This is a genomic window from Paenibacillus alkalitolerans, from assembly GCF_016482785.1.
Classification (GTDB): Bacteria; Bacillota; Bacilli; order Paenibacillales; family YIM-B00363; genus Paenibacillus_AE; species Paenibacillus_AE alkalitolerans.
This window is the reverse complement of record NZ_JAEMXM010000030.1, coordinates 1-57,671: the sequence shown is the minus strand read 5'-3', so window position 1 is coordinate 57,671 and position 57,671 is coordinate 1. Positions and strand designations below refer to the sequence as shown.

The 57,671-nt window shown below is 51.9% G+C and carries 58 protein-coding genes and 1 pseudogene (1 of these 59 running past the window's edge); 5 read left to right on the top strand and 54 right to left on the bottom strand.

Annotated elements, in window-relative coordinates:
- The 34 genes from JET16_RS27205 to JET16_RS27040 form a co-directional block, all read right to left on the bottom strand.
- Positions 1–409, bottom strand: partial view of a 2-oxoacid:ferredoxin oxidoreductase subunit beta gene (locus JET16_RS27205; RefSeq protein WP_199623433.1) — the start only. Its footprint begins 458 nt before the window's first position; the window shows 409 of its 867 coding nt (coding positions 1–409); the start codon lies at positions 407–409; the stop codon falls past the left edge of the window.
- Between the two features lie 2 nt (positions 410–411).
- Complete coding sequence (locus tag JET16_RS27200; RefSeq protein WP_199623430.1) at positions 412–2,148, bottom strand: 2-oxoacid:acceptor oxidoreductase subunit alpha; 1,737 nt, start codon at positions 2,146–2,148, stop codon at positions 412–414.
- Positions 2,149–2,326: 178 nt separating this feature from the next.
- Complete coding sequence (locus JET16_RS27195; RefSeq protein WP_233532336.1) at positions 2,327–3,292, bottom strand: dipeptidase; 966 nt, start codon at positions 3,290–3,292, stop codon at positions 2,327–2,329.
- A 134-nt stretch (positions 3,293–3,426) separates the two neighbouring features.
- Positions 3,427–3,687 carry a stage V sporulation protein S gene (locus JET16_RS27190; protein ID WP_006286829.1) on the bottom strand — a complete coding sequence of 87 codons (261 nt, stop codon included), beginning with the start codon at positions 3,685–3,687 and terminating at the stop codon, positions 3,427–3,429.
- Between the two features lie 136 nt (positions 3,688–3,823).
- Complete coding sequence (locus tag JET16_RS27185; protein WP_233532335.1) at positions 3,824–4,627, bottom strand: TIGR00282 family metallophosphoesterase; 804 nt, start codon at positions 4,625–4,627, stop codon at positions 3,824–3,826.
- A gap of 63 nt (positions 4,628–4,690) precedes the next feature.
- Positions 4,691–6,232 carry a ribonuclease Y gene (rny, locus tag JET16_RS27180; RefSeq protein WP_199623427.1) on the bottom strand — a complete coding sequence of 514 codons (1,542 nt, stop codon included), beginning with the start codon at positions 6,230–6,232 and terminating at the stop codon, positions 4,691–4,693.
- A gap of 204 nt (positions 6,233–6,436) precedes the next feature.
- Positions 6,437–7,117, bottom strand: coding sequence for a RecX family transcriptional regulator (locus JET16_RS27175; protein WP_199623412.1), 681 nt, complete (start codon positions 7,115–7,117; stop codon positions 6,437–6,439).
- 65 nt (positions 7,118–7,182) lie between these two features.
- The gene (gene recA / locus JET16_RS27170; protein ID WP_199623410.1) at positions 7,183–8,235 is read right to left on the bottom strand and encodes a recombinase RecA; all 1,053 of its coding nucleotides are present in this window, start codon (positions 8,233–8,235) and stop codon (positions 7,183–7,185) included.
- Positions 8,236–8,421: 186 nt separating this feature from the next.
- On the bottom strand, positions 8,422–9,672 hold the full coding sequence (locus JET16_RS27165; protein WP_199623408.1) for a competence/damage-inducible protein A: 1,251 nt from the start codon (positions 9,670–9,672) through the stop codon (positions 8,422–8,424).
- A gap of 89 nt (positions 9,673–9,761) precedes the next feature.
- Positions 9,762–10,337 carry a CDP-diacylglycerol--glycerol-3-phosphate 3-phosphatidyltransferase gene (gene pgsA / locus JET16_RS27160; RefSeq protein WP_199623405.1) on the bottom strand — a complete coding sequence of 192 codons (576 nt, stop codon included), beginning with the start codon at positions 10,335–10,337 and terminating at the stop codon, positions 9,762–9,764.
- On the bottom strand, positions 10,334–11,665 hold the full coding sequence (rimO, locus tag JET16_RS27155; RefSeq protein ID WP_199623402.1) for a 30S ribosomal protein S12 methylthiotransferase RimO: 1,332 nt from the start codon (positions 11,663–11,665) through the stop codon (positions 10,334–10,336). Before rimO ends, pgsA begins: the two co-directional genes overlap by 4 nt.
- Before the next feature lie 134 nt (positions 11,666–11,799).
- Complete coding sequence (locus JET16_RS27150) at positions 11,800–12,291, bottom strand: YajQ family cyclic di-GMP-binding protein (protein WP_199623388.1); 492 nt, start codon at positions 12,289–12,291, stop codon at positions 11,800–11,802.
- A gap of 126 nt (positions 12,292–12,417) precedes the next feature.
- Positions 12,418–12,591 carry a hypothetical protein gene (locus JET16_RS27145; protein ID WP_199623385.1) on the bottom strand — a complete coding sequence of 58 codons (174 nt, stop codon included), beginning with the start codon at positions 12,589–12,591 and terminating at the stop codon, positions 12,418–12,420.
- A gap of 83 nt (positions 12,592–12,674) precedes the next feature.
- On the bottom strand, positions 12,675–13,565 hold the full coding sequence (locus tag JET16_RS27140) for a helix-turn-helix domain-containing protein (RefSeq protein WP_199623382.1): 891 nt from the start codon (positions 13,563–13,565) through the stop codon (positions 12,675–12,677).
- A gap of 21 nt (positions 13,566–13,586) precedes the next feature.
- The gene (locus JET16_RS27135; protein ID WP_199623379.1) at positions 13,587–14,330 is read right to left on the bottom strand and encodes a DUF3388 domain-containing protein; all 744 of its coding nucleotides are present in this window, start codon (positions 14,328–14,330) and stop codon (positions 13,587–13,589) included.
- Positions 14,331–14,610: 280 nt separating this feature from the next.
- Entirely contained in the window at positions 14,611–14,856 is a 246-nt protein-coding gene (locus JET16_RS27130) for a DUF3243 domain-containing protein (protein WP_199623376.1), read from the bottom strand.
- A 103-nt stretch (positions 14,857–14,959) separates the two neighbouring features.
- A complete protein-coding gene (ymfI, locus tag JET16_RS27125) occupies positions 14,960–15,709 on the bottom strand; it encodes an elongation factor P 5-aminopentanone reductase (protein WP_199623374.1) in 750 nt (249 codons plus the stop codon).
- Positions 15,710–15,716: 7 nt separating this feature from the next.
- Positions 15,717–16,997, bottom strand: coding sequence for an EF-P 5-aminopentanol modification-associated protein YfmH (gene yfmH / locus JET16_RS27120; protein ID WP_199623371.1), 1,281 nt, complete (start codon positions 16,995–16,997; stop codon positions 15,717–15,719).
- A 2-nt stretch (positions 16,998–16,999) separates the two neighbouring features.
- Positions 17,000–18,286 carry an EF-P 5-aminopentanol modification-associated protein YfmF gene (gene yfmF / locus JET16_RS27115; RefSeq protein WP_199623368.1) on the bottom strand — a complete coding sequence of 429 codons (1,287 nt, stop codon included), beginning with the start codon at positions 18,284–18,286 and terminating at the stop codon, positions 17,000–17,002.
- A 94-nt stretch (positions 18,287–18,380) separates the two neighbouring features.
- The gene (sleB, locus tag JET16_RS27110) at positions 18,381–19,154 is read right to left on the bottom strand and encodes a spore cortex-lytic enzyme (protein ID WP_199623365.1); all 774 of its coding nucleotides are present in this window, start codon (positions 19,152–19,154) and stop codon (positions 18,381–18,383) included.
- A 100-nt stretch (positions 19,155–19,254) separates the two neighbouring features.
- Positions 19,255–21,819, bottom strand: coding sequence for an FtsK/SpoIIIE family DNA translocase (locus JET16_RS27105; RefSeq protein ID WP_233532331.1), 2,565 nt, complete (start codon positions 21,817–21,819; stop codon positions 19,255–19,257).
- A 290-nt stretch (positions 21,820–22,109) separates the two neighbouring features.
- A complete protein-coding gene (locus JET16_RS27100) occupies positions 22,110–22,331 on the bottom strand; it encodes a YlzJ-like family protein (RefSeq protein WP_199623362.1) in 222 nt (73 codons plus the stop codon).
- Positions 22,328–23,083, bottom strand: a complete 756-nt coding sequence (locus tag JET16_RS27095; RefSeq protein ID WP_233532329.1) for a ClpP family protease — start codon at positions 23,081–23,083, stop codon at positions 22,328–22,330. The genes JET16_RS27100 and JET16_RS27095 overlap by 4 nt, the downstream gene beginning before the upstream one ends.
- A 65-nt stretch (positions 23,084–23,148) precedes the next feature.
- Positions 23,149–23,832, bottom strand: coding sequence for a TerC family protein (locus tag JET16_RS27090; protein ID WP_199623346.1), 684 nt, complete (start codon positions 23,830–23,832; stop codon positions 23,149–23,151).
- Between the two features lie 215 nt (positions 23,833–24,047).
- On the bottom strand, positions 24,048–25,724 hold the full coding sequence (locus JET16_RS27085; protein ID WP_199623343.1) for a ribonuclease J: 1,677 nt from the start codon (positions 25,722–25,724) through the stop codon (positions 24,048–24,050).
- A gap of 231 nt (positions 25,725–25,955) precedes the next feature.
- Positions 25,956–26,837 carry a 4-hydroxy-tetrahydrodipicolinate synthase gene (dapA, locus tag JET16_RS27080; RefSeq protein WP_199623340.1) on the bottom strand — a complete coding sequence of 294 codons (882 nt, stop codon included), beginning with the start codon at positions 26,835–26,837 and terminating at the stop codon, positions 25,956–25,958.
- A 78-nt stretch (positions 26,838–26,915) separates the two neighbouring features.
- The gene (gene dapG, locus JET16_RS27075) at positions 26,916–28,133 is read right to left on the bottom strand and encodes an aspartate kinase (RefSeq protein WP_199623334.1); all 1,218 of its coding nucleotides are present in this window, start codon (positions 28,131–28,133) and stop codon (positions 26,916–26,918) included.
- 92 nt (positions 28,134–28,225) lie between these two features.
- The gene (locus tag JET16_RS27070) at positions 28,226–29,266 is read right to left on the bottom strand and encodes an aspartate-semialdehyde dehydrogenase (protein ID WP_199623333.1); all 1,041 of its coding nucleotides are present in this window, start codon (positions 29,264–29,266) and stop codon (positions 28,226–28,228) included.
- 65 nt (positions 29,267–29,331) lie between these two features.
- The gene (locus JET16_RS27065) at positions 29,332–29,925 is read right to left on the bottom strand and encodes a dipicolinate synthase subunit B (RefSeq protein WP_199623324.1); all 594 of its coding nucleotides are present in this window, start codon (positions 29,923–29,925) and stop codon (positions 29,332–29,334) included.
- Positions 29,922–30,821 (bottom strand): dipicolinate synthase subunit DpsA, encoded by a 900-nt coding sequence (gene dpsA, locus JET16_RS27060; protein WP_199623491.1) that lies wholly within the window; start codon positions 30,819–30,821, stop codon positions 29,922–29,924. Before dpsA ends, JET16_RS27065 begins: the two co-directional genes overlap by 4 nt.
- A 262-nt stretch (positions 30,822–31,083) precedes the next feature.
- Positions 31,084–31,530: a dUTP diphosphatase gene (dut, locus tag JET16_RS27055; RefSeq protein ID WP_199623310.1), complete on the bottom strand. Its 447-nt coding sequence runs from the start codon at positions 31,528–31,530 to the stop codon at positions 31,084–31,086.
- The gene (locus tag JET16_RS27050; protein WP_199623307.1) at positions 31,520–32,770 is read right to left on the bottom strand and encodes a M16 family metallopeptidase; all 1,251 of its coding nucleotides are present in this window, start codon (positions 32,768–32,770) and stop codon (positions 31,520–31,522) included. Before JET16_RS27050 ends, dut begins: the two co-directional genes overlap by 11 nt.
- Before the next feature lie 195 nt (positions 32,771–32,965).
- Positions 32,966–33,997 (bottom strand): polysaccharide deacetylase family protein, encoded by a 1,032-nt coding sequence (locus JET16_RS27045; protein WP_407673206.1) that lies wholly within the window; start codon positions 33,995–33,997, stop codon positions 32,966–32,968.
- A 246-nt stretch (positions 33,998–34,243) separates the two neighbouring features.
- Entirely contained in the window at positions 34,244–35,668 is a 1,425-nt protein-coding gene (locus JET16_RS27040; protein WP_199623460.1) for an aminotransferase-like domain-containing protein, read from the bottom strand.
- Between the two features lie 133 nt (positions 35,669–35,801).
- Between JET16_RS27040 and JET16_RS27035 the strand changes: the two genes are divergently transcribed.
- A complete protein-coding gene (locus tag JET16_RS27035) occupies positions 35,802–36,731 on the top strand; it encodes a DMT family transporter (RefSeq protein ID WP_199623304.1) in 930 nt (309 codons plus the stop codon).
- Between the two features lie 75 nt (positions 36,732–36,806).
- Here JET16_RS27035 and JET16_RS27030 read toward each other — a convergent pair whose 3' ends face one another.
- Together JET16_RS27030 and JET16_RS27025 are read right to left on the bottom strand one after the other, a co-directional pair.
- Positions 36,807–37,673: a metallophosphoesterase gene (locus JET16_RS27030; protein ID WP_199623301.1), complete on the bottom strand. Its 867-nt coding sequence runs from the start codon at positions 37,671–37,673 to the stop codon at positions 36,807–36,809.
- 69 nt (positions 37,674–37,742) lie between these two features.
- Complete coding sequence (locus tag JET16_RS27025) at positions 37,743–38,303, bottom strand: YkoP family protein (RefSeq protein WP_233532327.1); 561 nt, start codon at positions 38,301–38,303, stop codon at positions 37,743–37,745.
- Between the two features lie 141 nt (positions 38,304–38,444).
- Here JET16_RS27025 and JET16_RS27020 point away from each other — a divergent pair, with 141 nt between their 5' ends.
- Complete coding sequence (locus JET16_RS27020; protein WP_325176788.1) at positions 38,445–39,557, top strand: MGDG synthase family glycosyltransferase; 1,113 nt, start codon at positions 38,445–38,447, stop codon at positions 39,555–39,557.
- 67 nt (positions 39,558–39,624) lie between these two features.
- A complete protein-coding gene (locus JET16_RS27015) occupies positions 39,625–40,077 on the top strand; it encodes a DUF421 domain-containing protein (RefSeq protein ID WP_233532341.1) in 453 nt (150 codons plus the stop codon).
- Positions 40,078–40,119: 42 nt separating this feature from the next.
- On the opposite strand, the gene pnp is transcribed toward JET16_RS27015, so the two are convergent.
- The 12 genes and pseudogenes from pnp to JET16_RS26955 form a co-directional block, all read right to left on the bottom strand.
- Entirely contained in the window at positions 40,120–42,249 is a 2,130-nt protein-coding gene (gene pnp / locus JET16_RS27010) for a polyribonucleotide nucleotidyltransferase (protein WP_199623295.1), read from the bottom strand.
- Positions 42,250–42,469: 220 nt separating this feature from the next.
- Positions 42,470–42,739: a 30S ribosomal protein S15 gene (gene rpsO, locus JET16_RS27005; RefSeq protein WP_199623292.1), complete on the bottom strand. Its 270-nt coding sequence runs from the start codon at positions 42,737–42,739 to the stop codon at positions 42,470–42,472.
- Between the two features lie 151 nt (positions 42,740–42,890).
- Positions 42,891–43,838 (bottom strand): bifunctional riboflavin kinase/FAD synthetase, encoded by a 948-nt coding sequence (locus JET16_RS27000; RefSeq protein ID WP_199623279.1) that lies wholly within the window; start codon positions 43,836–43,838, stop codon positions 42,891–42,893.
- A gap of 41 nt (positions 43,839–43,879) precedes the next feature.
- The gene (gene truB / locus JET16_RS26995) at positions 43,880–44,818 is read right to left on the bottom strand and encodes a tRNA pseudouridine(55) synthase TruB (protein ID WP_199623275.1); all 939 of its coding nucleotides are present in this window, start codon (positions 44,816–44,818) and stop codon (positions 43,880–43,882) included.
- Positions 44,815–45,792: a DHH family phosphoesterase gene (locus JET16_RS26990; protein ID WP_199623263.1), complete on the bottom strand. Its 978-nt coding sequence runs from the start codon at positions 45,790–45,792 to the stop codon at positions 44,815–44,817. Before JET16_RS26990 ends, truB begins: the two co-directional genes overlap by 4 nt.
- Positions 45,789–46,145, bottom strand: a complete 357-nt coding sequence (gene rbfA / locus JET16_RS26985; protein ID WP_199623260.1) for a 30S ribosome-binding factor RbfA — start codon at positions 46,143–46,145, stop codon at positions 45,789–45,791. The genes JET16_RS26990 and rbfA overlap by 4 nt, the downstream gene beginning before the upstream one ends.
- Positions 46,146–46,152: 7 nt before the next feature.
- Positions 46,153–48,717: pseudogene (infB, locus tag JET16_RS30390) on the bottom strand (translation initiation factor IF-2); the annotation flags it as partial.
- A 1,021-nt stretch (positions 48,718–49,738) separates the two neighbouring features.
- Positions 49,739–50,077, bottom strand: a complete 339-nt coding sequence (locus JET16_RS26975; RefSeq protein WP_199623254.1) for a L7Ae/L30e/S12e/Gadd45 family ribosomal protein — start codon at positions 50,075–50,077, stop codon at positions 49,739–49,741.
- A gap of 8 nt (positions 50,078–50,085) precedes the next feature.
- On the bottom strand, positions 50,086–50,409 hold the full coding sequence (gene rnpM / locus JET16_RS26970; RefSeq protein ID WP_199623251.1) for an RNase P modulator RnpM: 324 nt from the start codon (positions 50,407–50,409) through the stop codon (positions 50,086–50,088).
- A 33-nt stretch (positions 50,410–50,442) separates the two neighbouring features.
- Positions 50,443–51,537, bottom strand: a complete 1,095-nt coding sequence (nusA, locus tag JET16_RS26965; protein ID WP_199623248.1) for a transcription termination factor NusA — start codon at positions 51,535–51,537, stop codon at positions 50,443–50,445.
- Between the two features lie 182 nt (positions 51,538–51,719).
- Positions 51,720–52,181: a ribosome maturation factor RimP gene (gene rimP, locus JET16_RS26960; RefSeq protein ID WP_199623245.1), complete on the bottom strand. Its 462-nt coding sequence runs from the start codon at positions 52,179–52,181 to the stop codon at positions 51,720–51,722.
- A gap of 148 nt (positions 52,182–52,329) precedes the next feature.
- On the bottom strand, positions 52,330–52,788 hold the full coding sequence (locus tag JET16_RS26955) for an Hsp20/alpha crystallin family protein (RefSeq protein ID WP_199623242.1): 459 nt from the start codon (positions 52,786–52,788) through the stop codon (positions 52,330–52,332).
- A 154-nt stretch (positions 52,789–52,942) separates the two neighbouring features.
- Here JET16_RS26955 and JET16_RS26950 point away from each other — a divergent pair, with 154 nt between their 5' ends.
- The gene (locus JET16_RS26950; protein WP_199623239.1) at positions 52,943–53,308 is read left to right on the top strand and encodes a MerR family transcriptional regulator; all 366 of its coding nucleotides are present in this window, start codon (positions 52,943–52,945) and stop codon (positions 53,306–53,308) included.
- The gene (locus tag JET16_RS26945; RefSeq protein WP_199623230.1) at positions 53,305–53,628 is read left to right on the top strand and encodes a thioredoxin family protein; all 324 of its coding nucleotides are present in this window, start codon (positions 53,305–53,307) and stop codon (positions 53,626–53,628) included. The genes JET16_RS26950 and JET16_RS26945 overlap by 4 nt, the downstream gene beginning before the upstream one ends.
- A 1,400-nt stretch (positions 53,629–55,028) precedes the next feature.
- Here the strand turns inward: JET16_RS26945 and JET16_RS26940 are convergent.
- The 6 genes from JET16_RS26940 to JET16_RS26915 are packed head-to-tail and all read right to left on the bottom strand — an operon-like array spanning position 55,029 to position 57,417.
- Positions 55,029–55,223, bottom strand: a complete 195-nt coding sequence (locus JET16_RS26940) for a hypothetical protein (protein ID WP_199623228.1) — start codon at positions 55,221–55,223, stop codon at positions 55,029–55,031.
- Position 55,224: 1 nt separating this feature from the next.
- Complete coding sequence (locus JET16_RS26935; protein WP_199623226.1) at positions 55,225–55,596, bottom strand: hypothetical protein; 372 nt, start codon at positions 55,594–55,596, stop codon at positions 55,225–55,227.
- A gap of 19 nt (positions 55,597–55,615) precedes the next feature.
- Positions 55,616–55,957: a hypothetical protein gene (locus JET16_RS26930; protein ID WP_199623224.1), complete on the bottom strand. Its 342-nt coding sequence runs from the start codon at positions 55,955–55,957 to the stop codon at positions 55,616–55,618.
- A 19-nt stretch (positions 55,958–55,976) separates the two neighbouring features.
- Entirely contained in the window at positions 55,977–56,387 is a 411-nt protein-coding gene (locus tag JET16_RS26925) for a hypothetical protein (protein WP_199623221.1), read from the bottom strand.
- Positions 56,388–56,409: 22 nt separating this feature from the next.
- On the bottom strand, positions 56,410–56,874 hold the full coding sequence (locus tag JET16_RS26920) for a DinB family protein (RefSeq protein ID WP_199623219.1): 465 nt from the start codon (positions 56,872–56,874) through the stop codon (positions 56,410–56,412).
- A gap of 27 nt (positions 56,875–56,901) precedes the next feature.
- Positions 56,902–57,417 carry a DUF6886 family protein gene (locus JET16_RS26915; RefSeq protein WP_199623217.1) on the bottom strand — a complete coding sequence of 172 codons (516 nt, stop codon included), beginning with the start codon at positions 57,415–57,417 and terminating at the stop codon, positions 56,902–56,904.
- Positions 57,418–57,671: the final 254 nt, after the last annotated feature.

Below are 57,671 nucleotides of genomic sequence, written 5' to 3'. Positions count from 1 at the left end.
CTTCTCCGCTACGTGGAGATGTTTGGCCTTTCGTCAAGCCGTATATTTGGTTATCCATAACGATATACGTAATGTTCATGTTGCGGCGAATCGCATGGACCGTGTGACCCATACCGATTGCGAAACCGTCGCCGTCGCCGCCTGATGCGATAACCGTCAACTCGCGGTTGGCCATCTTCAAGCCTTGAGCGATCGGAAGCGCCCGGCCGTGGACGCCGTGGAAACCGTATGCGTTAATGTAACCGGAGATGCGTCCGGAGCAGCCGATACCGGAGACGACCGCGAGGTTTTCCGGTTCGAGGCCTACGTTGGCCGCAGCGCGCTGAATCGCTGCTTGTACGGAGAAGTCGCCGCAGCCCGGGCACCAGTTCGGTTTAATATTGTTGCGAAACTCTTTAAATGTAGCCATCGTTAAACCAACTCCTTGCAGCCGGTATGAATTTCGGAAGGCAGGAACGGTGTTCCGTCGTACTTTAAGAACTTCTTGATTTTATCGGCATATCCGGCATGAAGCTTAACTTGGTCGGCGAGTTGGCCTGTCGCGTTATTCTCCACAACGATAACCGTCTTCGCTTTCTCGAGGTAAGGCTTCACCAAATCCGCCGGGAAAGGATAAAGCTGGCGGATCGTCATATGATTCGACGTCACTCCGTCTTTCGTCAAGCGTTCGCGGGCTTCGTCAATCGTTCCGCCGGTCGAGCTCATACCGATAATGAGCACGTCAGGCGTTTCGTGCGGCGCATCGATGTGAATCGGATTCGTGATCCGTACGCTCTCAAGCTTCTTCAAGCGCTTATCCATCATCTTCTTGCGGTTTACCGGGCTTTCCGACGGACGGCCTTCTTGGTCGTGCTCAACGCCCGTGACGTGGTGAATGCCTTGCTTCATGCCGGGGATGACGCGCGGCGAAATTCCGTCTTCCGTGAACTCGTACCGCTTGAACAGCTTATTATCTTCAAGCGCCGGCAATTCGCCGGAGATAAGCGTACCCCGTTCGACCGCGACGCGGTTGAAATCGAGGTTTTCCGCCGTTTGCTTTCCTAAGGACAATTGCAAATCTGTAACGAGGATAACCGGGCATTGATATTTTTCCGCCAAGTTGAACGCTTCGACGGCATCGTAGAAGCATTCTTCCACCGTGCTCGGAGCGATGACGATCTTCGGTATTTCACCATGCGTACCGTAAATCATGGCGTTAATGTCGCTTTGCTCTTGCTTGGTCGGAAGACCTGTGGACGGGCCGCCCCGCTGCGTGTCGACGATAACGACAGGCGTTTCCGTCATGCCGGCGAGACCGATCGCTTCCACCATTAACGAAAGTCCGGGACCTGCGGAAGCCGTCATTGCTCGTACGCCGCCATAGTTGGCGCCGATCGCCATCGTCACCGCCGCAATTTCGTCTTCCGTCTGAATGACGGCTCCGCCGAATTTCGGCAATGTCTTAACGAGGTATTCCATAATTTCAGAAGCCGGTGTGATCGGATATGCAGGCATGAAGCGGCAGCCGCCGGCAACGGCCCCGAGGCCGATGGCGTCATTGCCGATCATGAACAACTTCGGTTGGCCGTCGGAAGGTTCCAATTCGAAATCTTTCAAAGACCCGCCGGCTTGCTCCAATACGAATTCCGCGCCTCTGCGCACCGCTTCGACGTTCTTCTCCACGATGGCCGGACCTTTGCGGCCGAATTCTTCTTCAACAGCTTTATTAAACACTTCCAGCGGGAGCCCGAGCAGCGCCCACGATGCGCCGGAAGCAACCATGTTCTTAAACAACGATGTGCCGAGCTCTTCCGCAATAGCGGTGATCGGTACCGCAAACAATCTCGCGTCCACGCCTTCCGGCACGGTGGGATTGAATTTGGCGTCGGCCACGATAACGCCGCTTTTCCGAAGCTCATGGGCGTTGAGATCGATCGACTCTTGGTCGAAAGCCACCAGAATATCGAGATCGTCAGAAATCGCTCGAATCGGTTTGACGGAAATCCGGATTTTGTTGTTCGTATGACCGCCCTTGATCCGAGAAGAAAAGTGACGATAGCCATACAAGTAATAACCCAATCGGTTCAGCGCCGTCGAGAAAATCCGGTCGGTACTCTCTACCCCTTCGCCTTGTTGTCCGCCGATTTTCCATGACAATTGACTAATCAAACGAGGTCCACTCCTTTAGTGGCAAAAAAATAGTTTAAATGGAAGTGAAAAAAATTTTAATGCATAAATCATGGTCAGTGATAAGTTTATGATTTCAGCATGTAAAAAGCAAGTGCTTTCAAGCATCTCAAAACATAGTATTTTTCGATGGTTTTCATAGCAAAATGAGATGGTTTTTTCATCCAGCCACAGCAGCGTCAGGCAGGTGCTTCAAATAGAACGCTAATATATTTCCACCCATAAATCCTTCCACTTGTACAGCGGTATAGCGCTTATGGAGTTCATTTTCTAAGATGTATAATTTTCCCGGATGCTCTAAGCCCTTTACCCATTGAGCAATGCCGTCGAAGTCCGATCCGAAGCATACGGCCGCGGCGCCGCCTAATTCGCACAGTCTTTCCACATGACGGAGCACGTCGTCGATTCCTGCTTGAATTCCGTCCCCTCTGAGGAAGTACGGAACGAACGTGATTCCGATTCGTCCGTCTCGTTCAATGATCGCCTTAGCTTGTCGGTCGGATAAGTTTCTCGGATGATCGCACAGCGCTCTCATATTCGAGTGCGATGCGACAAAGGGCTTCTCCGTTAATTCCGTCAATTCCCAAAATCCCCGTTCGGACAAGTGCGACACATCCAACGTCATCCCAATGGAATCGCATTCTTCGATCAATAGCCGGCCGGCTGCGGTAAATCCGCCTCCTCTCGGCTCCCTGGCGCCGTCCGCCGCCCAATTCGCATCGTTCCACGTTATGCCCAGCGTCCGGACACCCAAATCCCATACGATGCGCAAATAAGTCAAATCGGCTTCCAAGCCTTCGGCACCTTCCAGAGTCAACAAGGCGCCGATTCGGCTTTCTTCAGGCCGCAGCGCTTGCTGTAAGTCTTGTTTCGTCCGGACCGGAAACATCCCGGGATGACTCAAAATTCTACGGTGAAATGTATCAATGCTGTATAAAACGGCATCGAACGGTTTACGCCTCCAGCTTTCTGGAATGAATACGGCGAAAGCCTGCACGTTCATACCCGCCGCCTTCAAACGGTCATAAGTTACATCCAACCGCGAATCGTTGGCGAACCGTATATCCGATGCCGTGAGCATCTTGCTTAATACGTCGCAATGCATATCCATTCTCTTCATAGTCATAGTTTCTCCCTCCCCTTAAAAAGAAAACCTCTATCGCGGACTTTTCTCGAAACAGACCGCGTTAGAGGAAATATAAAGTTAAAAAAAACCCGTTTACTGGCGTAAACAGGTTTCATGATAAGAATAATATGCTGTTATCTTGGTTCGACGATCAGCTTGATCGCGGTCCGATCCTCACCGTCGATCACAATGTCTGTGAACGCCGGGATGCAAATCAAGTCGACTCCGCTCGGAGCAACGAATCCCCGGGCGATCGCTACCGCCTTTATCGCTTGATTGAGCGCTCCCGCTCCAATCGCTTGCAATTCCGCAGCTCCCCGTTCGCGTAATACCCCTGCTAACGCGCCTGCCACCGAGTTGGGATTGGATTTTGCTGACACTTTTAATACTTCCATGGGTAAGGACCTCCTCGGGAAAGCTAAAAATTACTCCGGTACTTATATGTATTCGCCTACGAACCGAAAAATTCCTCCCCGCGGACGCCGCACATCGCTGAAATATTACATACAATTCTGAAAAATTCGAACGCAGTTACTCCATCTGAAATTCATCTTCATAAACGCGGATAAGCTGTACTTTCGTGGATAAGCCGCTTGCTTCGTCCATATCGATCAGAGCGGCGTGGAATTGATATTTCCCTTCGTCCGCCGTGAAGCGCACAGGCAATTGAGTAATGAATTTGCGTATGACGGCTTGTCGCTCCATTCCCAATATCCCTTCCCTTGACCCGGTCATGCCTACATCCGTAACATAGGCAGTCCCTTGCGGAAACAGCTGCGCATCGTTCGTCTGAACATGCGTATGCGTGCCGACGACCGCAGATACTCTGCCGTCCAAATACCATCCAAGGGCGAGTTTTTCCGATGTCGCTTCCGCATGAGCGTCGACAAGAATGCATTTGGTCTTCTTCTTAATTTTGTTCAATATATCGTCCATCGTCCGAAACGGGCAATCCAGCGGCGGAAGAAAGGAACGTCCCATCACGTTCACAATGGTTAATTCTTTCCCGCCGTTCTGGATCGTGGCCACCCCGCGTCCCGGAGTCCCTGCGGGATAGTTGGCCGGCCGTACGATGCGCGGCTCGTTGTCGATCCAATCGAATATGTCCTTGTTGTCCCACGTATGGTTTCCCATTGTAATTCCATGCACGCCCAGCTCGAAAAATTCGGCCGCGATCGCCCCTGTCAGTCCTTTTCCTCCGGCGGCGTTTTCTCCATTTACCACAATGATGTCCGGACGGTGCTTGCTCTTGAGTTGAGGAAGCACTTCCTTCAATGCGCGCCTCCCTGAAGAACCGACAATGTCTCCTATAAACAGCACTCTCACTTTGTTCATGTCACCTCTTATCATGAAGAAGAAAAAGTGGCTTGTTGTAAGCCACTTTTCATAGTTTGCGTATTATTTTGCGTACTCAACCGCTCTCGTCTCACGAATAACCGTCACTTTAATGTGGCCGGGGTAATCGAGTTCGTTCTCGATTTTCTTCGTGATGTCGCGGGCCAGTCGGAACGCTTCCGTATCGTCGACTTTGTCCGGCTGCACCATGACGCGGATTTCGCGTCCGGCTTGGATCGCGTACGATTTCTCGACTCCTTCGAACGATTCGGAAATCTCTTCGAGACGCTGCAGACGCTTGATGTACGTCTCCAACGTTTCGCGCCGCGCTCCTGGTCTTGCCGCGGAAAGCGCATCCGCAGCTCCGACTAACATCGCGATAACCGATGTAGCTTCCGTATCGCCGTGATGCGATGCGATACTATTGATGACGACAGGGTGTTCTTTGTATTTCTTCCCAATTTCTACGCCAATTTCAACATGCGAACCTTCCACTTCATGGTCCAACGCTTTCCCGATGTCGTGCAGTAAACCCGCGCGTTTCGCAAGCGTGACGTCTTCTCCGAGCTCACCGGCCATCAGTCCCGACAAATATGCTACTTCCATCGAGTGTTTCAACACGTTCTGTCCGTAGCTTGTCCGGAATTTCAAACGGCCCAAGATTTTAATAAGATCCGGGTGAAGACCGTGTACGCCGACTTCGAACGTCGCTTGTTCACCGTACTCACGGATACGTTCGTCAACTTCTTTGCGCGACTTCTCCACCATCTCTTCGATCCGCGCCGGGTGAATGCGGCCGTCGGCAACGAGCTTCTCAAGCGCATTGCGGGCAACTTCACGCCGTATCGGGTCGAAGCCGGACAGGATGACCGCTTCCGGAGTATCGTCGATAATAAGATCGATCCCGGTCAGCGTCTCCAGCGCCCGGATGTTGCGGCCTTCGCGGCCGATGATGCGGCCTTTCATCTCTTCGTTCGGCAGCGTTACGACCGAAACCGTCGTTTCGGCGACGTGATCCGCCGCACAGCGTTGAATCGCAAGCGTAATGATCTCTCTAGCCTTCTTATCGGCTTCTTCTTTCGCCTGCTGCTCAACTTCTTTAATCATTTGCGCTGTTTCAAGGCGAACTTCTTTCTCTACGTTGCTTAGTATCGTCTGTTTCGCTTCTTCCGTCGTTAAGCCGGAGATGCGTTCCAACTCTTCTACTTGCTTGCGGTAGAGAGCGTCGACGTTCGCTTGTGTTTCCTCGACACGCTTCTCTTTGTTGGCAAGCTGCTCTTCTTTCCGTTCAAGGGAATCCAGTTTTTTATCCAGCGTTTCCTCTTTTTGCAGTAACCTTCGTTCCAGCCGTTGCGTTTCGTTCCGACGTTCACGAATGTCTCGTTCGGCTTCAGTGCGAAATTTATGAATATCGTCCTTCGCTTCTAAAACCGCCTCTTTTTTCAGCGCCTCGGCTTCTTTTGTCGCATTTTCAAGAATGTTCCGAGCCGCTTCTTCTGCACTCGAAATTTTTGCTTCGGCTAAGGACTTGCGAATAAAGTAACCGATCCCTAAGCATGCTGCGCCAACAACGAGAGCGATGACGACTGCGACCCATGATTGCATCCAGTTCACCTCCTCGTTGCCACACAACGGTTGAGCTTAGGCGTTACGGCTCAACGATGTGTCCTAGTTGTTCAATTGTCCATTTCGAAATCCAAAGCTTGTTGTTCCATGTTCGAGCGTTCAGATGATGAATTGGCGAGTAAAAAAGTGAATATACTATTTCATTGTAGCTTTCAGTAAAGAAAAATGTCAAGCAACCGACTATTACCAGGACCATTCTCCGGCGTCGTCATCCCATGTGTCGGAGTCGGATTCGGACGTTACGAAGCGCACCGCGCGTTGCACGATTTCCGGCGAATAACCGCGTCTTGCCAAGTATGCAGCCAATCTTCTCCTCACGTCTCTCGGGTCGCCTTTGCCGGCCGCGGACTTCCACCGCTTTCTGGCTATATCCGCAGCTGAGCGGAACTCGGCTTCCTCGTCGATATCCGCCAACGTTTCCTGAACGATGGAGCGGTCGACGCCTTTATGAAGCAGCTCTTGGCGAATCCACCGTTTGCCCTTGCCGTGGGACTTCAAGCGCTCTTCGGCCAGCGTGCGGCTGAATCGCTCGTCGTCGATATACCCTTGGTGCCGGACTCGGGTGAGTACCTCTTCGACAACTGCCGGCTCGTATTTATGACGGCGCAAATACGCTTTGATCTCTTTCTCGGTACGATGCCGAGCTCCGAGCCAACGGAGAACTTTAACGTATGCGCTTTGCCTCTCTTCATCGAGAAGCACTTCTTCGAGACGCCCGGCATCCACCGATTCGCCTTTCAACAACCGGTGTTTAATGAGCACATCCTCATGAACGGCAAACGCAAGCTCGCCGTCAATGAATACGTTGTACCGCTGCTTGCTCCTTGCTTGCCGCTCGACGGCGGTGATTACCCCTTTGCCCACGCTTAAAACCTCCTGATACAGAGAAAGACACCCGCAATAGAGAACAACGGGTGCCTGCATTCGATTTATTCAACGCCCTCTTCCAATTCGTCCTCGTCGTCTTCCAAACCGTTCCCGCGGATCGGCACTGCTCCGGTAAGGTTCACTGACTCGCGAACCTGCTTCTCGATCGCTTCGGCTATGGCGGGATTATCCTTCAAGAACTGCTTCGCGTTCTCGCGGCCTTGGCCGAGACGGTCTCCGTTGTAAGAGAACCAGGCGCCGCTCTTCTGAACGATATCCATCTCCGTGCCGATATCGATAATGCTGCCTTCCCTCGAGATGCCTTCGCCGTACATGATATCCACATCCGCTTGCTTGAACGGAGGCGCGATTTTATTCTTCACCACTTTTATCCGGGTGCGGTTGCCGACCATATCGTTGCCTTGCTTGATCGATTCGACGCGGCGAACATCAAGTCTCACCGACGAATAAAATTTCAAGGCGCGTCCGCCCGGCGTCGTCTCCGGGTTGCCGAACATGACGCCGACCTTCTCGCGCAGCTGGTTGATGAAGATCGTGATCGTCTTCGATTTGCTGATGGCGCCGCCAAGCTTCCGCAACGCCTGCGACATCAAGCGCGCTTGCAGACCGACGTGGGAATCGCCCATCTCTCCCTCGATCTCCGCCTTCGGCACAAGCGCCGCAACGGAGTCGATGACGACAATGTCCACCGCGCCGCTTCGAACGAGCGCTTCCGCAATTTCGAGCGCTTGCTCGCCCGTATCCGGTTGAGACAAGAGCAATTCGTCGATGTTAATGCCCAGCTTCGACGCATACACCGGATCCAACGCGTGTTCCGCGTCGATGAAAGCGGCTTGTCCGCCGCGCTTCTGCACCTCGGCAATTGCATGAAGGGCAATTGTTGTTTTACCCGACGATTCGGGTCCGAATACTTCAATAATGCGCCCGCGCGGAAATCCTCCGACTCCGAGGGCGATATCCAACGCAAGGGAACCGCTCGGCACCGTCTCCACTTGCAGTTGTGCCGACTCTCCCAATTTCATTATCGATCCTTTGCCGAATTGTTTCTCGATCTGGCGCAAAGCCATCTCCAAAGCGGCGCGACGGTCGCTCACAAAACCACTTCCTTTATCCCTGATAATAGAATCATACCTTCTTTTGGCTTCGTTGCCAAGGATTTTTTCGAACATACATTCGTTTTTTTTTGAAAACGGACATAAAAAAACCGCAGCAATCAAACATCGCCGCGGTGCTTCCGCTTCATTAACGTTACTTCCACATTATACTATGGCTTGACTATATTAGGCAAGACGAATGTTTGTCCATAAGCGGTACAACGCTGCTTTCGCCGCCCGCACTTTCACCGTTTCCCGGTTTCCGGCAAGCTGGTGACGGTACGCTTTGACGTTCCCGTTGGGCCCCGCTATGCCGATAAATACAAGGCCGACCGGCTTCCCTTCCGCTTCTGCCGGGCCGGCCACGCCTGTGACGGACACGCCCCAATGCGAATCCGTCAAACGTCGAACGCTGCGGGCGAGTTCGATTGCGGTTTGTTCGCTGATCGCACCTGGCGCATTATCGCCTTCCAGCAGCTCCATCGGGATGCCCAACACTTTATGCTTCACCGCATTGGTGTAACATACGACTCCTCCCGCCAGCGCCGCAGAGCTCCCCGGGATGCCCGTGATCGTATCCGCAATCATGCCTCCCGTGCAGCTTTCCGCGAGCGACAACGTTTCGCCTCTGGAGGTGAGCAGACGAAGAACCGCCGTTTCAAGCCCGACGTCCTCTTCCGCATACACATGATCGCCCACCCGCTCCATAATTTTCGCGCGAACCGCAAACAATTTTGTTTCCGCGGTCTCCTTGTCCCCGGCTTTCGTCGCCAAGCGGATCATGACCTCTCCTTCTTTGGCGTAAGGGGCGATGGTCGGGTCGGATTGTTCTCTTATCAAATCGATCAGCCGGTCCTCCAAAGCGGATTCTCCGATTCCGGCAAATTTCATGATATGGGAATGAAGCGGCATCTGGTCTCCCATGACGCTTCGCAGCCAGCGCGTTGCGTATTTTGCGAACATCGGTTTCAGTTCCCGCGGAGGTCCCGGCAATAACATGTAATGCGTGCCTTCGTGCGTCAAGGCGCATCCGACGGCCAGGCCGGTTTCGTTCGCAAGCGGCGCGGCGCCTTCCACCTTCAGCGCTTGGCGGCGGTTGTTTTCCGTCATTGCAACGCCTCTTTGCTGAAAGTACGACTCGATTTTCCGAAGAGCATCTTCGTCGTAAACAAGTCCCTTTCCGACGTGAGCGGCAAGTACGTCTCTTGTAATATCGTCCATTGTCGGTCCGAGCCCGCCTGTGCAAATGATCAAATCCGCGCGGCCGCGCGCAATCGTTAACGCAGTCCGCACCCTCTCTTCGTTGTCGCCTACCACCGTCTGGAAGTACACGTCGATCCCGAGACCGGCGCACTCCTGCGACAGATACTGAGCGTTCGTATTCACGATCTGCCCCAGCAGAAGTTCGGTACCGACAGCAATTATTTCCGCTTTCATGGGTTTGACACCTCACTGTATGATTTCACTCGGCAAACACGAAAAAAGCGCCAAGAAACGAAAATATTGTTTCCCGGCACCCCCAATCGTCAGGCGTTCTCAATGACATTCTTATTCTTAACGAAATAATCGATTCCCGAATACACCGTAATGATGGCGGCTGCCCAACTGATAAGCACGTCAAACGGCAGCCCGACTAACGAAAACGGGAAATTATTCAGCAGCAAATCGACGATCATCGCGATTTGAATGCCCGTCTTCCACTTCCCCCATGCGCTCGCGGCCATAACCGTACCCTCGAGCAAGGCGACCTGACGCAGACCTGTAACCGCAAACTCGCGGGAAATAATAACGATCGCGATCCACGCGTCCAGCTTCTGCATCTCCACGAGCGAAATCAACACCGCCGCTACAAGCAATTTGTCCGCCAACGGATCCAGCAGCTTGCCAAGATTCGTCACCAGTTTGCGGGAACGCGCGATGTACCCGTCCAATCCGTCCGTGCTGGCGGCGACAATGAAAATAAAAGCGGCTATCAACTGATTGTATGTAATGGAGAAGCTCTCGATCCGCAGTTCCGGAAGAGGCAGCTCCACCAATAAGAAAAACATGATGATGGGGACGAGAAAAATACGCGCCAATGTGATTCGGTTCGGCAAATTCATGCGGAAACACCAACGCCCGACAAGTCGAATTCCAACGAATGCGTAATGCGCACTTTCTGTAAACGCCCTATCTCCGGCTTGCATCCGGTTACGTATACTTCCCCGTCGATTTCAGGAGCGTCGTATTGCGATCTGCCGATATATACGTCATTTCGCCCGTCGTAACGTTCGATCAACACGTCGATTTGCTTGCCGATAAACCGACCGTTCGCTTCCTTCGCTACTTCCCGCTGCACTTCCATTAACGTCGTCGCCCTGTATTCCTTGACTTCTTCCGGAACCTGGTCCGGCAAACGGGAAGCAGGCGTATCTTCCTCTTGCGAATAAGCGAATACGCCGAGACGGTCGAATTTCATTTCGCGGACAAACTCCACAAGCCGCTCGAAATCTTCATCCGTTTCGCCGGGAAATCCGACGATCATCGATGTGCGCAGCACGGCATCCGGAATACGCTCGCGAATGCGGGCGACCAGCTCGCGGACGTCCCTTTGGCGGCCGGGACGCCGCATCCGCTTCAGCACGCGGTCTTCGCTATGCTGCAGCGGCATGTCGATATATTTGCAAATCTTCGGATTTTCCGCAATCGTATCGATCAATTCGTCGGTGAAAAATCCAGGGTACGCATAATGGAGGCGAACCCATTCGATGCCCGGCACTTCGCTCACCCGGTTCAACAACGTCGGCAGCATGAACCCGTCGTACAGATCGGTCCCATAGTTCGTAGAGTCTTGCGCGATGAGCGAAATTTCTTTCACTCCTTGTTCCGCAAGCGACGCCACTTCCGAAAGGATCGACTCCATGGATCGGCTGCGGAAAGCGCCGCGCATGATCGGAATCGAACAAAACGTACATGCGTTGTCGCAGCCTTCCGCAATCTTGACGTACGCCGTGTATCGCGGAGTCGTCACTTTGCGGGGAAGCGCCTGATCGTAATTGAACACTGGATTACCAATGAGAATCGGCTTCTTACCGCGAAGCGCTTCATCGACAATATCGTTAATTTTATCGAAATCGCCCGTACCGACAATCCCGTCGATTTCCGGCATTTCCTTCATTAATTCCTCTTTATACCGCTGCGTCAAGCATCCCGAAACGATCAAAGCTTTCAGGTTGCCGGTTTGCTTCAGCTCGGCCATATCCAAAATCGTGTTCACGGACTCTTCCTTGGCCGCATCGATGAAACCGCATGTATTGACAATGATGACGGTCGCTTCCTCTTTATCATCAACAAGCGAATACCCCCGCTGCGCGACAAGGCCGGACATAATTTCCGAGTCCACCAAATTTTTCTCACAGCCGAGGGTGACCACTTTTATTTTCTCGGTCATGCTCTAAATCCCCCATTTTCACCTTTCAATCGAAGCCCATTATAATACAAGCGTTCCCAATGAGTCAAAAAGAAAACGTCCCCAAAAACCGCATTAGAAAGCCGTTTCAAGGGACGAAATGGATCGCAAGGCAGCTATTTCATATTAACGAACTGCAGATCGAGAGGCAAGTCAGCGCCGCGGAGCATAGCGATGACCGATTGCAGATCGTCCTTGCTCTTGCCGCTCACGCGCAATTGATCGCCTTGAATTTGCGATTTTACTTTCAACTTGGAATCGCGAATCATGACGTTGATTTTCTTCGCGTCCTCTTGTCCGATACCTTGCTTCAACTTCACCCGCTGCCGAACGGTCCCTCCGGAAGCGGGTTCGACTTTGCCGAAATCCATATTTTTGATCGAAATGCCGCGCTTCGTCATCTTTCCTTGCAGAATGTCGATGACGCTCTTTAATTTATACTCATCGTCGGAGGCAATGACCAGTTCTTCTTTTTCCAGCTCTATATTGCTCTTGCTGCCCTTAAAATCGAACCGGGTCTCAATTTCCCTCATAGCTTGCGTAATCGCGTTGGACATTTCTTGCATGTCGACTTTGGATACGATATCGAAAGAATACTCGGACATCAACGACATTCTCCTTTCGTCAGCGGTGTTCTTTCTCACATTATATCAATGAAGTGCGGACTATGGCAAAACGCGGAAAAAAGACATCCTGCTCGAAGCGGATGTCTGGATGTATCGAAACAAATAATGTCAAGCTCTTTGTTCGCCGCTGTGCGCAGGCTCCCGAAACATGTCGAGAATGCCGAGCACGATATGCGCCAAGCCGAAACCGAAGATGCCGTAGCCCCAAGGGTCAGGGGTCAAATACCAGCCGAGCAGGCTCACTACGACACCTAATCCTGTAACGATCCAGCTTATTGTCATAGGGTTCCCTCGCTTTGAAGGTTTGTTATGTAACTTTACACTGCGTATGTTCTATATTGCCCATGACAATAAAAATTATTCAACTAAGAGGATGTTAGTTCGAACTGATATTTGCGAGGATCGGGCTCGGTTCCCAAATCGATGACAACTCCGTTGATCTTCAGCTCCATAGCGTTGGCGCGCCCTATGTTAATGTATATATTGTGATCGAATTCGGCACTGTACGTCTCGTCCTTGATCAATCTTTTCTGGTAAACATAGTCGCCGCTTTTGTAAGAGTCTTTCATGATACCGACCCAGCACTCGCTGCCTATCGTCTTCATTTCCACTTTAATCGTGGAGGCGTTCTTTACTTCAAACCGCTCCGCTTCTGCGCCTTTGACGCGGAATTTTTCAACGAATGCGACGTCCGCCTCGGGTTCCGGATCGGGCGTCTGCGTTTCGGGATCCGGCGTCACCGGTTCGGAATCCGGAGTTGCGTTGCCTTCCTCGCCGTCTCCTCCCGCCATCGGCCCATCCCCGGCGCCCTGCTCGGATTCGCGCTGATCGGTCAACGGTGTGTCGTCCATCACATTGTCTTTCGGCTGCAGCCCGTTCAAGGAAAAGTAATATATGACCCCCAATATGAGAAGGGGGAATGCGATCATCAGAACGACGGACGCCCATCTGCTCGTCCGTTCCGGCGCATTGACCGGGCGGCGCTTCATTCGGATCGGCTCGGCGGATTGTTCGGGCTCCGTCGCCGGAATTTCGTTCGCATAAAGACGCAGCACTTCGTCGGCATCCAACCCTACCGCTTCCGAATACTGCTTAATAAATGCTCTGGCGTAAAAATTGCCCGGTAAGATATCGTACTTGCCTTCCTCAATCGCTTCCAAGTACCGTTTGCGGATTTTGGTTCCTTCCTGAAGCTCTTCCAGCGTAATTCCTCGCTCCGTACGGGCTTTTCGCAGCAACTGTCCAAGGTCAGACACTAAAGCACCTCCCCGTCGTTGTTAGAATCCTTCGTAATTGGCGGTAAAAGATTCGTACGTAATTTCCTCATCCGGCGTATTTCGCAGTTCGATGATGCAATCGAACTTGTTATAATCAAACCCCGATTCCCGAACGAATATGTCGGGATGCTCGACAACCTTCGTGGAAGGCATGGCCATAATTTCTTGAAGAAGCACGTGGTGCTTTTCATTCGACCGGATCGTGCTTACAATTCCGTCGATTATGAATACGTTGTTCGGATTAAACTCGTCTTCGGACAGTTGGCTGCGCACCGTTTGACGGAGAAGCGTTGAAGAAACGAACGTCCACCGCTTATTCGCGCAAACGCTTCCCGCAATGATCGATTCCGTCTTCCCTACGCGAGGCATGCCGCGAAGGCCCACAACCTGGTTGCCTTCGCGCTTGAACAGCTCCCCAAGGAAGTCGACCAGCAAACCGAGCTCGTCCCGTGTGAACCGAAACGTCTTCCGGTCGTCCGAATCGCGTTCAATGTACCGGCCGTGGCGGACCGCCAAAATATCGACCAGCTTCGGCGCCCGCAAGGCGGTCACTGTTATATTGTCCACTTTCTTCAACATTTTACCCATCACTTCAATTTTTTCATCGTCATCTGTTTGAAGGAGCATGCCGCGCGTCTTATCTTCGACGCCGTTGATCGTTATAATATTAATTTCCAACATCCCCATAAGCGATGCAATGTCGCCGAGCAAACCGGGGCGGTTTTTGTGTATTTTATATTCCATGTACCATTGTTTCGGCTCCAGCGTGCTCACCTGCTTTTAGTTTTTTCAAGAATATTTCCGTTAAAGGACGTACCGCTTGCTTGAAAGCACTTCGATAGAAGTTATTGTTATCATATTCTGTATTTGCTGCGGACAGTCCGAGGCTTTCCTGATTTCGGGCATTCGATTACATTCTACATTTTTCGCTTATTTCCTGCCACTATTGTTGAAAAAGCAGAAAAGCCCCGATGGAGGGCCAGCGGTTCAGCCGAACCGGATCCATCGGAGCTTCTCGTAGCAGCTAGTCGACCATTTTCATCATGATGCCCGCCATCACATTTCGTTCGTTTTCGTCGCTGACGTCCCACATTTCTTTAAGAACCCGCTCTTCATCGTTTTTCGGATCGACGTTTTTCGACAAGAAATCGCCGATTTCCGTTGCGAGCTTCTTGATCGTCGATTCGCTCATTCCTGCCGCACGGGCGTTTTGTACGCGTTCGCCGAGAAACTGCTTCCATTTATCGTAAGTGCTTAATACGGTTGTCATGTGCTTCCTCCTCGTAAAGTGTGGTCATTCGTAATATTCGCGTTTGTCGAGAAGGTTATGCATGTTTCAATCCGCGCATCCGCGCAGGATGCGGGTTCCAATATTAAGTATGCCAACCGCCGTTGGGGGAAATGATTTGCCCGGTAATATACCCGGATTCGGGTAAAGCGAGAAAGTATACGAGCGAAGCGATTTCTTCCGGATGGGCGAACCGGCCGGCGGGTATGTCTTCGGCGATCGCCGCTTTCTCCGCCGTTTCGAAGCGGGCCATCATGGCCGTCTCCACCGGTCCTGGAGCGACGGCATTCACCGTCACTCCGGAAGGCGCCAGTTCTTTCGCAAGCGCCTTCGTGAAAGCGTTCATGCCGCCTTTCGCGGTGGAATATACCACTTCGCAAGACGCACCCGCGATGCCCCATACCGACGACACGTTCACGATACGCCCGTATTTTTGGGATACCATGTGCGGTATGAACGATTGGGTGCACAAGAACATCCCTTTCAAATTTACGTTCATGACGTTATCCCATTCTTCCTCGGTTACATCCGACAACATGCCGTAGTGGGCGATGCCCGCGTTGTTTACCAAAATATCGGGAATCATCCCATGTTTGGCAAGCTTCTCTTTCATTCTTTCAATTTGTTCCTTGGAACGCAAGTCGGCGGTTACCGTCAGCACATCCGTTCCGTGCTTTAAGCAGCGCCTCGCCGTCTCGTTCGCCGCTTCATGCGCACCCAAGTAATGGATGCCCACTTTCATTCCTACCGTGGCGAAACGCTCGGCAATGGCCGCGCCGATTCCGCGGCTTCCCCCTGTCACCAACACGGTCATTTCGCGCAGAGGTTTTAACATGAGCAGATCACTCGCTCTTTACAACGCAAACCGACATCCTCTCCCATTGAAAATGTTCCTTCAAACGCGCTTCTGCTTCTTCTGCCGTCACATTTTCATACAAGTGCAGCATATCGAACAAGTTCGTTCCGCGGAAACGATGCTTCGTAAATTCATTCGCGATCGCCTCAGGCGAGTTCAACATCCGGAAGTAACCGCCGATCTTCTTCTTGCGTGTTCTTTCGAACACTTCCTTCGGAATGCCCGCGCCGATCATTGCTTCCACCGCTTCGCGAATGCGTCTCGCCAACTCGTCGGGATCGCGCGTGTCGCCTCCGATGATGGAGAAGGCGTACTGCTCGCTGCAGTTGTATTCCGCGCCGAAGCTGTCCGTAATTAATTTGTCGTCGTACAATTGCTGATACAAGTCGGAACTCGGGCTAAACAAGATGTCGAACATCAGCTTCGTCACAATTTCTTGCCTAAGCAGCGGTTCACCGGTTATATCAGGGGCAGGCTCTTTAATGCCGAACAAGCATTTCGGCAGCGACACGGGCAGCGTAATATCCCGGCGGACATGCTTCACCTCCCGCTTCTCCTCGTCGAAGATGCGGCGTATTTCGCCCTGCGGCGCAAACTGTTTCTTCGCTTGGTTCTCTCTGACCAAATTCAACATCTCTTCCGGATCAACGCCGCCCACGATGAACAACGTCATGTTCGACGGATGATAAAAGGTGCGGTAACAACGAAACAGCGTTTCTTTCGTTATTTCGCCGATGGACTCGACCGTGCCCGCAATGTCGATGTGTACCGGGTGGATATGGTAAAGCGCGTCAATCAAGCCGAAATACACCCGCCAATCCGGATTGTCCTGATACATCTTGATTTCTTGGCCGATAATCCCTTTCTCTTTCTCCACATTCGCATCGGTGAAGTACGGATTTTGAACGAAATCGATGAGCGTCTCCACGTTTTCCTTGATATGATCCGTTGCCGAGAACAAATAAACCGTCCGGTCGAAACTCGTGAACGCATTGGAAGAGGCGCCTAACGAGGCGAACTTCGCAAAGATATCGCCTTCCGGTTCTTCGAACATTTTGTGCTCCAGGAAGTGGGCGATGCCGTCCGGAACCTTCTCCGGTTGTTCGTCTCCGACCGCAAAGTGATTGTCGACCGAGCCGTATTTGGTCGAGAACGTTGCATACGTCTTCGTGAAACCGGGCTTCGGCAGCACGAATACGCTCAATCCGTTGTCCAGCGTCTCCGAATAAACGGTTTCTTTCACGTGCGGGTACTCGTGTTTTTGCACGTTTATCCCTCCTTCCGGTCGCGCAAGAAATAAATCGTGTCCAACTTAACGCCATGGGCGAAGCTCACGATATCATCAACCGAAACCGAATCGACTTCGTTCCACAGTTCGTCCGCGGTCCGCGTCTTGCCCGATAACACCGTGTTAAAGTCGAACGCTATCGTTTCGTAGGCGTTATCGTTCAATTCCCGCAAGTGGTTTCTGATCATCGCCTTCGTCTGCCGGATTTCAAGCTCGGAAATATCGCCCGAAACCATCGCTTCCAACTGCTTGCGGATTATATCGACGGCTTTCTCGTAATTGGCGATTTCTATACCCGATTGAATCGTTATGATTCCTTTATGTCCGTCAAGACGGGAAGAAGCGTAATAAGCGAGGCTCGCCTTTTCCCGCACGTTCGTAAACAGCTTGGAATGCGGAAAGCTTCCAAGCACGCCGTTGTATACGAGTGCTGCCGGATAATTCGGATCGGCGTAAGCGGTCGGGGACCTGAGACCCATATTTAATTTGCCTTGACCGACATCCATTCGCTCCACTACGGTACGGACGTCATTAATATCCTTGGTCGTCCGGTTAAATGTATAACGGTCTTTCGCATTCGCGCCGCGTTCAAACGCGAAGACGTTGCCGATCAGCGACTTAACCTCGTCCATCGATGTATTTCCCACAACATATATATCGATGGGAGAACTGCCCAGCCAACTGCGGTACATATCGTACAGAGATTCGGAAGTGATGCCGGGCAGCGCTTCTTTCATCCCGAGCGGATGGAGACGGTACGGTTCGCCGGCACACATCTCTTCAATGCAGCGTTCGGCTGCATATCGTCCCTTATCGTTGACGATCGCCTCCAGCTTCTTCTGGACGGTATGTTTCTCCGCTTCCACATAACGCTCCACAAACCTGTTGTTTTCCAAAGCCGGCTTTGTCAAAGTCTCTCCGAGAAACGTCAGAGCCTGACTCAACAAGGAAGCGCCGGACGATACGAACTCGTCTTGAATGACGTCCATCCGGAAGTTGATGATTTGATAGTCGCCGCGCTTATAAATATCAAACCCGAACCCGGCGCCGTACATCGAGTCCAACGCTTCTCGGAACTGTTTCGTCTCCGGATAAGAAGCCGTTCCGCGGCGGAGCACGAACGGCGTCACCGCGATCGGCGTGACTGTGCGCTCTTCCAGGAGGTGCCCGATGAAAACTGAAATCGCAGTGGTTTTGTAACGATCGGTAGGCAGAACGTGCAACCGGATGCCCTTTACCGAATCCCGTTCAAACATAGTAGCGCTCATACGGTAACTCCTTCCAGTTCAATTTATCCTTTATTATATCCGATAATTCCTTGAAACGGAAAAGAAGCAACCGGAGCCGGTCGCTTCTTCTTCCCTAACGGCAGAAAATATGTTTTCCTATTCTTTTGTACTGAGGCCGGGACCAGATCCACTTCGACGTTGCGGTAACCGGATTGAAATAGTATATGCAGCCGTCGCTCGGGTCCCATCCGTTGAGCGCATCCTGAACCGCTTTAACGGACTCTGCGTCCGGAGTGAGCCAAATTTGGCCGTCCGCAACAGCCGTGAACGCGCCCGGCTGAAATATGACGCCGGACGGAGTATTCGGAAAGCTCGGATTATCCACACGATTCAAGATGACCGCGGCGACGGCCACTTTGCCGATGTACGGTTCCCCCCGCGCTTCACCGTGCACAGCGTTAGCCATCATCTTCAGGTCGTTGCTGGAAAACCCGCGGTGCGATGTCGTCGGCAGCTTGGCGGCCTTCTTAGGAGCGCCGCCTGCCTTCGGCTTTCCTGCCGCCTGCTCCCCCATGCCGGGTCTCCAATGTTTCGTCGCGTTATATAATTTTACTTTCGTCTTGCCGCCTACAACGCCATCCACTTTAAGACCGAACTCGCCTTGAAATCTTTTTACCGCCTTGAGCGTCCTGAAATCGAAATTGCCATTTACTTCTCCGGTGTAAAAACCGATGAGCTTCAACCGCCCTTGCAGCTCTCTGACGTCTTTACCCGCAGCGCCGTATTTAATCGTCGCCTTGCTGAACGTTTCTTCAACCCCGCTGTCCTGCTGCGATAATTTCGCTTGGAGGGTGAAGGCGAGTCCGACGACAAGACAGAGCGTCACAATTACCAGCCGAGTTCGCATGCGTCGTTTCAACCTTTCTCTGCAAGTTGTGGCATTCAATTACTTGTAGTATGAGAAAGGAGAAATTTTTCTATGCAAAATGTGTCCGGCGTATTCGAAACTACGAGCTTAGACGCCCCCCGCGGTATTGTTCGTGTGACAACAGCACTTCTCTCGGTTTACTGCCTTCGTACGGGCCGACGACGCCTTTGGACTCCATCTGGTCGATCAACCGGGCGGCTCTTGTGTAACCGATACGCATGCGCCGCTGCAAGAGCGAAACGGAAGCTTGTTTCGCTTCGAGCACGATGCCGACCGCTTGATCGAACAATTCGTCCAGGTCTTCTTCTTGTTCGTCCTGCGTTTCGCTTAGCTCCGGCACCATCTCTTCCTTGTACTGCGCTTTCTCTTGGTCACGGCAGAACGTTACGACCGCTTCGACTTCGCTGTCGGACAGGAAAGCGCCCTGCACGCGCATCGCTTTCGACGCTCCGACCGGCATAAACAGCATGTCACCGCGTCCGAGCAGCTTCTCCGCTCCAGCCATATCGAGAATCGTCCGCGAATCGACTTGGGAAGATACGCCGAATGCGATTCTCGACGGAATGTTCGCTTTAATAACGCCTGTAATAACGTCAACGGAAGGACGCTGAGTCGCTATGATAAGGTGTATGCCCGCCGCGCGCGCCATCTGTGCCAAACGGATAATCGCGTCTTCCACATCGCTTGCCGCGACCATCATCAAGTCTGCAAGCTCGTCCACAATAACGACAATGTAAGGCAGCTGCTCTTCGCCCTTCCCCGCCAACTGTGCGTTATAGCCTTCAATATTCCGCGTCCCCGATTTGGAGAACAATTCGTACCGCTTTTCCATCTCCAGCACGACTTTCTTCAACGCGAGCGACGCTCTGCGCGGATCGGTCACGACAGGTGCGAGCAGATGCGGAATTCCGTTGTATACGTTCAATTCGACCATCTTCGGGTCGATCATCAAAAACTTCACTTCATCCGGTTTTGCTTTATAAAGAACGCTTGTGATAATGCTGTTGATGCAGACGGACTTCCCTTGACCCGTAGCGCCGGCTACCAGCAAATGCGGCATCTTCGCCAAATTCGCGACGATCGGTTGGCCGGAAATATCCCGTCCGAGCGCTACCGTGAGCCGTGCATCCGACTCATGAAACGCCGACGTCTCCATTACTTCGCGCAGCGAGACGACCGACACTTCCGTGTTCGGCACCTCGATGCCGATCGCCGATTTGCCGGGAATCGGCGCTTCCATACGAATGTCCTTTGCGGCAAGCGCCAGCGCGATATCGTCCGTCAGCGAGACGATTCTGCTGACCTTGACGCCGATATCCGGCTGGATTTCGTAGCGGGTCACCGCCGGTCCTCTCACGACTTGCAGCACTTTCGTCCGCACGCCGAAGCTTTCGAGCGTAGCCTCAAGCTTGCGCGCGTTTTCTCTTGCCAGAATATCGGCGGACTCCCCGCCTTTGCCTCCGCCGGGTCTTGACAGCAGGTGGAACGGAGGCAGGCGGTACGGCGGACGCGCGGGCGCGGTCACGCCGGAAGCTTCCGCAGTCTCCCCCGGAGTCTCCGCGGCTTCATTCGCTTCATTGACTGCTCCCTTATGTTCCGTAAGCGGGGCTTCAACCGCAATGGCCGGTTCGTCTTCTCGGAAAGTATCCCTAACTTGATCGAAGAAATCGACAAAGACCGGTTCGTGAGGGTCATCCGTATGTTCCTGCCGCGCCGGTTCACCGATGGTTTCATCAGCGGGCTGGGAAACGTAAACGACCGTTTCCTCGGTAACGTCGTCAACGTCCCGGTCGCCGGCATCCGTCCGCTCAGCATCGTCTTTGCGTCCGGAATCGCCGCCGGAACCGAACCATTGGAAGAAGCGGGCTTTCTTCTTCTCTTTCTTCTTCGTCTCCGCCGGCTTCCATTTCTCCTCGTCAAATTCATCGTCAACATCGACAAGAGGGACCGACGTCTTCGCTTTGCGCTTCACAACGGCGGTGCCGGAGGATGCGCTTCCATTGCGCTGATGAAGCAGCAGCAGCGTCTCCTTCGCCCCTTCCCCCATCCTTGCGAACATTTTGCCGATGAATCGCTTGACCATACCCATAATGCGGACATACGACAATCCGGTAACGAGCAAGAATCCTACGGCATATAGCGCAATCTCAATAAGCTGGGCTCCCCAATGACCGAACAAAATGAAAAGCGCCGCAAACAATAAGCCGCCAATCATTCCGCCCCCGGCATCTTTCCCTTTGAATTCGATTCCATTGGGGGTCAAGTGAGTTTCGAGGCTGGTCCACGTCTGCGAGACGATCCAACCGGCCGTATAATTTCCTTCCGGAAGTAGCTGCTTAAATAAACCCGAATGAGAACTGATTAGCAGACCAAATAAAAAAAGCAGCGCTCCCGTATATTTCACGGACCACGATGACGGCCACGACCGTTTGATCATCAAATGATATACCGCTATGTAAATTAGGACCGCCGACAAAACAGGCTCATAATTGCCTACAGCGATCCGGAACAAGAAAGCGATCGATTTGCCGACCGAACCTTCCCGGGCGAGCGTGATGACCGAGAAAATAAGCAGCAGAATGCCGTATAATTCAAATTTGAGGTTGGAGGACATCGATTTTTTTCGTTTCTTTGACTTCGCCAACAACAAACACCCCCAGGAGAACATTATAACATCAGAAGGCAAGCAATTTAAACATATTTACTTCCTTCTGATGTTTCAACCAAACCTCCCATTATTCGCGGTCTCGCTTCCTTGAATGTACTTCGAAAGAGGTTTGGTTATAACATTGAAATTCATGAAGTTCATGCAATAACTGCATAATTTCAATGTTCAAACCAAACCTCCCTTTATTCGCGGTCTCGTTTCCTTGAATGTGCTTCGAAAGAGGTTTGGTTATAACATAGTTCTCCTGAGGTTCTCCATTTCCTTCCTCATTGCAGCGACGGAGTAAATTGAATGATGGATCCCGGCGCGTATTTTTCGTTCATGTAATCTTGAGGATTCGGAGAGATCAGTCTCACAATGCGGGCTTGGGCTTCCGACAACCTCTCGACCTGCATTGTAATACCGTTGAGCGTTATTTCTTGAGGGGCTTCCAGCTGTTCAATGCCTTCAAACACCTGTTCCAACGATAACGGGGTGTATAATATCAATGTGCCACCCCTCTCTGCGGCTTCACGCCTGTTTCACGGCGTTCCTCGATCCGGCGGTTGAGCTCTTTGATCGCTTCTCCCACGCCTCCGACAGCATCAATCAGGCCATACCTTACCGCTTCGGGTCCGATCACGGTCGTTCCGATATCGCGGGTAAGCTCGCCCGTCTTGAACATCAATTCCTTAAACTTGTCCTCCGTTATTCTTGAATGCGCCAGTACGAACCGAATGACGCGCTCCTGCATTTTGTCCAAATATTCGAATGTTTGAGGAACCCCGATGACCATACCGGTTAACCGGATCGGATGAATGGTCATCGTCGCCGTTTCCGCGATAAACGAATAATCCGAGCTTACGGCGATCGGCACTCCGATCGAATGGCCTCCTCCCAATACGAGTGTAACCGTCGGCTTGGACAAGGAGGATATCATCTCCGCGATGGCGAGCCCGGCTTCAACGTCTCCCCCAACCGTATTCAATATGACCAGCATTCCCTCGATGCGCTGGTTTTGTTCGGCAGCGACAAGCTGCGGGATAAGATGCTCGTACTTGGTCGTTTTATTTTGCGGCGGCAGAACGACATGCCCTTCGACTTGACCGATTATCGTCATGCAGTAAATATTGGACTGCTCCGCAGTCGGCGGATTTGTCGCACCCAGTGTGGTGATGTTTTCCGCTACCGCGCTCTTGCGTTCGCCGTACGGCTCCGGTTGCTCCGATTTCGGGCTGTTATTGTTGTAGTATCGTTCCAAGGCAGACCCTCCGTTCTGATTTCAGACCACATCAGTCCGTCATAGTATGAGAAGGAGAGCCGCAATTATTCAGCAGATGCACGAGCCTGCCGCTTTCGCCTGCTCTTTGCCCTGCCTAATATCAGAACCCCCGCCACGACAATAACGGTCAATCCCCACTTCAATACGGGCGAAGCGTCAAAGTAGCCTTCCAGCAACGGTTCGTCAACAATCATCTTTACCGCCGTCCAGGCAAGAACCCCCGCACCGATATATACGATTACCGGGAATCGCTCCACCCATCTTAAAATAAGGGTACTTCCCCAGATCACTATCGGCACGCTGATCAGCAATCCGATGACGACAAGCAAGAAGCTTCCGTGCGCCGCACCGGCCACCGCCAATACATTATCCATACCCATCACCGTATCGGCGATGACAATGGTTTTGATTGCCGCCCACATATTGGGGGCTGTTTCCACATTGTGATCTTTTTCCTCAATCAGCAATTTATAAGAAATCCAGATTAGGAAAATTCCTCCGATTAGCAGCAGCGCTGGAATCTTTAGTAACCAAACAACAGCCATCGTCAACAGGGATCTGATTGCAATAGCTCCGAAAGTGCCCCAAAAAATAACTCTTCTTTGCAATTCTTTAGGCAAATTGCGGGCTGCCAGGCCGATCACAATTGCGTTATCTCCAGCCAATACCAAATCTATAATGACAATTGACAATAATGCCGAGAAGAATTCCGCTGTCATGAAATCCATTGTATGGCCTCCTTCACGCGATTTCCTCCGTGCAAATCCAATCGTTGCGTTATATTCAGTTATATTCGACGACGGAGTTTTGATTATCTTGTGTCCGAAAAGCCGAGAAAATTCAAGACAGCCTGCTGCGGCATCGCTTGCAGCATGAATAAGCCTCCCCGGCGGTGTCCGGGGAGGCTCGCATTGCGTGACATGGTTAAGTTGCGTCGTGTTGTTTATACTTCCATGATGATCGGCAAAATCATCGGTCTTCTTCTGGTTTGTTCATATAAGAATCGTCCGAGCGCGTCTTTCACTTGCGTCTTTAGCGAAGCCCATTCGTTGACGTTCTCGTTCATCAGTTTCATCAGCGTGTTGGAAACGATTTTGTTCGCTTCTTCCAACAGCCCTTCCGACTCGCGCACGTAGACGAATCCGCGGGATATAATATCTGGACCGGACAAAATCTTGCCTTCTTGCTTGCTGAGCGTAACGACGACAACAAGTATACCGTCTTGAGACAGCAGCTTCCGGTCCCGCAGCACAATGTTCCCGACATCGCCGACGCCGAGTCCGTCGATAAGAACATTGCCTGCGGTTATTTTGTTACCTTTGCGGGCTATGCCGTTCTGAATCTCAACCGTATCTCCGATATCGCAAATAAAGATGTTGTCTTTATCCACGCCGACAGCTTCAGCCAGATTGGCGTGAAGGCGCAGCATGCGGTATTCGCCGTGGATCGGAATGAAATATTTCGGCTTCATCAAGTTGAGCATGAGCTTCAACTCTTCTTGGGCGCCGTGCCCGGAAACGTGAACTCCAGTGATGGAACCCGGTCCGTAGATAACGTGCGCCCCCAACCGGAACAATTCGTCGACGGTTCGTCCGACGTAGCGTTCGTTCCCCGGAATCGGAGTCGCAGCGATAATAACGGTGTCCCCCGGCAGTATGTCCACTTTCTTGTGAGTGGATCGAGCCATCCGCGTAAGAGCGGACATCGGTTCGCCTTGGCTTCCCGTAGATAAAATCACGACCCGGTCTGCCGGCAATTTGTTCACTTCTTCCGGTTCGATCAACATTCCTTCCGGAATATCCAAATAGCCGAGCTCGTTGGCGATATTTACCACGTTAACCATGCTTCGGCCGATAACCGTCACTTTCCGGTTGGTCAACATCGCGGCTTCAAACACCTGTTGAATGCGGTGTATGTTCGAAGCGAAAGTGGCGACGACCACGCGCTGCTCAGACCTGCGGAACACTTCGACCAACTCTTCGCCGACCGTCTTCTCGGACGGCGTAAATCCGGGCCGTTCTGCATTCGTGCTTTCCGACAGTAGGCACAGAACGCCCTTACTGCCGATTTCCGCCATGCGGTGAAGGTCGGCATATTGATCGTTCACCGGAGTTTGGTCGAATTTGAAGTCGCCCGTATGAACCACTACCCCCTCAGGGGTTTCAAGCGCAATACCGACTGAATCCGGAATGCTGTGGTTCGTTCGGAAGAACGACGCGCGAATAGCACCAAGGTCCAGGACGGAATTCGGATTGATCAGGATCCGTTTCGTTTCGCCGAGCAAGTTCGCTTCTTTCAACTTGTTTTCGATAAGGCCGAGCGTAAGCTTCGTTCCGTAAACCGGGACATTCAGATGCTTCAGTACATAAGGCAAGCCGCCGATGTGATCCTCGTGTCCGTGGGTGACAAGAATGCCTCTGACTTTCTCCCGGTTTTCGGTCAAAAACGAAATATCGGGGATGACGACGTCGATTCCGAGCATATCCTCTTCCGGAAATTTCAAACCCGAGTCGATGACGACAATATCATTGGCATACTGTACAACGTACATATTTTTTCCGATCTCGCCCACGCCGCCTAGAGCGAAAATCGTTAATTTCTCATTATTCTTTTTTGACAAATAAAGAACCTCCTTAAAATTATTGGCGACGATCTATATGAATACAAACCATGCCGATTAAGTAAAACAAACCGCACCAGTCACTTAGACACATTATACATGATCAAAAATAGGAAACTCAAGTCGGCGTGTTGAGCGCTGCGTTACCATTTAGAATTTCCCCATAAATCAAAAACGATGCCGTGAAGGATATGTTATACCCTCTCACGCGCATCGCTCAGTCGCGCACTTTTATTTCATAAATGCTTCGATAAATTTCGCTTCCACTTCCGTCACATCGACGAGAGGCAATCGTACGCCTCCGCAATCGACGCCTTTGCACTTTAACGCGTATTTGACGGGTACCGGATTCGGCACCCGATGAGGGCAGAAAAACAGCCCTTTGAATACAGGCATAAGCTGTGCGTGCAATCTGGCCGCCTCTTGCGGCCGACCCGACACATAAGCGTCGATCATCTCTTTCATGCCGCGTCCGGCGACATGGCTCGCAACGCTGACGATACCGTAGCCGCCGATACTTAACACCGGCAGCGTAAGACTATCGTCTCCGCTGTATAGACGAACGCCGTCGGGCAATCCGGCGATGATTTGCGACATTTGGTCCAAATCGCCGCTCGATTCTTTCATTGCCGCAATGTTTGGCAGCTGCGCCAATGAAAGGAACGTTTCGGGCAATATGTTGACTCCCGTTCGGGACGGTATGTTGTACAGCATGATCGGCAAACTTGTCGACTGGGCAATTGCCCGGAAGTGCGCCGCCAACCCTTCTTGGGAAGGACGGCTGTAATACGGAGCGACGAGCAGCAGGCCGTCGACGCCCAGTTTTTCAGCCTCTTGCGACAAGTGAGCGGAATGCTTGGTGTCGTTCGAGCCCGTTCCTGCGATCACTTTCACCCGCCCGCGGGCTTGCCGGAGGACGAAACCGAACAGCTCCAGCTTCTCCTCGTCAGTGAGCGTCGGCGATTCACCGGTTGTTCCGGCCACCACCAAGCTGTCCGTTTGCTGTTGTTCAATCAAGTAATCGACAAGGCGGGCGGTCCGATCCCAATCTATTTTCAGTTGGTCATCGAACGGTGTCACCATCGCCGTAACGAGTCTTCCGAAATCCACCATGCGTTCCTCCCTTGCGTCATGCCTGCCGATGTTTGCCGTCAAAAATGGGATGTTATGGGCTTATTTAAGTTAATTCTTTTATAAGTGCAATTGAAATTTCCGATGCAAAGCATTCACCGCTTTGCTAATATCGGTTCCGCGCACCAATACCCAAATCGTAGTGTTGGAGTCGGCCGATTGCAATATGCCGATATTTTCTTCCGTCAACGCTTCAATGATTGTGGCCATGACCCCCGGAACTCCGTTCATTCCGCCGCCGATTACGGATACTTTGGCGCAATCCTGCACGATCGCCGGTTTGAGACCGAGCTCCGCGAGCAAGGTTGCTGCTTTGTCGGCTTCGGAATCGAATACCGTGTAGGCGACACCGGACGGGGTAACGTTAATCAGATCGACGCTGATCCCGTGCTGCGCCATCGCTTTAAACACTCGCAGCTGCAAATCGTATTGTCCTTCCATCGCATGAACCGCCATCTGCGAAACGTTGGCCACGTGCGCAATACCCGTAATGAGCCGATCAGGCACGATATCTTTCGAGCGTTGGAGCGCTGCAGCGCCGGTCACCAACGTTCCTTCCGAATCGGAGAACGTCGAACGCACCCTGACCGGGATGTCTGCGGCCATCGCGATCTCAACCGCCCGCGGATGAATGACTTTCGCACCGTTGTTAGCCATGTTGCATATTTCCATATAACTCACTTTAACAAGAGGCTTGGCATCGGTTACGATGCGCGGGTCGGCAGTCAATACCCCGTCGACGTCGGTAAATATATCGACGCGTTCCGCGCGAAGCGCCGCGCCTAGCGCCGTGGCGGACGTATCGCTTCCGCCGCGGCCGAGAGTCGTAATGTCCCCGTTCGGCGCGCACCCTTGGAAACCTGTGACAACAACAACTTTCCCTTGATTTAAAAATTCCTCGATTCGATCTGTGCGAATGCCTGTAATTCTTGCATTCCCGTAATCGTAAGTCGTTTCTATTCCGGCTTGGCCGCCTGTCAGGGCGACCGACGAAACACCTCGGGATTCAAGCAAGCTGCAAAGAGCCGCGGCGGAAATCATTTCCCCGCAAGCAAGCAGCATGTCGCGTTCTCTAACCGGCAAACAATTGCCGTTCTCGTTGATCAACTGCAGCAGCGTGTCGGTGGCGTAAGGTTCTCCACGCCGACCCATCGCCGAGACAACGACCACCAAAGCGTATTGTTCGTCTATAGCGCGTCGAATATGTTTGATGGCGTGTTCCCTGGCTTCAGCCGTGGATAAGGAAGTTCCACCGAATTTCTGAACCAAGATGCGCAAAGTCAGTATCTCCTTCCGACTAGAACTGAATGACCCGGTACGCCAATGTATGCGGTTGTCGTTCGCCGGATGACGAACGTTCTTGCAGCTTTTTATTTGCCCTTCGAAGCGATTATTTCCGCTATTTGAATCGCGTTCCAAGCCGCGCCTTTCAATAAGTTGTCGGAGACGATCCACATGTTGAGCGCTTTCGGCTCGTTCAAATCTTTCCGGAGACGGCCTACAAACACGTCCGGTTTACCGGCTGCCTTCGTCGCCAACGGGTACAGCTGCTGCTCGGTGTCGTCTTCAACCACGACGCCGGGAGCGCTTGACATAATCGAGCGCGCTTCTTCGAGGTCGAAATCGTTCTTGAATTCGACATATACGGATTCCGAGTGGCCGTACAATACGGGGATTCGAACGCAAGTTGCGGTCACTTGTATCGATTCGTCCCCCATAATCTTCTTCGTCTCGCGGATCATCTTCATCTCTTCGAGTGTAAAGCCGTTCTCTTGGAACTTGTCGATTTGCGGAATCGCGTTAAACGCGATTTGGTATTTGACCGGCAGAGACGATACCGGAAGCACGTTCGGATTCACTTCATCCCCGTCCAGAACGGCCTTCGTCTGGCGAAGCGTCTCTTGTACGGCTGTCGCGCCTGCGCCGGACACCGCTTGATATGTGGAAACAATGATTTTCGATATGCGGTAGCGATCGTGAAGCGGCTTGAGTGCGGCAACCATCTGAATTGTGGAGCAATTCGGGTTAGCAATAATACCCTTGTGTTCGTCGATTTTTTCGGGATTCACTTCCGGGACGACAAGCGGCACTTCCTGATCCATTCGATAGGCGTTGGTGTTATCTATGCATACGGACCCATGCTTCACGGCATGAGGTATCAGTGCGCGGCTTACATCGCCTCCGGCACTAAACAAGGCGATATCAACGCCCTTGAAACTGTCAGGCGCCGCTTCTTCCACCGTCACATCCTGTCCGCGGAACGGAATCTTCTTTCCGGCCGAGCGGGCGGAAGACAAAAACTTCAATTGATTGATCGGAAAATTCCGTTCTTCCAACAATTTAATAATCTGTTCCCCTACAGCGCCGGTGGCCCCGACTACGGCAACGTTGAAACGTTTGGCTTCCGACATGCGTCTCTCTCCTCTACCATTCAGATACGGCGGCCTAATGTCCCGGAGAGTCCGTGTAGGAGCTCTTAGGATTGCTGATACTGGATCAGCATGGGTTGCAGCTGCCTGCCTTCCAACGCGGCTTCGCACGTCTCCATCACCAAATCCATGCGCGCGACAAGCGAATTCGGTTTCTTGCTCGGCGCGTCTTGACCGAACGGCACGAAATAGATGTTCTTTGTGATGAGCAATTTGGCAATATTAAAGCTGTTTAACCCCAGGCCGTCGTTTGTGGATATGGCCAGCACCAGCGGCCTTCCGTTTCGCATTTGCGCTTTGGCGGCCATGAGCACAGGGCTTTCCGTCATGGCGTTCGCCAGCTTGCTGGTCGTGTTTCCCGTGCAAGGAGCTATGACAAGAACATCCAGCTTCTTGGAAGGACCGAGAGGCTCGGCATCCACAATTGTAGAAATAATATCATTTCCGGTTAGTTGTTTCAACTGGTTCTGCCAATCTTCGGCTTTGCCGAACCGCGTGTCCGTCGTAAGTACCGTATGCGATATAATAGGAATCACATTCGCCTTAGCATCGACGAAACGTTTCACTTGCGGCATCACTTCTTCCAAAGTGCAGTGCGAACCCGTTAACGCGTAACCGACCGTCTTGCCTTCCCAGTTCATTGTCCATTCCCCCGTTTCGCTGAATCTTCCATGAGCAACTGACTGACGACGGAGGCAATAATTCGGCCGGCCGTCTTTGGAGCCACGATTCCCGGAAGCCCTGGGGCCAGCATCGACTTAATACCGCGTTTCTCGGCAAACCGGAAATCGGTGCCTCCCGGCTTTGACGCAAGGTCGATAATGACGGTGCGCGGAGGCATCGCGGCGATCACTTGCGCGGTTATAATCAACGACGGCACCGTATTAAACAATAGGTCGGCATCCCCGACATGAGATTGCAAATCCCTCGTATGAAACGGCAGGAAACCCATCTCGAACGCACGTGCAAAATGTTCGTCGCGCCGCACCCCCACGAGCACCTTCGCGCCAAATCCCTGCAGCAGTCTCGCCATTGTTATGCCGGTTCTCCCAAATCCGGTCACAACGCAAACCGAACCGTGTATCGTGATGTCCGTGTGCTGCATGGCCAGCATTGCCGCGCCTTCCGCCGTGGGTATTGAATTGTAAATCGCTACGTCGTCGCGTTCGAACAATTCCACCAACTCGATTTCATATTTTGCGCATATTTTTTTTAAGTACGGTTTTGCCATTCCCGTATACACTTTGGCGTGTTTGGGGAGCCGGCTGATATGTGCTTCGGTAAGCTTCAGTTCCCGCGAAGAGAACACGGCATCGACCATCCCGTTGTCATCCGTTCCGACAGCCGGCAGAAGTATGGCGTCCTGTTCCGTAAAGACGGCTTCGCTCAACTCGGCGGATGTCGCCCCGCTGAAAGCTTGGCTTAAATTATCGAATCCGATCAGCGTTACTGAAGCGTCCAATTCAACCAGCCGCTTGATAACCTCCAACTGGCGGGCGTCTCCGCCGATGAAAGTAACATGCGTTCCGGTGAGCATCATAACACGCTCCTTTCAGTTCCCTGCAATATATAGCCATACTATGGCAAACGCCCAGAGTTGGTTACTCGTTCGAAGGGAAAAAAAGAAAAACCCGTCTTGCGACGAGTCATAAGATCTGTTGCCCACAATTTACAGACAAGCCTCTTTTTCAGCTTAAACAATAAAAGACGCCACGGACGGCGTCTTGAATCATTATGCAAAAGTATGTTCATGATACGCATCAGGTATGGCGGATCGCACAACGACCAATATGTCGATGTTACTTGCCCGTGTGCCCGAATCCGCCCGAACCGCGATCGGTGCTGTCCAACGAATCCGCTTCGGTCAACCGGATGTCGGGGACGGTTTGGAACACCATTTGGGCAATGCGCTCTCCCCGTTGAACGACGAACGGTTGCCCGCCTAGATTGATCAGCAGCACTTTCACTTCCCCCCGGTAATCGGCGTCGACCGTTCCCGGCGTATTCAAGCAGGTAATCCCGTGCTTCAAAGCCAAACCGCTGCGCGGACGTATTTGTGCCTCCAAACCGATTGGCATCGAAAGAGCAAAGCCGGTCGGAATTAACGCGCGTTCCCCCGGCTCTATCGTTACCGGTTCGGCAACGGCCGCATAGATATCGTACCCGCTTGCGCCCGCCGACATCTTCGCGGGAAGCGGAACGTCTTCATTCCCCTGCAGCTTCCGTATCGAGACATCAATGAGCAAACCGATCCCTCCATTTCAACAACGCTTTATCCGAATTTCCGACCATCGCCGTCGCGCATGGCCCAGTAAACAGACGGTCCGCCAATATCTTAACGTCTTCCATGGTGACATTCTCGATCTTTTCAATTAATTCGTCCAGCGAATAATGGCGGCCGAGCATCAACTCGTTCTTCCCGTTGCGCGTCATCCGGCTGCTGGTGCTTTCCAAACCGAGAATCAAACTGCCTTTCAACTGCTCTTTCCCTTTCCGGAGCTCTTCTTCCGTAATCCCTTTGCCGCGGATGTCGTTTAGCAGATCGAACGTGACCTCCAATACTTCCGCCGTTTGTTTCGGTGCGGTCCCGGCATAGACGGTGAAGATGCCGCTATCGATATGGGACGTATGGTAAGAGTAAACGGAGTATGCCAGACCGCGCTTTTCGCGAATTTCTTGGAACAGCCGGGAGCTCATTCCCCCGCCGATCGTATTGTTGAGCAAAATCATAGGGTACAATAGCGAATCTTCGAGCGAACACCCCGGCAGCGAAATGCAAATATGGTTTTGCTCCGTCTTCTTGCGATGAAACTCGTGAAGACCCAAAAACTCCGGAGCCTGCACATACGCCGAGGAATCGCGGCTTCCGTATGATCCGAAATGCTTTTCAAACAGGTCGAGCAGCGAATCCCCGATGTTTCCAGCTGCGCTAAGAACAATGGATTCGGTCCCGTAATGACTGCCAATATATTTTCGGAGATCGTCCGGCTTCATCGGCAGCAAATTGGATTCCGAGCCTAAAATCGGAAATCCGAGCGGGTGGCCGCCGTAAGCCGCTTTCGCAATCATGTCGTGGACAAGATCGTCCGGAGTATCTTCGTACATCGAAATTTCTTCGATAATGACGTTCTTCTCTTTCGAAAGCTCGTTTTCCGCCAACTGCGAGCGGAGGAACATGTCAGCAAGCACGTCTACGGCGATCGGCACATGCTCATCCAACACTTTGGCATAGTAGCAAGTATACTCTTTCGAAGTGAACGCATTGACGTTCCCTCCGATTCCGTCGAACACATCGGCGATATCTTTTGCGGAAAACCGGTTGGTTCCCTTAAACAACATATGTTCGATGAAGTGGGAAATCCCGTTGTTCGTCGTATCCTCGTTGCGCGATCCGGCTTTCACCCATATTCCGAAAGAAACCGAGCGGCTCGTCGGAATATTTTCCAACACCACCCGGATTCCGTTGCTAAGCTGTTTCTTTTCCACCTGGACGCCTCCTGATTTGGCGTTATATGTAATACTTCCTGATATTATAAAAAAACCTCTTTCGAAGCCAATTCTAAAGAAGCAAGACCGCGATTAGCGGAAGGTTTTCTTGAAATATCAACAAGGCAGTTTTATTAACTAAAACTTATACTTCCTGATATTATAAGAAAAACTTCACCGATGCAACTCAACGGTTCAAAAACCGGGCGGAGTCCCGATCGTCTGCACGCGATTCGGCGAAAGCGTGTCGCTCACCGTCGATATTGCCAGCCCTCGCCGCTTCGCCTCCGCTATAATGCCCGGCAAGGCGCCTCTTGAGCTGTGCGTCGGATGCATTAGGATGAGCGATCCCGGTTCAAGGCGCGCCGAAATTTTCCGGATGACCGACCCGACGGGCGGCTTCTTCCAATCGACGGTGTCAATCGTCCATAGCACGGTGCGCAAGCCCATATCGTGCGCGATCCGGACCGTATCTTGATCGTAATCTCCGGACGGCGGAGCAAACAGTTTGTTATCGACGCCGAGAATGTCCTTCAGAAGCTGCTGCGTTTTACCGATTTCATCCCTCGCCGCAGCTTCGCTTAATCGGCTCATGTCCTTATGCGAGTACGCATGGTTTGACATCTCATGGCCCTCAGCCATAATTTGCTTCGCTACGTCCGGATTGTTCTTCAACCATTTGCCGTCCAAGAAGAAAGTCGCTTTCACATTTTCTTTCCGCAGCGTTTCAAGCATCCCCGGTATGTATTCATTCCCCCAAGCGACGTTAATCATGAGCGAAATCATCGGTTTGTGCGGGTTGCCTTTATAAATCGGTTGAGCGCCGAGATCGTCCAGGTTGATCTTGGGAGCGACAGGCCTTACGACGAACGCAATGTCACTCCCTTTTTTGGATTGAACCGCCATACGGAATGTGCGCTCGATATCCACCTCTTCCCCGTCCAACCCGGGAATGGCCTTCCACACCGGATCGACTCTAGCGTCGATCGGTTCGATCCTTCGTTTCTCAGCTTCCGCAGAAATCCGATCGTAAAGCTGCTTTTGCTCTGGGGACAATCTCGCAGGATCGACCGACGGTTCGCGGATTAAGTACGCATTCCGCACCGTCGTCTCCATAGCGTCCCCGCCTCTGACAAACGCGACATATTCAACGATGCTCCCCGATTCGTTTATGACAAGAAAGGAAAACAAGAAAAACGCGACAGTAACGAAACCTTTCTTCCATATGCCCCTCACCTTCGAAACCCTCCCATCCGTCCCGAATATCAGCTTCGGACATGCTTGATGTTTCAGTTTATGCGCTGGAGGACAAGGTTAGAATGTGTCGTGCAACAAGTCGGGCAGACGTAAATCGGTCACGCAGTCGCGAAAACCGCAATTGAGCGCTGTAACCGAAAAAAGTTGAAAAAAGTTCGGTTCGGTTTCAGCAACGGTCTATCCCTCACTCTTCTTCGATGACTATGGGGACAGCCCCTATTTATAACGTTTTGCGATGTCCACGAGTCTCCTGGTCCCCTCCCGCAATAGCGCCTCGTTGACGAAAGAATAGCTTAGACGGATCCAAGAGTGCATCTCCCTGAGCGGGTCACAGATCACCCCTGGGACAAAGGATACGGATTGCCGGATGCTTTCGACAAAAAACTTTTCCAAAGAGATCGAGTCCGGCAACTTTAGCCACAAATTAAGCCCGCCTTGCGGAGTGACCCAACTCCACCCCGCAGCGGTCAATTCCTGCTCCATAATGTCTCTCCTGACCTGAAGAGCGATTCGTAGCTTCTCCAAGTGCTGCTGCAGCCGTTCTGACCCGAAATAATGGAGAAATATTTTTTGATTGACGCACGGAGTCCCGTTATCGGCCAGAGACTTTGCTGTGATAAGGGGTTCAATCACGAAACGCCGGCCGATGACGGAACAAATCCGCAAGCCCGGAGCGATATACTTGCTGAAGCTGCGGAGATATACGACCCATCCTTCCGTATCGTAAGCGAACAGTGGCATTGGAGGCGGCTTGTCGAAATACATGTCATGAAACGCATCGTCTTCTATAATCAAACACCGGTACCGTTCAGCCAGCTCTACAAGCTGCTTGCGTTGCGCTGAGGGTACCGTGTATCCCGTCGGATTATGAAAGGTAGGATTCATATAAAAAAGCCGTGGTTTATACTGTTTCATCAGTAATTCTAAGTTCTCAAGATCGTAACCGTCAGGATAAATATCGACAGGCAAGAGCCGGGCGCCTTGTTGGCGGAAAATATCGAGCGCGGCACTGTACGTCGGCCTTTCCACCAATATCGCATCCATAGGTCTGATGAAAATGCGGGAAAGCAGATCAATCGCTTGCTGTCCACCCGTCGTAATCAGCATTTCGCTTGCGGTCAGCTGAACCCTAAGTTGTCGTACCATATAGCGGGTAAGGACATCGCGCAGCTCCTCATCCCCTTGCACTGTCGAGTAGGTGCCAAGCAATTTCGGATAACTGTCAAACACCTTCTTTACATATTCGGACAGAAACAGATTGGGCAACAAATTCGGATCGATCAACGCTTGGGAAAACTGATAAATGACCGGTACCTGATGAATTTCGGATAAATCGTTTTTCAAGAAGCCGGAAGCCGCGATCGGACGGTTTTCCGAATGCTCGCCGTACTCCGGCAGCGTTTGCTCCGGATCGCTTGGACATACATAATAACCGGATTTCTCTTTCACATAAACTTTCCCGTTCTGTTTCAGCATCTGGTACGCCCGATATACCGTAAGCCGATGAACGCGAAGCTCTTGGGCGAGCAGCCGGATCGACGGGAGCTTGTGGTGTGCTTTCCACTCTTGCCGCTCAATCCGGGAAATGACGTAGTCGTAGACTTGCTTGAACAGCAGTTTGCCGTTCTCGGCCGGCCTCATCGCTCTCTTCACGCGCTTCGTTCCCTCCTCTTATTGGCTTCATTGTACACCATGCTTCGGATCATCTGTTCTGTTGGTACACATCTGTTCTATTCACTGCCCTGTATGATACAGAACATAAGGAGGAGAAACCATGATTATTTTCAATTATGCGTTCGTTTGTCTCATTTTCGGCACGACGTTCTTGGCGATAAAGATCGGTCTTGATGGCTCAGCCCCGCCGTTCTTCTCGGCAGGGATACGATTTTTCACCGCGGGATTGATCTTGTTCTTGTGGATGGCATGGAGGAAAAAAGCGAATTTTAATTTACTGCTTCGAAAAGAGATGCTGCTTACAGGAATCGGCTTGACGTTCGGCACCTTCTCGACCCTATACTGGGCCGAACAATACGTCTCTTCGGGCATTGCCGCGGTGTTGTCCGCCACAGGACCGCTCATGATTCTCGTGCTGCAAATTACCGTCATTCGCCAGAACACGTCTTTACGGTCCGTCTTCGGCTGCATTCTCGGATTCGCGGGAGTAGTCGTACTCATGCTTCCCAACCTTACCGTATCCACTAATGCATGGTGGGTAATCGGTTGCGTTGCGATATTGATCGGCCAACTGTTCTATTCTTCCGGCGCCCTATATTCCAAACGGGTCATTCATCGCTTCCCTAATTCATCGCCGATCGCGTTGAACGCGGCTCAGATGATCTATGGAGGCTTGCTGTTACTCCTATTGTCTGCGTTCACCGAGCACGTTCAGATGAAGAGCTTGCTAACCGCGGGTGTTATCGGATCTCTTATTTACTTAACCGTCATTGGCTCCATGGTAGGACACAGTCTCTTCTATTGGCTCGTCGCCAAAACAAACCCTGTCTTTCCAGCGACATGGCTCTACGTATCGCCGCCGATTGCGCTATTCATCGGAGTTTTGTTTTACGGCGAGAGTATTACTTGGGTTACATTGCTCGGAGTGTTGACGATTATCGCCGGAACTGTTTTCGCCAATCTGGACAGCCTGAAGCTGCTGATTCGGAGTCCGGGACGGACCTCCCCCGCTCTAAGAAATGAGACATAACAATTATCGCGTTCGAAAAACAAGAGGCGCCCCAAAGTAGAATTAATCTACTTTGGGACAGCCCCATTGACACCATTATACGGCGACATCCGACACATTGTTTTCATCGGATCGCGAAGATAAAGAAAGTTCATGCAGCGTGATTTCCGGACGGCTTCCAACCCGGATATTGACGCCCGTCTGGCCCAAACCTTCGCTGATATAGAACGGTTTGCCGTTATGATAATGCAAGCCTTTCACCATATTCAATCTCACAAGCTTCCCCATCTTGATGAGATGATAAGGTTTGGGCCAACAAATTTGCCCTCCGTGAAAATGCCCGGAAAGCAAATAATCGAAACTGTAGCGCCCCATATCCAACACCACGTTCGGATCATGCGTGAGAACCAGATTGTATCCGTCTCTTACTCCCGTGTAAGAAGCCGCCAAATCGCTGCGCTTCGTGCTGTGATCGTCAATACCGATCAGATTGACCGATACGCCGCCTACACGGATCGTTTCGTTTTCGTTTTGCAGCGTTTTGCAGCCGTGATCGTTTAGAACTTTGCGCAATCGCGCAAAATTTTTCCGTCTCAACACATAATCGTGATTCCCGAACACAGCATACATCCCGTACTTCGCATTCAATCGGTTCAATGTTTCAAGATAGGGAATCAATTTCGTTATCGTCCGTTTCCGGTCCAAAAAATCGCCGGTAAGCGCAATAAGATCGATTTGTTCGTTCTTCAGCAAGTCATAAAGCCGGCCTGGAGAAATGGAGATGTTCTCCAGATGCATATCCGACAAGTGCAGCACGCGCATTGAAGGCGTATCGGTCATGCTTTCGCCGTCTTGACCGCCGATGTTAATGCGATTTATAACAACGTCGTGCGTGTTTTTGTAAGCTTTATAAAATAATCGGACCAGAATAATTGCCGTCAATGCGATTATCAGGTACGTCATAAAAAATACCCCCTTCACTACCCTACTAAGTATAGTGAAGAGGGATCTGTAATGATAGCGGTAATATATTCACACCCGGTTATATCTCTCCAATAACGTTTCCTTGGACATAAGCAAGTATTTGATCGATTGTTTTCTTACGGTCTTTAACGGTTCGGATACGGATATAAAGTATAGAGGAAGCTGCGTGACCCACTTTAACGCCCTGTATGGAGTGCTTCTTATCGAATGAGTTTCAAATCCTAATGAACGGCAGCCTTTGTTTAACATTGTGATTCCAATAATTGCTTTAATTTCATCGCGTCTGTGATGGTTCTTTACGTAATCGGCGAGATCCGGCATAGAAGCTTCTACCAAACGGTAGATGTGTTTTCCCTTTCTCACTTCATTTAACATGGAAGATAATGTTTTCACTAATATTACATTGTGCAAATGAATCTTAAGCAGCGTATCCCCCTTCCGTATACAGGTTCCATCCGCAAGCGTAATATTTTCTCCCCGGTATTTCATCAGTCTAACCCTGAAGACGTTCCGGTCCGAAGCGGTATCAATGCGAGTCAACCGGCTGCATGTGTAATATATAGGGTCGATGATATTCCAGATGGACAACATGTACGATCTCACATTCATGGAACGGTTCCCCTTTTTCATCGTCTGTGGACATATTTTGCCCGCGGGGAATGCCTTGCATGATGGAAATTATAAGCATACATGCCTGTCTGGAAAAGGTACATGCTATTTCACATCACATTCCCGATGGAGGGTATTGATGTGAAGAAGGTGCTCTTGCTGCCGTTCCTGAGCATACCGTCCGGCCATCATCAAGCTGCCGATACTATTGCGGAATACATTCGACTCATCGATGCGGACGTTCGCTGCGAAAAACTGGATATTTTGTCATACGGCTTCGGAACGGTGGAATCGTTCATATCGCAATTTTACTTAAAGTGGATTCATTGGATTCCCGGGTCATACAGCTGGATTTACAAAAACGCCGCTTACCGGGACGCTCATCGGGAGCGCCGTTACTTGATATATGAAATACTCTTCTTGCGTCTGATGCAGAAGCTGATCTCGGACACAACACCGGATCTCATCGTTTGTACGCACTGCTTGCCCTCGCGCTTGGCATCCCTTCTCAAGAGCCGCCGCCTTCTTTCGGCGCCGGTCGTGAACGTGTATACCGACTTCTTCATTAATGCCGTGTGGGGCTGCGAAGGGATCGATTACCATTTTGTCCCGGATTTGCATATGAAACAGGCGCTCATCACCAAAGGCGTTGCCGGTGCGCGGATTTTTATTACCGGCATACCCGTTCACCCCCACATCACGGAGTCGAACAATGACCGCACGGCGAAAGGGGGACGTATAACAGCCTTGCTTACCGGTGGAAGCCAAGGTGCGGGCATGATGAAAGCGCTTATCGGCAAAACAAGGCCCGACGGAAACATTCATTATAAAGTGTTATGCGGTAAAAACAATCGCTTGTTTTCGCACCTGATTCATGAAAATTATCCCCATGTAACACCGATTCCTTATATTGAGTCGAAAGCGCAAATGAACGACCTCTATGACGAGGCGGACGTTATCTTGACAAAGCCTGGCGGCATAACCGTCAGCGAGTGCATCCGCAAAGGAAAACCAATTGTCGTCTACCACGCATTACCCGGACAAGAAGAGATCAACTTGCAATATCTGAGGAGTTTGGGGATTGTGATCGATTGGTTCGATTGGCATAAAGAGGATATCGAAGAAAAAATTACTCGCATATTGTCGGACCGTAACGTTGCTGGCGGGCTTCAATCCAACCTATCGCATTACAAAAGCCAAATGGCGGATCGCGAGATGCTGTCGGCCATTCGTCACGTTTTCAACCATTCATAATAAAGTGCCATTTGGCAAAAATAAGAATAAATTCAAGTTTACGGGGGACGAATCAGCCGTGGAGTACATGCTGTCATTTGGGAAAGCCATCATGATGTTTGCCGTCGGTCTCGTCGCATTTCGCATTATGGGCAGTCAAACGGTCGGCCGGCTAACGGATTTCGACTTGGTCGTGGTCATAGCTATAGGTGCTTTGATCGGGGATGCGCTAGCCGATCCGGAACTTAATATTTACGTTGTTATTGCAGCGATAGCCGGGCTGGTGTCGATTCAAATCGTCACGAGCCTTCTTGCCATGAAAAGTCCGCTGATCGAAAAAATAGTGATGGGTTCGCCGATCAAACTGGTTGATAACGGTAAAATCCTTATACACGGATTAAGGCGGGCGAGACTGACAAAAAACAATCTGGAACAGGAATTGCGCGTGAAAGGATTGGAAACCGTCCACGACATCAAGCAAGCCTTTATCGAGCCCAACGGAAAATTAAGCGTGATCGAGACGTCAAAAAAGAGAACCTGATTGTCAATGGTTCTCCCTCAACGCAACGTTATAATCTGTTATTTACTGTTCAATCGGAGCCGTCGCCGGTGCTTGTGGCGGAGCAAGCAGCGCTTTCCTCGAAAGGTTGATTCGGCCTTGCGCGTCAATCTCCGTCACCTTGACCGTGATCACGTCGCCGATCGATACGACATCCTCCACTTTCCCCACGCGTTCCGTAGAAAGCTGTGAAATGTGAACGAGGCCGTCTTTGCCCGGCAATATTTCAACGAACGCGCCGAACTTTTCGATCCGTTTCACAGTGCCTGTATACGTCTCTCCAACCGCGACTTCCTTCACGATACCTTCGATGATCGATTTCGCCTTCTCGTTCATTTCCGAATTCGGAGATGCGATATACACGCGTCCGTCTTGCTCGATATCGATCTTTACGCCGGTTTCTTCAATGATCTTGTTGATGACTTTCCCGCCGGCTCCGATGACGTCGCGGATTTTGTCGGGATTGATATGCATGACCGTAATTTTCGGAGCGTATTTGGACAAGTCTTTACGCGGTTCGGAAATGGCCTGCATCATCTTGTCCAGAATGAACATGCGTCCTTCCTTCGCCTGCGCAAGGGCCTCTTTCAAGATGTTGCGGTCGATGCCGTCGATCTTGATGTCCATCTGAATCGCGGTGACGCCTTCAGCCGTACCCGCCACTTTAAAGTCCATATCTCCAAGATGGTCTTCCATGCCTTGAATGTCCGTCAAAATCGAATATTGCTCATCAGACTTAATCAAGCCCATCGCAATGCCGGCCACCGGCGCCTTGATCGGAACGCCCGCGTCCATTAGCGCCATTGTGCTTGCGCAGATGCTGGCTTGCGAAGTCGAGCCGTTCGATTCCAGCACTTCGGAGACGAGACGAATCGTGTACGGGAACTTGTCCTCCGAAGGAATAACCTTAGCCAGTGCCCGCTCGCCAAGGGCTCCGTGACCGATTTCCCTTCTTCCGGGCGCGCGGAGCGGACGTGCTTCGCCGACGGAGAACGGCGGGAAGTTGTAGTGGTGCATAAAGCGCTTCGATTCTTCCAGTCCGAGGCCGTCGAGAATTTGCTCGTCGCCGATTGCACCAAGGGTACACACGCTAAGCGCTTGCGTTTGGCCTCGCGTGAACAGCCCGGATCCGTGCGTTCGAGGCAATACCGAGACATCGCACTCGATCGGACGAATCTCGTCGACACGGCGTCCGTCCGGACGAACCTTATCGTGAGTGATGAGGCGCCGAACTTCTTCTTTCACAATGTCGTAGAGAACTTCTTTCACGTCTTTGAGCCATTCGGGATGTTCCGCGTATTGTTCCGTGAAATGCGCAACCGCTTCGTTGTTAATTGCGGCAATCGCATCGGCGCGCTCTTGTTTCTCCGGAATTTTCACCGCTTCGACCAAGCGGGCTTGAGCGAATGCGCGTACCTGCTCGTTAACGGTCGCATCGACTTGATGAAGCTTCACTTCCATCTTCGGCTTTCCGGCATCGGCCGCGAATTGTTCTTGGATCGCGACGATCTTCTTGATTTCTTCATGACCGAACATGATCGCTTCAAGAATGTCATCCTCGGGCACTTCGTTCGCTTCCGCTTCCACCATCATAATAGCGTCTTTCGTTCCGGACACCACAAGGTAAATATCCGACTTCTTCTCTTGCTCCACCGTCGGATTGATGATGAATTGACCGTCAACGCGTCCGACAATAACACCGCCGATCGGGCCGTTAAACGGAACGTCGGAAATGGTAAGCGCCGCGGAGGTGCCGATCATGGCGGCAATTTCAGGGGAGCAGTCTTGGTCCACGCTCATTACCAGAGCGACGATTTGAACGTCGTTCCGGAAGCCTTCCGGGAACAACGGACGAATCGGCCGGTCGGTAAGACGGCTGGCCAATATCGCCTTCTCGCTCGGCCGCCCTTCCCGTTTAATAAATCCGCCGGGGATTTTGCCTACGGCATACAACCGTTCTTCATAATTAACCGTAAGCGGGAAAAAATCGAGATCTTTCGGTTCCGAAGAAGCTGTTACAGTACATAGTACGACGGTTTCCCCGTAATGAACGAAGACTGCCGCGTTCGCCTGTTTGGCGAGACGTCCGGTTTCCAATACCAACGGACGGCCGCCGAGTTCCATTTGCACTCTTTTGTTGACGCCTGATTCCATACGATTCCTCCTTGTATTCATTCCATCATAATTTCTCCGTATTATGTATTATTTCCTTCTAAAGCCAAATCTTTTCGCATAAAGCGAAAAACAACCGGTCCGCCCCGGCCGTAGGGGCTTTATGCCCGCGACCGAAAAGGCGAAAGGTTGTTTTTCACATACGGTATTGTTACCTTTAACCGCGGTCTTGCTTCCTTGAAATTGTTCGAAAAAGTTCTTCTTATCTTCTCAAGCCGAGCTTTTCGATCAATGTGCTGTACCGTCTAACATCTTTGTTCTTCAAGTATGCAAGCAATTTACGTCGCTGGCCTACCATCTTGAGCAACCCGCGGCGGGAGTGATGGTCTTTCTTGTGTTCCCGCAAATGCTGAGTCAACCCGTTGATGTTCTCGGTAAGGATAGCGATCTGCACTTCGGGAGAACCGGTGTCGCTTTCGTGCACCTTATACTCCTCGATCAATTGCTGTTTGCGCTCTTGCGTCAATGCCATCCTGTGTCACCTCCTTATTAAGATCCCCTGCAGCCTAGCGGACCGTCGGTGAATCGGTGCGCCAAGCAGCGGTTCAAAGACGCGGCGGCTAAGTCCGACCGCAACGTTCAACAGTATACCATATGAGCAAAATAAAGTACAACGATTTATGTTAAAGGGCCGATAGCCTTCTCGCTTGCTCGATATCCGCATGGATTTGCCGGACGAGCGCATCGACCGATTCGAATCTCCGTTCGCTGCGAATCCGGTTTCGGAGCTCAATTGTGAGCCGACGCCCGTACAAATCTCCTGAAAAATCGAACAAATGCACTTCCCAGGTCGGTTCCGGCAAATCCGCGTGGAACGTGGGTTTCTTGCCCACGTTCATAACACCGCTTAATTGGGCGCCGTCGTCCAAACGCACGGTGACGGCGTACACTCCGGTCGCTGGAGTGACATAAGCTCCGTCCGGAGAGACGTTCGCCGTAGGGATACCGATCTTGCTTCCGCGGCCCTCGCCTTTCACAACGGTACCCGCGATTTCATACGGCCTGCCAAGCAGCCTGCCGGCATAAGCCGCGTCGCCTTGCGACAGCGCCTCCCGGATAAGCGTGGAGCTGACGCGTTGGCCTTCGATTTGGAACGGCTCTACGATATTTACCCGAAATCGGCCGGCCGCCAGCTCGGTTAATGTTTCCGGTGTGCCGGCACCGCGGTGTCCGAAAGTAAAATTAAATCCGACAACCGCTTGTTTCACACGCAACGGCACCAAGATGCGTTCCACGAAGTCCGATGGAGAAAGCTTTGCGAGTTCGCGGTCGAAACGGACGATATATACCCGATCGGCCCCGAGCTTCTCGAACTGCTCCAATTTCCGGTCCAACGGCGTTAAATAGGTAGAATACAGGGGCGAACCGAGCACTTCTCGCGGATGCGGATGAAACGTCATCACGGCGGAAGATAGCCGCTCAAACTCCGACGCCTCCACCGCTTTTCCGATCACTTGCCGATGCCCGAGATGCACCCCGTCGAAATCTCCGATCGCTGCGGATTGCGCTTCTGTCACGGGGTATTGCGACGCAATCTCGCTTAACGGATATGATATGCGGATTACTTCCACGGTTTAAACGCCTCCTTCCCTGGACGGCTATCGGCATACCGTCAAATGAACAGCTTTTCAGGGATGTATGTGCCTTGTTCGTCTTCCCTCTTGTATATCCCGATAAAAGTACGCGTCCCTGTCTCGGGACGGCGCCCGAACAGACGGACCAGACCGGCCCGCTCAAGCGGAAGGACGCCCTCCATGCGTACTGCGGAATCGAACAGCGTCCTCCCCTGCAGCGCGTACCGCACCGCGTTATCGGACACTTCGCCTGCCGGCATATGGGCAAGGGCGGCATCAATCGGCACGAGCCGCGATTCCAGTGAATCCGTCGAAAGGAGCCTCTCCGCCTCAGCGAGCGTTATGCACTGTTCTTTACGAATCGATCCCGACCCGGTTCGCACAAGACTTGCCATAACGGCAGGGTATCCCAGGCTGCGCCCGATGTCTGCGCACAACGTCCGGATGTAAGTCCCTTTCGAACAAGTGACCCGAAACGATACGCTCGGATAAGGCGCTTCAAGGCGAACTTCTTGAACGTCTATATCATAAACGGTAACGGTTCGCGGCTTTCGTTCCACTGTATGCCCTTCCCTCGCCAACTCATACAGCCGCTTTCCTTCCACCTTCACGGCCGAATACATTGGGGGAATCTGCTCGATTGTACCGACGAACGAAAGGACCGCGTTGCGAATTTCGTCTTCGGACAGCGTCACCTTATCCGCGCGTTCCGTCACGGAACCGCCCGCGTCTTCCGTGTCCGTCGCATAACCGATGCGCAACGCCGCTTCATATGTCTTCGGAAGCTCCTGCAAATATTCGACAATTCGAGTTGCCCGCCCCAAACATAGCGGAAGCACGCCGGATACGTCTGGATCCAGCGTGCCCGTATGACCGATCCGGCGCTGCTTCAGCAACCGCCGGGCGCGTGCCACGCAATCGTGCGAGGTCAACCCGGCTTCTTTCCACAAAGGCAAAACGCCTTCCCAATCGTTCATAACTCAGCGCTCACCGCTTCCACTAAACGGTCTACAACCTCGTTCAGCGTTCCCTCGACCGTGCAGCCGGCCGCTCGAACATGACCGCCTCCGCCGAGCCGTTTCGCTATTTGAGAAACATCCGCTTTCCCGGACGAGCGCAGACTTACTTTTACCGCGTTCGTATCCTTCTGTTTGAACAGCAAACCCACCTCGACGCCTTCCACATTGCGGGGAATATTGACGAGTCCTTCCGAATCTTCATCCGCTGCGCCGACTCGGTTCAGCAAGTCCGTCGATACGACGATCCAACCGATTCGCCTGTCCTCTGTGAATGACAGCGTCGACAATGCTTCGCGCAGCAGCTGTATTTGCGGGAACGTCATCTTCTCAAGCAGCAGTTCCGCCAAGACCGCTCCCTCCGCTCCGTAACGAAGCATTTTCTCGGCAATGGAAAATACGTTCGGCGTCGTGTTCGAATACCGGAACCCGCCCGTGTCGGTCAGCAGTCCGGCATATATGCTCGTTGCCAACGGTTGGGTCCACTCGATCTCCAGCGTTTGAGCCAAATCGAACAATATTTCCACCGTTGCGGCTGCATCCGGCCGAACGAGGTTGACGTTACCGTATAAATCGTTCGTAGGGTGATGATCGATATTCAACAATTTCACATCGGGCTCAAATGCGTTATGTACTTCGCCGATTCGCGCAAAATCCGCGCAATCGACGGCAATTACGCGCCCGAACCGCCGGGAAGGCGTTTCGAGCGAGTAATCGACAATAGGTTGGTTACCGAGCAGCATTTGATATTTATTCGGAGTACGGCCTTCGTTGATCAGCGTGTAGGACTTCCCAAGAAGCTGCAGCAAGAAACCGACGGCGCCGGTCGAACCGATGGCATCCCCGTCGGGGGATACGTGCGAAACGACGAGAAAATCGTCGTTGTTCCGAATAAACCGGGCCGCCGCCTGAAGCTGATCCTCATATCGGTTCATTGCATCCTCGCCTCGTTGTTGATCGTTTCCAACAACTTCTCGATTTTGCTTCCGTATTCGATCGATGTGTCGAATTGAAACAGCAATTCCGGAACATGACGAAGCCGGATACGCTTGCCGAGTTCGGAACGGATGAAACCTTTGCCGCGGGCGAGCGATTTTAACGTCGCTTCCTTCTGCTCTTCGCTTCCGAGAACGCTGATGTACACCTTCGCCTGCGACAAATCGTTGGTTACGTCCACCCCCGTCACCGTCATAAAGCCGATTCCGGGATCCTTCAATTCCGTCTGTATGATGTGGCTGAGCTCCTTCTTGAGCTGCTCACCCACTCTTCCTGCCCGAATTTTGGCCATGCCTAGATCACCTCTCCACCGTTTCCATCACGAATGCTTCGATAACGTCTCCCTCTTTAATATCGTTAAATTTCTCGATACTAATACCGCATTCGAAGCCTTGGGAAACTTCCTTGGCGTCATCTTTGAAACGCTTCAGAGATTCTATCTTGCCTTCGTACACGACGATGCCGCCCCGGATAATGCGCGCTTCCGCGTTCCGGGAAATCTTGCCTTGAGTGACCATACATCCGGCGATCGTGCCGACTTTGCTGACCTTGAACACGTTACGCACTTCGGCCTGGCCGATAACGCTCTCTTTGTAAACGGGGTCGAGCAGACCTTTCATCGCGGACTCGATCTCGTCGATCACGTTGTAAATGATCCGGTGCAGACGGATGTCCACGCCTTCTTGCTCCGCCGTCGCCTTGGCGGCCGGTTCCGGACGCACGTTAAAGCCGATGACAATGGCGCTGGAAGCCGAAGCGAGCGAAATGTCGGATTCGGTGATCGCGCCTACTCCCGTGTGCAAAATACGAACGCGGGCGCCTTCTACGTCGATCTTCTCCAACGAGCCTTTCAGCGCTTCAAGAGAGCCTTGAACGTCCGCCTTGATAATGACGTTCAATTCTTTGAGCTCGCCTTCTTTAATCTTGCTGAACAAGTCGTCAAGCGATACGCGGGCGTTCGAGGTGAAGTCCGCCTGACGCTGCTTGGAGGTACGGGATTCCGCAATTTCACGCGCTTTCCGCTCGTCTTCGAACACCATGAACGGGTCGCCTGCTTGCGGCACTTCCGTAAGACCGGTAATCTCGACAGGCGTCGACGGACCCGCTTCCTTCACGCGGCGGCCCTTGTCGTTGACCATCGCCCGAATGCGGCCGAAGCTGTTGCCGACGACGAACGCGTCTCCGACTTTAAGCGTACCGTTCTGCACAAGGACGCGCGCGACGGCGCCTTTCCCTTTGTCGAGCTCCGCTTCAATGACCGTACCGCGTGCGCGTTTGTTCGGATTAGCTTTATATTCTTGAACTTCCGCCACAAGCAAGATCATTTCAAGCAAATTCTCCAGATTGAGTTTCTCTTTGGCGGAAACATTAACGAAAATCGTATCGCCGCCCCACTCTTCCGGTACGAGCTCGTACTCCGTCAATTCTTGTTTGATGCGGTCCGGATTCGCATCCGGCTTATCGATCTTATTCACAGCGACGATAATCGGCACCTTCGCCGCTTTCGCGTGCGAGATCGCTTCAATCGTCTGAGGCATGACTCCGTCATCCGCCGCAACCACAAGAATGGTGATATCCGTCACTTGCGCTCCGCGCGCGCGCATTGAGGTGAACGCCTCGTGACCCGGCGTGTCAAGGAACGTAATTTTCTTATTGTTGATTTCTACTTGGTAGGCGCCGATATGCTGAGTGATGCCGCCCGCTTCATCGGATACGACGTTCGTCTCGCGGATGGCGTCAAGCAGAGTCGTCTTTCCGTGGTCGACGTGACCCATGATCGTAACGACCGGAGGACGCTCCACCAAATTTTCTTCTTCGTCTTGTTCCGTGATTTCTTCGTAATTGTCTTCATTGACTGCAATCTTCACTTCAACCTCGATACCGTATTCCGAAGCGAGAAGCTGGATGGCGTCGATATCGAGCTCTTGGTTGATCGTAGCCATGACTCCCATGAAGAGCAATTTTTTGATTACTTCGGATGCGTCTTTATGGAATAGCTTCGCGGTCTCGCCTACGGTCATATTGCCGCGGACGATGATTTTTTTCGGCGTATTGTCAATCTTTTCTTTAAAGTTCTGATTTCTGCCGCCCTTGTTAAACCTGTTGCCTTTGTTCGACTTTCTTCCTGAGCGCCCCTTGCCGTCGCTGAATTCGCCGTCGTCAAAGCGGGAAATTCTGTCGGTTTCCCGTTCTTTCCCTTTATTCCGGTCGCGTTCGCGCGACGGTTGCGGCTGATTGCGAACGTCTGTCGGCGGTGCCGGAATTTTGGCTGGTCCGCCGAAACGGTTTCCTCCCGGACGTCCGCCGCGGTCGCCTTGCGGACGGTTGCCTTGCGGGCGGTCGCCTTGCGGGCGATTGCCCTGCGGACGGTCGCCTTGCGGGCGATTGCCGTACGGACGATCTCCCTGCGGACGGTTGCCATACGGACGATCCCCCTGCGGGCGATCTCCCTGCGGACGGTTGCCATACGGACGATCCCCCTGCGGGCGATCTCCCTGCGGACGGTTGCCATACGGACGATCCCCCTGCGGGCGATCTCCCTGCGGACGGTTGCCATACGGACGATCCCCCTGCGGGCGATCTCCCTGCGGACGGTTGCCATACGGACGATCCCCCTGCGGGCGATCTCCCTGCGGACGGTTGCCATACGGACGATCCCCCTGCGGGCGATCTCCCTGCGGACGGTTGCCATACGGACGATCCCCCTGCGGGCGATCTCCCTGCGGACGGTTGCCATACGGACGATCCCCCTGCGGGCGATCTCCCTGCGGACGGTTGCCATACGGACGATCCCCCTGCGGGCGATCTCCCTGCGGACGGTTGCCATACGGACGATCCCCCTGCGGGCGATCTCCCTGCGGACGGTTGCCATACGGACGATCCCCCTGCGGGCGATCTCCCTGCGGACGGTTGCCATACGGACGATCCCCCTGCGGGCGATCTCCCTGCGGACGGTTGCCATACGGACGATCCCCCTGCGGGCGATCTCCCTGCGGACGGTTGCCATACGGACGATCCCCCTGCGGGCGATCTCCCTGCGGACGGTTGCCATACGGACGATCCCCCTGCGGGCGATCTCCCTGCGGACGGTTGCCATACGGACGATCCCCCTGCGGGCGATCTCCCTGCGGACGGTTGCCATACGGACGATCCCCCTGCGGGCGATCTCCCTGCGGACGGTTGCCATACGGACGATCCCCCTGCGGGCGATCTCCCTGCGGACGGTTGCCATACGGACGATCCCCTTGCGGGCGATCTCCCTGCGGGCGGTTGCCATACGGACGATCCCCTTGCGGGCGGTTGCCGTACGGACGATCCCCTTGCGGGCGATCTCCCTGCGGACGGTTGCCGTACGGACGATCCCCTTGCGGGCGGTCGCCTTGCGGACGATTGCCGTACGGACGATCCCCTTGCGGGCGGTCGCCCTGCGGGCGGTTGCCGTACGGACGATCCCCTTGCGGGCGGTCTCCCCGCGGTGCGCCGTCTCGATTTCCGTAATTGCGCGGACCGCGGTCGCCTTGCGGGCGGTCGCCATACTGCCGGTTCCCTTGCGGTTGCTCTCCGTGCGTGCGTTCATTTTGCGGACGATCCGCCTGAGCGCGGTCGCCTTGCGGGCGATCTCCGTCGCGACGCTGCGGAGCTCCCTTCGTCGCCGTCGCTTGAGCCGTATTGCCCGCTCCGCCTCCCGGCTGCGATTCTGCTGCGCGTTTCGCCGCCGCGTTAGCCTTTACATCGCGGAAAAACTTCTCCACCGCGGACACCGCCTCATTCTCCATAACACTCATATGGTTATTTACTGGAATATCCAAACGCTTTAATATCGTGATAATTTCTTTGCTGCTCATGTTGAGCGACTTCGCATATTCGTACACTCTCAACTTATTGTCAGCTTTTGTCAATCTGTTCCACCTCCGCATGATTTCCCAAGCTCTTGCGGACAAGCCCGGACAGCCCCTCGTCCGTAACGGCGACCACCACGCGTTCCGGTTTCCCAACGCTGCGGCCGAGCTCTCGCCGTTCCCATATCTCAATGACCGGGATTCCGTAAAACCCGCATTTATCCCGATACTTTTTCTTCGCATTGTCCGAAGCGTCGCTGGCCAGGAAAACCAGCTTGGCCGTACCGTTGCGAACCGCCTTCAACACCGCTTCATCTCCGCTCGCCAATTTCCCTGCCCGGAGAGCCAGCCCTAAATACGACAACGTTTTGCTATGATCAGACATTGCCTTTTTTACTCGCCCTCTTCCTCTTCATCCGGCTGCGTCGCTTGGTACGCGCGAAATTCGTCTTCCACTCTTATGAATTCCTGCGCAAGCGTGTCGTAGACTTGTTCGCCGACGGCCACCTTTAAAGCGCGATCGAGCGAACGGTTTTTCTTTGCCAGCTTGAAACACGAAACTTTGCCGCACAAATACGCGCCTCGGCCGGACTTTTTGCCGGTGATGTCTATGAGCACTTCCGACTCCGGCGTGCGCACAATGCGGATCAGTTGTTTTTTCGGCATGTTTTCTTGACAAGCGACACATTTGCGCAGAGGCACGCGCCTCACTCTCATGACACTCACCTCAATCCATTATTTCATAAAGCATCAATCAATGCTTATGGAATCTTGCGGCATCTCGTCGGACGTGCGGGGACGCCCGAATTCGTCTTCCGCCTGGCTTTCGCTCTTAATATCAATCTTCCAACCGGTTAACTTCGCCGCTAGTCTCGCATTTTGCCCTTTGATGCCGATGGCGAGCGACAGCTGGTAATCGGGAACGATTACCCTGGCGGTTTTCTCGTCATCAAGCACCTGCACTTCCACAACCTTCGACGGACTGAGCGCGTTTGCAACAAACTCTTCCACATTGTCGCTCCAACGGACGATATCGATTTTCTCGCCGCGGAGCTCGGAGACGATCGTCTGAACGCGTGCGCCCTTCGGACCGACGCAGGAGCCGACAGGGTCGACGTCGGGATTTCTCGAATAGACGGCAATTTTCGAACGAAAACCGGCTTCCCGCGCGACCGATTTAATTTCAACGACGCCATCGTAAATTTCCGGCACTTCCAATTCGAACAGACGTTTCAACAGCCCCGGGTGAGTCCGCGACAATATGATCTGCGGACCTTTCGTCGTGTTCTCGACGCGAGTGATGAACCCCTTCACCCGGTCGTTCAATTTGAACTTGTCGGTCGGCATCATCTCATTGAGCGGCATAACCGCCTCGACTTTACCCAGGTCGACGTACAAATTTCGCGTATCCATCCGCTGCACGATCCCGGTGACGATGTCTTCTTCTTTATCGACGAAAGCGTTATAGATAAGTCCCCGCTCCGCTTCGCGAATACGTTGGGTCACAACCTGTTTCGCCGTCTGCGCCGCAATACGGCCGAAATCGCGCGGCGTGACTTCGATTTCCACAATATCGTCAAGCGAATAATTCGGGTTGATTTCTCTCGCCGCATAAAGCGAGATTTCAAGACGCGGGTCCAACACTTCGTCCACAACCGTCTTGCGGGCGAACACTTTAATGCCCCCGATCATCCGATTAATGTCAACCCTTACGTTCTGCGCGGTATTGAAGTTCCGCTTATAACTCGAAATTAACGCAGCTTCGATCGCTTCGATCAAAACCTCTTTCCCGATACCTTTCTCTTTCTCAATTTCCGACAACGCTTCAATAAAATCCGTGTTCATGGCATCCAGTTCCCCCTTTCAAATAACGCACAGCACGACCAAGGATAAACGGCTTCGCCGTCCTCTCGGGACGGAGCCCCGTTTACCGAAGACGACTTGAGGTGTTATATCCGCAGGATATACTTACCGAATCGTTAAGGTGAAATTCCATTGATGTATACTCAAAGATGAGCGGACGCGATTTAGAAAATAATCGCCAACCGCGCTCCCGCCACTTTGTCAGTTGGGATAACATCAGTTTTCTTCCCGGAATTTAAGGTTAATTCGTTTTCATCATACGACAACAATCGCCCTTCGAATTCCTTCTTGCCGCCGATTGGTTCGTATGTAGTGATGTAAACGTCTTTCCCTACCGCGCGCCGGAAATCCTCCGGTTTCTTTAACGGACGTTCCGCCCCCGGAGAGGAAACTTCAAGTATATAAGCATCAGGAATCGGATCTTTATCGTCCAGACGATCGCTCAAATATTCGCTGATGCGACCGCATTCGTCGATATCGATGCCGCCTTCTTTATCCACATACACCCGAAGGTAGCGGTTGCCGCCTTCTTTCACGTACTCCACATCCACAAGCTCAAACCCTTCCTGATCCAAGTAGGGCTGGAGCATTTCGGCAACGACTTGCTGTACTCCGGTCGCGCTCACAATCGTACCTCCTCTATGGAAAACGTAAAGAGTGGGTTTCCCCACTCTCACTGTTCAGCAGTATCTGCACAATCACTTGAAAAGTATACCACATTGCGAAACTTCGCACAAGTGCGCTATTTAGCGTGATCACCCCGGATGACTGTCCTTAGAACTTGCTCCGTTCTACATGAAGTTTGTATGTTTTGGCCCGCTTGTCAACGACTCGTTTACGCAGACGGATTTCAAGAATTCCTTTGGACAGCGCCGCTTTATTTCTTCCGGGCGTCACGATACAAGGCAGTTTGATTTTTTCATCCATCTTTCCGGGGATGCCGGATATCGTAATTTCACGGGGGGAAACCGAGATGTTCGGTCTGTGCTCAGCTGCATACTGTGGGAGATGAATTCGTACGATGACGGAGCGATGCGTTTCAAACACATCCGATGTCAGGCCAGACACTCTCATCCGTTCGAGCCGTTCCAGCGAATCCTCAAATAAACGGGTCCAACCGTAATCATCGTTGACTGAATGCGAGTTTTGCACCGCGTTCAGCTTTCTGCGCAGCATTCTTTCAAACGACTTCCACCCTGCACGAAATTTGGGGTTAGTCCACACCGTGTTCATCGGTAAACCTCCTCCGCATCTGCCTAGCCGTTTTCATCTATAGTATTCGCCGGTCGGTTCGGCGGTTCATTTTGTGAGAAAAAAGTTATTGACCCTGACATTGATGTTAGGGTTTATAATGATGGCATAATCCAATGTGTAGGAGGCATGTTGCTTGAAAATCGGCGAATTGTCCAAGGCGACCGGCGTAAGCATCCGATCTCTTCGATATTACGAAAAGCAGGGACTGCTCGCCGCCGATCGTCAACTGAACGGGTACAGGGAATACAACAAAATGGCGATTGAGCAAGTAGTGACGATTCAATTTTATTTATCGCTCGGATTGAGCACCGATCAAATCGCCGGATTTCTTCACTGCGTGATGAAGAATAAGGAATCGTTTTGCAAAGAAATATTGCCGGTTTATCAGAAGAAACTCGAGGAGATCAACTCTCAAATCGATTTGCTCAATGCGATCAAATCCAATTTGGAGGAGCGAATCGCATCCATATTAGAAGAAAGCGGAGGAATGCTGCAATGACATTACAAACCGTTAATGAAGAGCAATACCGTACCAATATCAATTCACCCGGAGTTTCCGTAGTCGAGTTCGGCGCAGTTTGGTGCCCGCCATGCAAACACCTGCAGCCCATATTGGAAAACCTTGCGGACGAATATGGCGCGTCCGTCTCTTTCGCGAAAATAGACGTCGATGAATGTCCCGAAATTGCGGAAGAACAGGCAATTATGAGCATGCCGACGGTAATTGTGTATCGCGACGGGCAGCCGGTGGATAAGCTGGTCGGCTTACGGCCGAAAGCTGCTTATAAAACAGTAATCGACAGGACACTTCAAGGGTAAATGCTGTTGAGCGGCCCTCGAAATATGCTTCGGGGCCGCTGTGGCATTGATTATTTGCCAAAGTAGTTCTTTACCCTATCGGTAATCATTTTTTTATCTATTGCAACGGTCTTTCGGTCATTTTCTCCGTATCCATCCGAGTTCCGGACCAGTAAGGTCAAAAATTGATCCTATGTTTATAAATAAGCTCAAAAACGAGACTGTCGATTAATGATGAGCGATATAACCGGAGTTTCTCCGGTTGGGAGGGTGCAGCGGGCCGAAAATGAGCGATATAACCGGAGTTTCTCCGGTTAGGACGGTGCAGCGGGCCGAAAATGAGCGATATAACCGGAGTTTCTCCGGTTAGGACGGTGCAGCGGGCCGAAAATGAGCGATATAACCGGAGTTTCTCCGGTTAGGACGGTGCAGCGGGCCGAAAATGAGCGATATAACCGGAGTTTCTCCGGTTAGGACGGTGCAGCGGGCCGAAAATGAGCGATATAACCGGAGTTTCTCCGGTTAGGACGGTGCAGCGGGCCGAAAATGAGCGATATAACCGGAGTTTCTCCGGTTAGGACGGTGCAGCGGGCCGAAAATGAGCGATATAACCGGAGTTTCTCCGGTTAGGACGGTGCAGCGGGCCGAAAATGAGCGATATAACCGGAGTTTCTCCGGTTAGGACGGTGCAGCGGGCCGAAAATGAGCGATATAACCGGAGTTTCTCCGGTTAGGACGGTGCAGCGGGCCGAAAATGAGCGATATAACCGGAGTTTCTCCGGTTAGGACGGTGCAGCGGGCCGAAAATGAGCGATATAACCGGAGTTTCTCCGGTTAGGACGGTGCAGCGGGCCGAAAATGAGCGATATAACCGGAGTTTCTCCGGTTAGGACGGTGCAGCGGGCCGAAAATGAGCGATATAACCGGAGTTTCTCCGGTTAGTAAGGTGCAGCGAGCCGAAAGCGCCGGATACAAGCGCTGTAAGCGAAAAATTTCGCTGCAAGTTCGTGTCAACAATTAATCGACAGCCTCAAAATTGATCCTATGTTTATAAATAAGCTCAAATATTGACTGTATTTACTCAAAACCGTCTTAAATCAAGCGTTCTTTACAACTTTGGATTAATCGACAGTCTCAAAAACGAAACTATTTTAATGACATGCAGCGAATGACCAGAAATCCCGCGAACACACGTAGTCCCGATAAATCCACGGAATAATTTTTCTTCTGAAAGCGATGTTTTCAGCAAGGACATGACGAGTAACGTAAGTACCGTATCAATGCTTATGCCTCGCACCTTTAGCTGACCGGCAACCTATCAAATAGTAAAAGAACGGAATTGCCGCGAAAACAAGAATCTGAATAATTGAATATACGATTTCTCCGCCAACCATGGGCAGCCCTCCAAGCGTACGATTCTGCTATTTCCTCTTTGAACCGTCATTTTTCCTGTTCATAACAAATTGGAATATTCCCAGAGCAAAAAAAATGACGGATAGTCCGAGCCAGACATAGTTGCGTTCCCCGCCGACGGTAGTGTTTGAAGAAATGTAGGTTAACAAAAACAACGATGCCGCCATGATGTACACTACACCGACGAACACTTGAATATTCATGTTAAATCCACTGTTCTTCCTTGTATTTGTTGTAACCAAGCTCCGTCAACCGTTCAAGTTCCGCCACCAAAACCGCATCCGTTTCTTTGAAATTGAAACAAGACTTCCCTTGCATCCGCTGCCTTAATTCACCGGAAATGCCTTCCAGCAATACAGGAAAAGCGTAAACCGGCATCAAATAATAACTTGCGTAATTTTTCTTGATTTGTGCCGATGCGAAGAATACCGGTTTTTTATTGAACTGGCTCATCTTGAATGTATCCAAATAATAGTTAGCGTCCGAATCCGCTTTAACGTCCATCTCCGGTTCATACCGCCTCAAGATACGCTTCAGATCATTAAACACGGCTTCAAAGTCGTGCTTGCTACTCACATTCAGGCATCCTCTCTAATCAAGCGTACGACGGCGGCCATCGCTCTCTCACTACAGGTCTATTGTCTTGCTGCAGTTGCGAAATTATATGTGACGATTCGGCAATCAATATCCTCCCGGCTGCGGAAGAGAACGCTTTGGCGAGATTCCACCGCACATACTCATCCTCTAATAACACCCATGCTCCCATTCTTTCCAAAACCCGATCGGGGAAATATTTCAGCAACCCGTCTCCGATCGCGAATGGGCCGACATTTTTCTTCACATACGGATTCTGATCGAATAGCAGGGGTTCGATCAAATCCAAATAAGAGTCCGCACGTTGTTCAACTTTGTGCTTGGCGGCATATTTCACCGCCACCGCGACGGCTCTTCTAACATTAGGAGACGGATCTTTCACCCAATCGGCCATAACAGGGAAGAAGGAATCGAAATGTTGATGCAATCCCGCAAGCGCTCGCAGCCCACTCCCGCACCTCCCAGTTCGATTTGTCGGCCAGTCCATGAAGTTGATGGTTAGCTTCCTCGGGATGAATCGTATAGCATTCCGCAAACATAACCGTGCTGAGTTGTTCCCCTGTAGCATTGCCGGAAGAGGACAATCGAACGGCAAGAGAAAACATTCCGGTTTCATCTGCTCTATAGAATCCGCGTATCACGGACAACGCCTTATTCTTCACTGCTTGGTTCGGAGTGCCTGCATGAGAAGTTGCGTGCTGCTGCAATATATCAAGCATCCGGTTTATGTTGTTTTTTCTTACCGCCTGCTCGAAATACTCGATCCATTCCAAGTCCGGCAACCTCCGCTTCGATTTAGAGTATCCCTCTTCCAATGAAATTGGCGGATACAACAGGTCTGCCCACTTCTTTCGCCCATACCGATAATTGTCCGATATGGTGGATTTCATGCGCAATCACGTGACGCAGCACCTCGCCGTGAACATACGATTTTTCCGGATTCCATGGAGGAGTTACAATTCTATGTTCCTGATCGGATGACCACCCGTCCAGAAAACGCTTTACATCTAGCCGATATTGCTCCGATAGTTTGCGAACGAGTTCCAGACTCTTGTAATCTTCGAATTCCGGATCCAGGACAAGTTCACCTTTAAGAGCGCGAATCCAACTCCATTCCACGTCTACAATGTGGAACAAGGTTTTTAAAATGCCGCCGACTCCACCGACCCGTTCCCGAATCAATTCGTCGTAAGGAATTTCGCCGCACCAATCAAACCATTCGTCTCGCACCCGCCAGTTGTATTGAAAAAGCAGTTCCATGTCATGATTCCTCCTTTGTCTTATGTGTTATTCCGGCTTAGCTGCGTTCTTGAATCTGATGATTGAAAAATAATCTACCGTGGAACGGATTATAGCATCTCTTAAAGGATATAAATTGGGTATGAACCTCAATTCAACCCCCCTGCTAAGTATCCTTCCGATAAGATCATCGAACGGTTCAACTTTAACCGGGGTTACCGTTTTGTACGAAGTATAATACCCTGCCCACTTATCGCGCAATTCAAATCTTTCATCCGAAAAAGTGTACCTGTATAGCTTAACATTGCGTATTCTATCAATCCATTTATTTTCGACCGCAATAATCGTGTCGGCTGTTGTATGTGAAAAGAAGCGGTCCGCATCTTGCTCGTTTACATTAGAGGATCTTCTGTATATTACTCTGGGGCAATCCCTTGGAAAGAAATAGTTCACCGAATGCTCTTCATCGATCGCCCATACGACCGGCGGCATTCCCTCTTGATTTTGCTGCGCTCTGGGAATAAATATTTCAATATCCGGATCTTCGCTGAAATGATATAGCAAATTTCAAACCTCCAATTTGAGCCTCCAACACGGCTAAAGCCGTGGGATTCTTAGCTAGTTAACGCACGCAGGCCATTTCTGTTTTGTGCAACTGCTAAGTTAAGAGCTAGCTCATTAGCTCATCCTAGATCAGAGCGTATAGCTATCTAGGCTGATAGACTGTTACCACCTATCATAGGTTTGCGCATGATGTTGATCGCTCCAACTCTGTCGCGGTGTGCGCAGAATCCGCATGAACACCGGTACGTTCGGTC

What these genes read in the sequence shown, in the direction of transcription:
- JET16_RS27195 (WP_233532336.1), bottom strand. Translation starts at nt 3,292, where the DNA reads ATGACTATGAAGAGAATGGATATGCATTGCGACGTATTAAGCAAGATG.
- JET16_RS27190 (WP_006286829.1), bottom strand. Translation starts at nt 3,687, where the DNA reads ATGGAAGTATTAAAAGTGTCAGCAAAATCCAATCCCAACTCGGTGGCA.
- JET16_RS27185 (WP_233532335.1), bottom strand. Translation starts at nt 4,627, where the DNA reads ATGAACAAAGTGAGAGTGCTGTTTATAGGAGACATTGTCGGTTCTTCA.
- rny (WP_199623427.1), bottom strand. Translation starts at nt 6,232, where the DNA reads ATGCAATCATGGGTCGCAGTCGTCATCGCTCTCGTTGTTGGCGCAGCA.
- JET16_RS27165 (WP_199623408.1), bottom strand. Translation starts at nt 9,672, where the DNA reads ATGAAAGCGGAAATAATTGCTGTCGGTACCGAACTTCTGCTGGGGCAG.
- pgsA (WP_199623405.1), bottom strand. Translation starts at nt 10,337, where the DNA reads ATGAATTTGCCGAACCGAATCACATTGGCGCGTATTTTTCTCGTCCCC.
- rimO (WP_199623402.1), bottom strand. Translation starts at nt 11,665, where the DNA reads ATGACCGAGAAAATAAAAGTGGTCACCCTCGGCTGTGAGAAAAATTTG.
- JET16_RS27145 (WP_199623385.1), bottom strand. Translation starts at nt 12,591, where the DNA reads ATGACAATAAGCTGGATCGTTACAGGATTAGGTGTCGTAGTGAGCCTG.
- JET16_RS27135 (WP_199623379.1), bottom strand. Translation starts at nt 14,330, where the DNA reads ATGGAATATAAAATACACAAAAACCGCCCCGGTTTGCTCGGCGACATT.
- JET16_RS27130 (WP_199623376.1), bottom strand. Translation starts at nt 14,856, where the DNA reads ATGACAACCGTATTAAGCACTTACGATAAATGGAAGCAGTTTCTCGGC.
- ymfI (WP_199623374.1), bottom strand. Translation starts at nt 15,709, where the DNA reads ATGTTAAAACCTCTGCGCGAAATGACCGTGTTGGTGACAGGGGGAAGC.
- yfmF (WP_199623368.1), bottom strand. Translation starts at nt 18,286, where the DNA reads ATGAGCGCTACTATGTTTGAACGGGATTCGGTAAAGGGCATCCGGTTG.
- sleB (WP_199623365.1), bottom strand. Translation starts at nt 19,154, where the DNA reads ATGCGAACTCGGCTGGTAATTGTGACGCTCTGTCTTGTCGTCGGACTC.
- JET16_RS27090 (WP_199623346.1), bottom strand. Translation starts at nt 23,832, where the DNA reads ATGGATTTCATGACAGCGGAATTCTTCTCGGCATTATTGTCAATTGTC.
- dapA (WP_199623340.1), bottom strand. Translation starts at nt 26,837, where the DNA reads ATGGTGGATTTCGGAAGACTCGTTACGGCGATGGTGACACCGTTCGAT.
- JET16_RS27070 (WP_199623333.1), bottom strand. Translation starts at nt 29,266, where the DNA reads ATGTCGGAAGCCAAACGTTTCAACGTTGCCGTAGTCGGGGCCACCGGC.
- JET16_RS27065 (WP_199623324.1), bottom strand. Translation starts at nt 29,925, where the DNA reads ATGAACTGGGAAGGCAAGACGGTCGGTTACGCGTTAACGGGTTCGCAC.
- dpsA (WP_199623491.1), bottom strand. Translation starts at nt 30,821, where the DNA reads ATGCTCACCGGAACGCATGTTACTTTCATCGGCGGAGACGCCCGCCAG.
- JET16_RS27040 (WP_199623460.1), bottom strand. Translation starts at nt 35,668, where the DNA reads ATGAGGCCGGCCGAGAACGGCAAACTGCTGTTCAAGCAAGTCTACGAC.
- JET16_RS27035 (WP_199623304.1), top strand. Translation starts at nt 35,802, where the DNA reads ATGATTATTTTCAATTATGCGTTCGTTTGTCTCATTTTCGGCACGACG.
- JET16_RS27030 (WP_199623301.1), bottom strand. Translation starts at nt 37,673, where the DNA reads ATGACGTACCTGATAATCGCATTGACGGCAATTATTCTGGTCCGATTA.
- JET16_RS27025 (WP_233532327.1), bottom strand. Translation starts at nt 38,303, where the DNA reads ATGAATGTGAGATCGTACATGTTGTCCATCTGGAATATCATCGACCCT.
- JET16_RS27015 (WP_233532341.1), top strand. Translation starts at nt 39,625, where the DNA reads ATGCTGTCATTTGGGAAAGCCATCATGATGTTTGCCGTCGGTCTCGTC.
- pnp (WP_199623295.1), bottom strand. Translation starts at nt 42,249, where the DNA reads ATGGAATCAGGCGTCAACAAAAGAGTGCAAATGGAACTCGGCGGCCGT.
- rpsO (WP_199623292.1), bottom strand. Translation starts at nt 42,739, where the DNA reads ATGGCATTGACGCAAGAGCGCAAACAGCAATTGATCGAGGAGTATAAG.
- truB (WP_199623275.1), bottom strand. Translation starts at nt 44,818, where the DNA reads ATGAACGATTGGGAAGGCGTTTTGCCTTTGTGGAAAGAAGCCGGGTTG.
- JET16_RS26990 (WP_199623263.1), bottom strand. Translation starts at nt 45,792, where the DNA reads ATGAACCGATATGAGGATCAGCTTCAGGCGGCGGCCCGGTTTATTCGG.
- rbfA (WP_199623260.1), bottom strand. Translation starts at nt 46,145, where the DNA reads ATGGCCAAAATTCGGGCAGGAAGAGTGGGTGAGCAGCTCAAGAAGGAG.
- JET16_RS26975 (WP_199623254.1), bottom strand. Translation starts at nt 50,077, where the DNA reads ATGTCTGATCATAGCAAAACGTTGTCGTATTTAGGGCTGGCTCTCCGG.
- rnpM (WP_199623251.1), bottom strand. Translation starts at nt 50,409, where the DNA reads ATGAGAGTGAGGCGCGTGCCTCTGCGCAAATGTGTCGCTTGTCAAGAA.
- nusA (WP_199623248.1), bottom strand. Translation starts at nt 51,537, where the DNA reads ATGAACACGGATTTTATTGAAGCGTTGTCGGAAATTGAGAAAGAGAAA.
- JET16_RS26955 (WP_199623242.1), bottom strand. Translation starts at nt 52,788, where the DNA reads ATGAACACGGTGTGGACTAACCCCAAATTTCGTGCAGGGTGGAAGTCG.
- JET16_RS26945 (WP_199623230.1), top strand. Translation starts at nt 53,305, where the DNA reads ATGACATTACAAACCGTTAATGAAGAGCAATACCGTACCAATATCAAT.
- JET16_RS26940 (WP_199623228.1), bottom strand. Translation starts at nt 55,223, where the DNA reads ATGAATATTCAAGTGTTCGTCGGTGTAGTGTACATCATGGCGGCATCG.
- JET16_RS26920 (WP_199623219.1), bottom strand. Translation starts at nt 56,874, where the DNA reads ATGGAACTGCTTTTTCAATACAACTGGCGGGTGCGAGACGAATGGTTT.